The 56523-nt window shown below is 68.2% G+C and carries 52 protein-coding genes (2 of these 52 running past the window's edge); 21 read left to right on the top strand and 31 right to left on the bottom strand.

The genetic code is table 11. The features are described 5' to 3' along the window. The 4 genes in view from MKD50_RS06320 to MKD50_RS06305 are tightly spaced (at most 21 nt apart) and all read left to right on the top strand, a layout consistent with a single transcriptional unit that may run on beyond the window. Positions 1-1312, top strand: partial view of a class I SAM-dependent methyltransferase gene (locus MKD50_RS06320; RefSeq protein ID WP_115704672.1) — the 3' portion only. Its footprint begins 80 nt before the window's first position; 1312 of the gene's 1392 nt are visible here — the last part of the coding sequence; the start codon falls outside the window, past its left edge; its stop codon occupies positions 1310-1312. 21 nt (positions 1313-1333) lie between these two features. Continuing rightward, positions 1334-2665 carry a sensor histidine kinase gene (locus tag MKD50_RS06315; protein WP_115704670.1) on the top strand — a complete coding sequence of 444 codons (1332 nt, stop codon included), beginning with the start codon at positions 1334-1336 and terminating at the stop codon, positions 2663-2665. A gap of 5 nt (positions 2666-2670) precedes the next feature. Beyond that, on the top strand, positions 2671-3810 hold the full coding sequence (locus tag MKD50_RS06310; protein ID WP_252666667.1) for a hybrid sensor histidine kinase/response regulator: 1140 nt from the start codon (positions 2671-2673) through the stop codon (positions 3808-3810). Beyond that, positions 3807-4814: a response regulator gene (locus tag MKD50_RS06305; RefSeq protein ID WP_115704666.1), complete on the top strand. Its 1008-nt coding sequence runs from the start codon at positions 3807-3809 to the stop codon at positions 4812-4814. Before MKD50_RS06310 ends, MKD50_RS06305 begins: the two co-directional genes overlap by 4 nt. Before the next feature lie 71 nt (positions 4815-4885). Here the strand turns inward: MKD50_RS06305 and secF are convergent, their stop codons facing one another. The 5 genes from secF to queA all read right to left on the bottom strand — a co-directional run bounded on the left by secF (position 4886) and on the right by queA (position 10711). Beyond that, on the bottom strand, positions 4886-5857 hold the full coding sequence (secF, locus tag MKD50_RS06300; protein WP_115704664.1) for a protein translocase subunit SecF: 972 nt from the start codon (positions 5855-5857) through the stop codon (positions 4886-4888). Positions 5858-5898: 41 nt separating this feature from the next. Further along, a complete protein-coding gene (gene secD, locus MKD50_RS06295; RefSeq protein ID WP_115704662.1) occupies positions 5899-7770 on the bottom strand; it encodes a protein translocase subunit SecD in 1872 nt (623 codons plus the stop codon). 207 nt (positions 7771-7977) lie between these two features. Continuing rightward, the gene (yajC, locus tag MKD50_RS06290; RefSeq protein WP_012353816.1) at positions 7978-8304 is read right to left on the bottom strand and encodes a preprotein translocase subunit YajC; all 327 of its coding nucleotides are present in this window, start codon (positions 8302-8304) and stop codon (positions 7978-7980) included. Between the two features lie 189 nt (positions 8305-8493). Then, positions 8494-9624, bottom strand: a complete 1131-nt coding sequence (gene tgt / locus MKD50_RS06285; protein ID WP_115704660.1) for a tRNA guanosine(34) transglycosylase Tgt — start codon at positions 9622-9624, stop codon at positions 8494-8496. A 16-nt stretch (positions 9625-9640) separates the two neighbouring features. Continuing rightward, positions 9641-10711, bottom strand: coding sequence for a tRNA preQ1(34) S-adenosylmethionine ribosyltransferase-isomerase QueA (gene queA / locus MKD50_RS06280; RefSeq protein WP_252666666.1), 1071 nt, complete (start codon positions 10709-10711; stop codon positions 9641-9643). A gap of 220 nt (positions 10712-10931) precedes the next feature. On the opposite strand from queA, the gene recG reads away from it, so the two are divergent. From recG to ubiA, 5 genes are all read left to right on the top strand, one after another. Continuing rightward, positions 10932-13124, top strand: coding sequence for an ATP-dependent DNA helicase RecG (gene recG / locus MKD50_RS06275; RefSeq protein WP_252666665.1), 2193 nt, complete (start codon positions 10932-10934; stop codon positions 13122-13124). Between the two features lie 121 nt (positions 13125-13245). Further along, entirely contained in the window at positions 13246-14196 is a 951-nt protein-coding gene (locus tag MKD50_RS06270; RefSeq protein WP_115681089.1) for a LysR substrate-binding domain-containing protein, read from the top strand. 406 nt (positions 14197-14602) lie between these two features. Continuing rightward, entirely contained in the window at positions 14603-16045 is a 1443-nt protein-coding gene (locus tag MKD50_RS06265; RefSeq protein WP_252666664.1) for a catalase, read from the top strand. Between the two features lie 157 nt (positions 16046-16202). Further along, positions 16203-16688 (top strand): Dps family protein, encoded by a 486-nt coding sequence (locus MKD50_RS06260; protein WP_092306463.1) that lies wholly within the window; start codon positions 16203-16205, stop codon positions 16686-16688. 141 nt (positions 16689-16829) lie between these two features. Then, entirely contained in the window at positions 16830-17687 is an 858-nt protein-coding gene (gene ubiA, locus MKD50_RS06255; RefSeq protein ID WP_115704654.1) for a 4-hydroxybenzoate octaprenyltransferase, read from the top strand. A 99-nt stretch (positions 17688-17786) separates the two neighbouring features. Here ubiA and proC read toward each other — a convergent pair whose 3' ends face one another. Together proC and MKD50_RS06245 are read right to left on the bottom strand one after the other, a co-directional pair. Next, positions 17787-18623, bottom strand: coding sequence for a pyrroline-5-carboxylate reductase (gene proC / locus MKD50_RS06250; protein ID WP_115704652.1), 837 nt, complete (start codon positions 18621-18623; stop codon positions 17787-17789). A 43-nt stretch (positions 18624-18666) separates the two neighbouring features. After that, positions 18667-19356, bottom strand: a complete 690-nt coding sequence (locus MKD50_RS06245) for a YggS family pyridoxal phosphate-dependent enzyme (protein WP_252666663.1) — start codon at positions 19354-19356, stop codon at positions 18667-18669. Positions 19357-19422: 66 nt separating this feature from the next. On the opposite strand from MKD50_RS06245, the gene MKD50_RS06240 reads away from it, so the two are divergent. The 3 genes from MKD50_RS06240 to MKD50_RS06230 all read left to right on the top strand — a co-directional run bounded on the left by MKD50_RS06240 (position 19423) and on the right by MKD50_RS06230 (position 22199). Beyond that, positions 19423-20466 carry a type IV pilus twitching motility protein PilT gene (locus MKD50_RS06240; RefSeq protein ID WP_115681084.1) on the top strand — a complete coding sequence of 348 codons (1044 nt, stop codon included), beginning with the start codon at positions 19423-19425 and terminating at the stop codon, positions 20464-20466. 34 nt (positions 20467-20500) lie between these two features. Beyond that, a complete protein-coding gene (locus MKD50_RS06235; protein ID WP_115704648.1) occupies positions 20501-21640 on the top strand; it encodes a PilT/PilU family type 4a pilus ATPase in 1140 nt (379 codons plus the stop codon). A gap of 64 nt (positions 21641-21704) precedes the next feature. Then, positions 21705-22199 carry a glutathione peroxidase gene (locus tag MKD50_RS06230; RefSeq protein ID WP_115704646.1) on the top strand — a complete coding sequence of 165 codons (495 nt, stop codon included), beginning with the start codon at positions 21705-21707 and terminating at the stop codon, positions 22197-22199. A 3-nt stretch (positions 22200-22202) separates the two neighbouring features. Here MKD50_RS06230 and MKD50_RS06225 read toward each other — a convergent pair whose 3' ends face one another. The 11 genes from MKD50_RS06225 to MKD50_RS06175 all read right to left on the bottom strand — a co-directional run bounded on the left by MKD50_RS06225 (position 22203) and on the right by MKD50_RS06175 (position 32712). Beyond that, on the bottom strand, positions 22203-22892 hold the full coding sequence (locus MKD50_RS06225) for a helix-turn-helix transcriptional regulator (RefSeq protein ID WP_115704644.1): 690 nt from the start codon (positions 22890-22892) through the stop codon (positions 22203-22205). 22 nt (positions 22893-22914) lie between these two features. Continuing rightward, a complete protein-coding gene (locus MKD50_RS06220) occupies positions 22915-23286 on the bottom strand; it encodes a VOC family protein (RefSeq protein ID WP_197716315.1) in 372 nt (123 codons plus the stop codon). An 85-nt stretch (positions 23287-23371) separates the two neighbouring features. Then, positions 23372-24097 (bottom strand): LrgB family protein, encoded by a 726-nt coding sequence (locus MKD50_RS06215; protein ID WP_082819011.1) that lies wholly within the window; start codon positions 24095-24097, stop codon positions 23372-23374. Then, positions 24094-24480, bottom strand: coding sequence for a CidA/LrgA family protein (locus MKD50_RS06210; RefSeq protein WP_062801674.1), 387 nt, complete (start codon positions 24478-24480; stop codon positions 24094-24096). The genes MKD50_RS06215 and MKD50_RS06210 overlap by 4 nt, the downstream gene beginning before the upstream one ends. A gap of 176 nt (positions 24481-24656) precedes the next feature. Continuing rightward, positions 24657-25910 (bottom strand): glycolate oxidase subunit GlcF, encoded by a 1254-nt coding sequence (glcF, locus tag MKD50_RS06205; protein WP_252666662.1) that lies wholly within the window; start codon positions 25908-25910, stop codon positions 24657-24659. Between the two features lie 42 nt (positions 25911-25952). After that, positions 25953-27056, bottom strand: coding sequence for a glycolate oxidase subunit GlcE (glcE, locus tag MKD50_RS06200; protein ID WP_252666661.1), 1104 nt, complete (start codon positions 27054-27056; stop codon positions 25953-25955). 35 nt (positions 27057-27091) lie between these two features. Then, a complete protein-coding gene (locus MKD50_RS06195; RefSeq protein ID WP_115704634.1) occupies positions 27092-28021 on the bottom strand; it encodes an ion transporter in 930 nt (309 codons plus the stop codon). Between the two features lie 8 nt (positions 28022-28029). Then, complete coding sequence (locus MKD50_RS06190) at positions 28030-29556, bottom strand: FAD-linked oxidase C-terminal domain-containing protein (RefSeq protein ID WP_252666660.1); 1527 nt, start codon at positions 29554-29556, stop codon at positions 28030-28032. Positions 29557-29816: 260 nt separating this feature from the next. Then, positions 29817-30365 carry a GNAT family N-acetyltransferase gene (locus tag MKD50_RS06185; protein ID WP_252666659.1) on the bottom strand — a complete coding sequence of 183 codons (549 nt, stop codon included), beginning with the start codon at positions 30363-30365 and terminating at the stop codon, positions 29817-29819. A gap of 12 nt (positions 30366-30377) precedes the next feature. After that, entirely contained in the window at positions 30378-31268 is an 891-nt protein-coding gene (locus MKD50_RS06180; RefSeq protein WP_115681073.1) for a LysR substrate-binding domain-containing protein, read from the bottom strand. A gap of 13 nt (positions 31269-31281) precedes the next feature. Further along, positions 31282-32712, bottom strand: coding sequence for an FAD-binding oxidoreductase (locus MKD50_RS06175; RefSeq protein ID WP_240072583.1), 1431 nt, complete (start codon positions 32710-32712; stop codon positions 31282-31284). Positions 32713-33019: 307 nt separating this feature from the next. On the opposite strand from MKD50_RS06175, the gene MKD50_RS06170 reads away from it, so the two are divergent. The 4 genes from MKD50_RS06170 (at position 33020) to pabB (ending at position 39186) form a co-directional block, all read left to right on the top strand. Next, positions 33020-33580 (top strand): cob(I)yrinic acid a,c-diamide adenosyltransferase, encoded by a 561-nt coding sequence (locus tag MKD50_RS06170; protein ID WP_115704626.1) that lies wholly within the window; start codon positions 33020-33022, stop codon positions 33578-33580. 196 nt (positions 33581-33776) lie between these two features. Then, complete coding sequence (gene dnaK, locus MKD50_RS06165; protein WP_111519214.1) at positions 33777-35723, top strand: molecular chaperone DnaK; 1947 nt, start codon at positions 33777-33779, stop codon at positions 35721-35723. 171 nt (positions 35724-35894) lie between these two features. Further along, positions 35895-37028, top strand: coding sequence for a molecular chaperone DnaJ (gene dnaJ / locus MKD50_RS06160; protein WP_115704624.1), 1134 nt, complete (start codon positions 35895-35897; stop codon positions 37026-37028). Positions 37029-37257: 229 nt separating this feature from the next. Then, positions 37258-39186, top strand: coding sequence for an aminodeoxychorismate synthase component I (pabB, locus tag MKD50_RS06155; protein WP_252666658.1), 1929 nt, complete (start codon positions 37258-37260; stop codon positions 39184-39186). Positions 39187-39194: 8 nt separating this feature from the next. On the opposite strand, the gene MKD50_RS06150 is transcribed toward pabB, so the two are convergent. The 9 genes from MKD50_RS06150 to MKD50_RS06110 all read right to left on the bottom strand — a co-directional run bounded on the left by MKD50_RS06150 (position 39195) and on the right by MKD50_RS06110 (position 46876). Further along, positions 39195-39893 carry an energy-coupling factor ABC transporter ATP-binding protein gene (locus MKD50_RS06150; RefSeq protein WP_240072581.1) on the bottom strand — a complete coding sequence of 233 codons (699 nt, stop codon included), beginning with the start codon at positions 39891-39893 and terminating at the stop codon, positions 39195-39197. After that, positions 39890-40588 (bottom strand): ABC transporter permease, encoded by a 699-nt coding sequence (locus MKD50_RS06145; protein WP_115704618.1) that lies wholly within the window; start codon positions 40586-40588, stop codon positions 39890-39892. Before MKD50_RS06145 ends, MKD50_RS06150 begins: the two co-directional genes overlap by 4 nt. Positions 40589-40592: 4 nt before the next feature. Continuing rightward, a complete protein-coding gene (panB, locus tag MKD50_RS06140; protein ID WP_115704616.1) occupies positions 40593-41414 on the bottom strand; it encodes a 3-methyl-2-oxobutanoate hydroxymethyltransferase in 822 nt (273 codons plus the stop codon). A 102-nt stretch (positions 41415-41516) separates the two neighbouring features. Then, the gene (locus MKD50_RS06135; RefSeq protein WP_115704614.1) at positions 41517-42158 is read right to left on the bottom strand and encodes a deoxynucleoside kinase; all 642 of its coding nucleotides are present in this window, start codon (positions 42156-42158) and stop codon (positions 41517-41519) included. 56 nt (positions 42159-42214) lie between these two features. Beyond that, positions 42215-42754 (bottom strand): 2-amino-4-hydroxy-6-hydroxymethyldihydropteridine diphosphokinase, encoded by a 540-nt coding sequence (folK, locus tag MKD50_RS06130; protein ID WP_252666657.1) that lies wholly within the window; start codon positions 42752-42754, stop codon positions 42215-42217. Further along, positions 42755-44296 (bottom strand): polynucleotide adenylyltransferase PcnB, encoded by a 1542-nt coding sequence (pcnB, locus tag MKD50_RS06125; protein ID WP_240072579.1) that lies wholly within the window; start codon positions 44294-44296, stop codon positions 42755-42757. It abuts the gene before it with no gap. A gap of 1 nt (position 44297) precedes the next feature. Next, positions 44298-44972, bottom strand: a complete 675-nt coding sequence (locus MKD50_RS06120) for a histidinol-phosphatase (RefSeq protein ID WP_252666656.1) — start codon at positions 44970-44972, stop codon at positions 44298-44300. 62 nt (positions 44973-45034) lie between these two features. Next, positions 45035-45742: a DnaA regulatory inactivator Hda gene (gene hda / locus MKD50_RS06115; protein ID WP_012353781.1), complete on the bottom strand. Its 708-nt coding sequence runs from the start codon at positions 45740-45742 to the stop codon at positions 45035-45037. 63 nt (positions 45743-45805) lie between these two features. Then, on the bottom strand, positions 45806-46876 hold the full coding sequence (locus MKD50_RS06110; protein WP_062801654.1) for an AI-2E family transporter: 1071 nt from the start codon (positions 46874-46876) through the stop codon (positions 45806-45808). Positions 46877-47067: 191 nt separating this feature from the next. Here MKD50_RS06110 and purM point away from each other — a divergent pair, with 191 nt between their 5' ends. The 5 genes from purM to MKD50_RS06085 all read left to right on the top strand — a co-directional run bounded on the left by purM (position 47068) and on the right by MKD50_RS06085 (position 53443). Then, entirely contained in the window at positions 47068-48120 is a 1053-nt protein-coding gene (gene purM, locus MKD50_RS06105) for a phosphoribosylformylglycinamidine cyclo-ligase (RefSeq protein WP_115704604.1), read from the top strand. 330 nt (positions 48121-48450) lie between these two features. Beyond that, positions 48451-49779: an MFS transporter gene (locus MKD50_RS06100; protein WP_115704602.1), complete on the top strand. Its 1329-nt coding sequence runs from the start codon at positions 48451-48453 to the stop codon at positions 49777-49779. A 40-nt stretch (positions 49780-49819) separates the two neighbouring features. Continuing rightward, positions 49820-51256, top strand: a complete 1437-nt coding sequence (hydA, locus tag MKD50_RS06095; RefSeq protein WP_115704600.1) for a dihydropyrimidinase — start codon at positions 49820-49822, stop codon at positions 51254-51256. A gap of 24 nt (positions 51257-51280) precedes the next feature. Continuing rightward, positions 51281-52690 carry an amidase gene (locus tag MKD50_RS06090; RefSeq protein ID WP_240072578.1) on the top strand — a complete coding sequence of 470 codons (1410 nt, stop codon included), beginning with the start codon at positions 51281-51283 and terminating at the stop codon, positions 52688-52690. A gap of 9 nt (positions 52691-52699) precedes the next feature. After that, positions 52700-53443, top strand: coding sequence for an aspartate/glutamate racemase family protein (locus tag MKD50_RS06085; protein ID WP_240072577.1), 744 nt, complete (start codon positions 52700-52702; stop codon positions 53441-53443). Positions 53444-53477: 34 nt separating this feature from the next. Here the strand turns inward: MKD50_RS06085 and MKD50_RS06080 are convergent, their stop codons facing one another. The 4 genes from MKD50_RS06080 to mutL all read right to left on the bottom strand — a co-directional run. After that, positions 53478-54221 (bottom strand): GntR family transcriptional regulator, encoded by a 744-nt coding sequence (locus MKD50_RS06080; protein WP_115704594.1) that lies wholly within the window; start codon positions 54219-54221, stop codon positions 53478-53480. A 97-nt stretch (positions 54222-54318) separates the two neighbouring features. After that, on the bottom strand, positions 54319-54831 hold the full coding sequence (locus MKD50_RS06075) for a GNAT family N-acetyltransferase (RefSeq protein WP_115704592.1): 513 nt from the start codon (positions 54829-54831) through the stop codon (positions 54319-54321). A 79-nt stretch (positions 54832-54910) separates the two neighbouring features. After that, complete coding sequence (gene miaA / locus MKD50_RS06070; RefSeq protein ID WP_252666655.1) at positions 54911-55879, bottom strand: tRNA (adenosine(37)-N6)-dimethylallyltransferase MiaA; 969 nt, start codon at positions 55877-55879, stop codon at positions 54911-54913. A gap of 32 nt (positions 55880-55911) precedes the next feature. Next, positions 55912-56523, bottom strand: partial view of a DNA mismatch repair endonuclease MutL gene (gene mutL / locus MKD50_RS06065; protein ID WP_252666654.1) — the final stretch only. Its footprint extends 1371 nt past the window's final position; only the last 612 of its 1983 coding nucleotides appear in the window; its start codon lies beyond the right edge, outside the window; it ends in the stop codon at positions 55912-55914.

Genomic DNA, 56523 nt, shown 5'->3' with positions numbered 1-56523 from the left:
TCTCCAGAGGAAATCTCTGGTGATGGAAATCTACAACCCGTATTCGATCGTGCAGGTCAGCGAGGTGCTGAGCGAGCTCAGCGTCCGCATGGGCGCCAAGAATGCCTATCTCGGCAAGGCCGTGGTGATGAGCCTGGTCAACACCGGCCTGACCGCGGTGGTGTCGCTGACGCTGATCGACGAGTGGCGCGAGCTGTCCGATCTCAACAACGAGCCCAAGTCGGTCGCGCGCGAAGCCGAGCTGTTCGTGCAGGACTGGGACACGCGCTTCAATATCCGGCGCGACTACCAGATCGTGGTCAACGAGATGCGCGCCTTCCTGTCCGAAGTGTCGCGCTGGGTCGAACAGGTCGACCTGACCGAGTCGTTGCCCAAGACCGAAGGCAAGCTGCGCGAGGACGTCTTCTACGAGCTGGCCACGCCGATCATGGCCAAGACCAAGACCTACCTGGACTGGCTCGAGGGCGAGGCCCAGCGCGTGGACGCCGAAATCGCCCCGGTGCACCGCACCTACGCGCAGTCGGCGCTGCATCCCTTGCTGCTGCGCGCGCCGTTCGTCTACCGCACCTTCACCAAGCCGCTCGGCTATGCCGGCGACTATGAAATGGTGAACCAGATCCTGGGCGATCCGCAACAAGGCCCGACCACCTACTTCCAGATCGTCAATACCGCCTTCCTGAAGGCGGCGGTGGCGACCGCGCACCGCAATCGCATCGACCTGCTGATCGATTTCCTCACGCGCCAGGCCGAACGCGCGCGCGCCGCCGGCCGGCCGTTCCGCGTGCTCAATGTCGGTTGCGGCCCGGCCTTCGAAATCCAGCGCTTCGTGCGCGAATACCCGAACCCGGAGCTGCTGTCGTTCCAGCTGGTCGATTTCAGCGAAGAAACGCTGGAATACACGCGCAATTCGATCGAGCGCTCGGCCCAAAGCGCCGGCAACAAGTTTTCCGTCGAGATGGTGCACCAGTCGGTGCACGAGCTGCTCAAGCGGCGCATCTCCCCTGACGATGCCGCCGCACGCGAGTTCGACGCGGTCTATTGCGCCGGCCTGTTCGACTACCTGTCGGACAAGGTCTGCGCCCGGCTGCTGTCGTACTTTGCCTCGCGCTCGCGCTCCGGCGGCCAGATCCTGGTGACCAATGTCCATGCCGACAACCCGGAGAAATTCGGCATGGAGCACCTGCTCGAGTGGTACCTGATCTACCGCGACGATGCCGGCATGGCGCAACTGCTGCCCGAGCACTCGCATTCGCACCGCGTCTACGTCGACAGCACCGGGGTCAACGTCTTCGCGGAAGCCACCATTGACTGAGGCTGTCCTCAGGGTCACGCCATGAGCACCAACCAACTCTACGCCGGCTACCAGTCCGAACTGGTCGACTTCCGTCTGGCCTTCAGCCGCGGCGGCGCCTATACCGCGATCGTGCTGGTCCTGCTCGGCGTCGGGCTAGACTACGGACAGTATCCGCAGCAGCAGTTTCCCTTTGCGGTGGCGCGCGTGATCGTGTCGCTGCTGATCGCCGGGGTCGTGGTGGTCCTGTACAGCGCCGCCGGGCGCCGCTTTGCGCCCTGGCTGACGCTGACCTGGCTGCTGTTGCCGCAGATCATGATTGCCTGGATGATCTCGCAGACCGAAGGGGTGCATTCGCCGTACTACGTCGGGCTGAACCTGGCCATCTTCGCATCAGGCATCGCGCTGCCGTTCGGCCTGTGGCAGAACCTGGTGTTCGGCGTGCTTTCCTACCTGCTGTACGTGCTGGCCTGCCTGTTCCACCCCGGCGGCATCGAACCGCTCGGCACCTTTATCGTCAATTCGCTGTTCCTGTTGTTTGCCGCCGCCGCCAGCGCGGTCTACACCTATTTCAACGAGCGCGCGCGCTTCATGCTGTTCCGCCTGAAGGCGGAGGTGGCCGAGAAGAACGCCGAGCTCGAGGTCATCAACCGCAAGCTGGTCGACATCAAGGGCCAGATGCTGCAGCAGGAAAAAATGGCTGCGATCGGTACCCTGGCTGCGGGTCTGTTGCATGAGGTCAACAATCCGGTGAACTTCTGCCTGATGGCGATCGAGGTGGCGATGGAAGAGCCCCAGGCCAAGGAAAGCGAGTCGGTGACCGAATGCCTGGTGGATGCCAAGCAGGGGATGCAGCGCATCCAGCATATCGTCTCCGACCTGAAGACCTTCGCCTACCGCAAGCCGGGCGCGGAGGTGGAAGGCACGCCGTTCATGTTCGAAAAGGCGCTGGATTCGTCGATCCGCCTGACCGCGCATGAGCTGCGCGGCGTCAAGGTAACGCGCGAGTTGCCGGCCGACACGCTGGTGCTGGGCGACGAGGCCGCCATCATCGGCGTGCTGATCAACCTGTTTTCCAACGCGGCGCTGGCCATGCGCAAGGCCGGCACCACCGCCCCCGCGATCCATACCACGGTGCGCTGGTCCGAAGGCCGATTGCACGTGACCGTGCGCGACAACGGCCCCGGCATCGCGCCGGAACACCTGGCGCGGGTGTTCGAGCCCTTCTTCACCACGCGCGAAGTGGGGCAGGGCCTGGGCCTGGGGCTGTCGATCAGCTATGCCGTGATCGAGCGCCACGGCGGTCAGCTGTTTGCTGAAAGCGAACTGGGCCAGTGGGCCGCGTTCAGCTTTGACCTGCCACGCGCGGAGTAAGTCGCATGAGCGAAGCCCAGCAAGCGCGGCCAAACGTCGTCCTCTATGTCGATGACGAGGACATGGCGCGCAAGTACTTTGCGCGCGCGGTCGGCAGCGAGTATGAGGTACTGCTTGCCGCCGGCGCCGACGAGGCGATGGCGACGCTGCGCGCCGAGGGCGGGCGCATCGCCATCCTGGTCACAGATTTCCGCATGCCCGGCCGCGATGGCGGCGACCTGCTGCGCGAGGTCGCGCAGGCCTATCCGCAGATCGTGCGCATCCTGGTGACGGCCTACGCCGACAAGGACATGCTGTTGCGGACCGTCAACAGCGGCGAAGTCTTCCGCATCCTGGAAAAGCCGCTGAGTGTCAGCGACGTGCGCCAGGTGCTGCACCTGGCCGGCGAGCGCCACCTGGAGCGGGCGTTGCGCCAGCACCGCCTGATGGCGATCGACGAAACCCTGGCCTTTCTGGCGCATGAACTGAACACGCCGCTGGCCGCCATCGCCAACTTCGCGCGCGGCATCGAAAGCCGCGTCCAGGCCGACTACAGCGAGCAGCGGCAAGGCGAGATCGGGCAGGCCGCGGGCGCCATGTACGACAACGCGCAGTATTGCCTGGCGGTGCTGTCGTCGTTCCTGGAGTCGGTGCGCAACAGCGCGGGAGCCAGCAAGACGCCGGCGGCCGACACCGGCACCGAGGTCAGCGCGGGCGCGCTGGTGGCGTCGCTGCTGGATACGTATCCGTTCACCGGCGGGCAGCGCCAGTGGGTCGACGTCGACATGCACGGCGATTTCCCCGTGCAGACGCTGCCCAACTGCGTCGCGCTGGTGCTGTCGTCGGTAATGAGCAACGCGCTGCGCGCGCTGGCCGGCGTGGACCAGCCGTCCCTGCGCTTCGTGGTGACAACCCAGCCCAACCAGGAAATCCGCATCTGCGACAACGGCCCGGGCATCCCGCCGGAGGTAATGGGACGCCTGCTGGTCGATCCGGTCACTACCCACGCCAGCGCTGGCGGCAGTGGCCTCGGCATGATTTTCTGCAACCGCGTCATGCAGTCCTTCGGCGGCGGCATCCGGATCACCTCCGCTCCCGGTGCCGGGACCACAGTGACGCTGGACTTTCCAAATTTCAGGAATCGAATGATTAGGAGTGACCGATGAGCGAACCGATTGCCACCCAGGCACCACCCCCGGCGATTCTGTTCGTCGATGACGAGGCAACCGCCGTCAAATATTTCCAGCGGGCCATCGGCGCGCTGGCGCCGGTGGTGACTGGCGGTTCGGTGGAGGAGGGCAAGACGCTGCTGGACGCTCACGCCGACAGCCTCGCCGTGCTGGTCTCGGACCAGCGCATGCCGGGCGAGTATGGCAACGAGCTGCTGCGCTACGCGCGCGAACGCTACCCGCATATCGTGCGCATCCTGACCACCGCGTACTCGGAACTCGACCAGACCGTCGAGGCGGTGAACCAGGGGCAGATCCACCGCTATATCAAGAAGCCGTGGGATATCACCGCGCTGCGCATGGAGCTCAAGCAGGCGCTGGAAATGTCCGGCCTGCGCAAGGAGCGCGACCAGCTGGTGCGCGAGAAGCTGGCGGTGCTGCAGACGCAGACCGTGGCGACCCGCATCGGCATGCTGCACGCGCTGTGCGCGAGCCTGATCGGCCCCGGCCATTTCCAGCCGGTGGAGACCTACCTTGCCGCGGTCGACCTGGCGGGGGCCCGCAACGCCGATCCGGACTGGCAGCGCATGGACTATGCCGACCTGGTGCGCGCCGAAGCCGAGCGCAGCGGCAGCTTCGGCCATGCCGTCGGCACACGCCTGGCCGGGCTGCGTAGCGCCAATGCCGGCAAGGGCGCCGCCGATGCCGCCGCGGTGATTGCCGACGCGCTCGGCAGCGAGGTGGTGCGGCGCGACGGCGATACGGTGGTCTGGACCCAGCCGGCCGCGCTGGCCGAGTTCCTGGCGCAGCCGGTGGGCACGGCGGTGTCGGCGCAGCATGCCGCCTGGCTGGCCAGCCTGCTGTGGCTGGAAGAGGCCGGCGGCGCGCTGAAGTTCGTGCGCGACGGCGACACCATCGTCTGCCGCGCCGCCCCGCGCAGCGAAAGCTTCGCCCCCGACCGCCTGGCCGCGTGGATCGAGCGCTTCTCGATGCCCGCCTGAATGTTTCCGGCACTTGCCATGAAAAACGGCGCCCCGTGGGGCGCCGTTCTTTTTTTCCGGCCGGGCAGGGCTCAGGCCTGCGCGCCGTAGTTGGGGTCGTTGCGGTCGGTCGACTCGGACTTCTTCTCGCCCTTGACCAGGTCCTCGCGCTTCACGCCCAGCCACATCGCCAGCGCCGCGGCGACGAACACCGACGAGTAGATGCCGAACAGGATGCCCACCGTCAGCGCCAGCGCGAAATAGTGCAGGGTCGGCCCGCCGAAGAAGAACATCGACAGCACCATCATTTCGGTCGAGCCGTGGGTGATGATGGTGCGCGACATGGTGCTGGTGATGGCGTGGTCGATGACCTCGTGCGTGGTCATCTTGCGGTACTTGCGGAAGGCCTCGCGGATCCGGTCGAAGATCACCACCGATTCGTTCACCGAGTAGCCCAGCACCGCCAGGATCGCCGCCAGCACCGACAGCGAGAATTCCCACTGGAAGAAGGCGAAGAAGCCCAGGATGATGACGATGTCGTGCAGGTTGGCGATGATGCCCGCCACCGCGAACTTCCACTCGAAGCGGAACGACAGGTAGATCACGATACCCGCCACCACGCACAGCAGCGCCAGCAGGCCGTCGGTGGCCAGTTCCTTGCCCACCTGCGGGCCGACGAACTCGACGCGCTGCAGCTTGACGTCAGGCGCCGCCGCGGTGAGCGCACCCATCACCTGCTCGCTCTGCTGGGCGGACGTGACGGGCTTGCCGTCCGGGCCCTTTTGCAGCGGCAGGCGGATCATCACGTCGCGCGAGGTGCCGAAGTTCTGCACCTGCACGTCGGTGTAGCCCAGCTTGCCCACCTGGCCGCGGATCTTTTCGAGGTCGGCCGCCTGCTGGTAGCTGACCTCCATCACCGTGCCGCCGGTGAATTCGATCGACAGGTGCAGACCCTTTTGCCAGAGGAAGAACACGGCCGCGGCAAACGTCAGGAAGGAAATCACGTTGAAGATCAACGCGTGCTTCATGAACGGAATGTCGCGCCGGATGCGGAAGAATTCCATGTTGAATCCTGTTCTGTACTACGTGTTGTGCCGCGGGCCGCTTACTTGGCGACCGGCGTGTCGGTGGTATTGCCCGGCTTCCAGATCTGGCCGATGGCCAGGCTCTGCAGCTTCTTCTTGCGGCCGTACCAGAGGTTGACCAGGCCGCGGTTGAAGAACACCGCCGAGAACATCGAGGTCAGGATGCCCAGGCAGTGCACCACGGCAAAGCCGCGCACCGGGCCCGAGCCGAACGCCAGCAGTGCCAGGCCGGCGATCAGCGTGGTCACGTTGGAGTCCAGGATGGTGGCCCAGGCGCGGTCGAAACCGACCGCGATCGCCATCTGCGGCGATGCCCCGGCGCGCAGTTCCTCGCGGATGCGCTCGTTGATCAGCACGTTGGCGTCGATGGCCATGCCCAGCACCAGCGCGATGGCGGCGATGCCCGGCAGCGTCAGCGTGGCCTGCAGCATCGACAGCACCGCGATCAGCAGCAGCAGGTTCACGCCCAGCGCGACCACCGAGAACACGCCGAACAGCATGTAGTACAGGATCATGAATACGCCGATGGCGGCAAAGCCATAGGCGACCGAATCGAAGCCCTTCTCGATGTTGTCGGCGCCCAGCGACGGGCCGATGGTGCGCTCTTCGATGATCTCCATCGGCGCAGCCAGCGAGCCGGCGCGCAGCAGCAGGGCCAGGTCGTTGGCGGCTTCGGTGGAGTAGGAGCCCGTGATCTGGAAGCTCGAGCCCAGTTCGGACTGGATCGTCGCCACCGTCAGCACCTCGCCCTTGCCCTTTTCGAACAGCACGATCGCCATCGGCTTCTTCAGGTTCTCGCGCGAGACATCGCGCAGCACGCGGCCGCCCTGGGCGTCGAGCTTGATGTTGACCGAAGGCTGCTGGTTCTGGTCGAAGCCGGCCGAGGCGCTTTCGATGCGGTCGCCGGTGAAGATGACCTGCTTCTTCAGCACTACCGGGGCGCCGTTGCCCTGCGTGAACAGCTCGCTGCCGAACGGGATCGGGTCGCCCGGGCGCGGGCTGCGCGGCGCGTCGTTGTCGACCAGGCGCGCTTCCAGCGTGGCGGTGCGGCCGATGATGTCCTTGGCCTTGGCGGTGTCCTGCACGCCCGGCAGCTGCACCACGATGCGGTCGGCGCCTTGCTGCTGGATCACCGGCTCGGCCACGCCGAGTTCATTGACGCGGTTGTGCAGGGTGGTGATGTTCTGCTTGACCGCGGCGTCCTGCACGGCCCGGCGGGCAGCCTCGGTGAAGGTGCCGACGACGTTGTTGCCGTCCATGGCGAAGGCCACTTCGCGCACGTTGTCGGTCAGCAGCGCGCGCGCGCGGCTGGCGTCGTCGGCGTTGTTGAAGCGCACCGTCAGGCGCTCGCCGTCGCGGTCGATGCCGCCGTGGCGGATGTTCTTGTCGCGCAGCAGCGTGCGTGCGTCGCCGGCCAGGCTGTCGAGCTTCTTGTCGACCGCGCCCTTCATGTCGACCTGCAGCAGGAAGTGCACGCCGCCGCGCAGGTCCAGGCCCAGGTACATCGGCAGTGCATGCAGCGAGGTCAGCCAGCGCGGCGAGCCCGACAGCAGGTTCAGCGCGACCACGTAGGCGGGGTCGGCCGCGTCCGGATTCAGCGCGCGCGACAGCACGTCCTTGGCCTTGAGCTGCTCGTCGGTGGTGCGGAAGCGCGCCTTGACCGAGCCCGACTGGCCGGAAATATCGAAGAAGACGCCGTCGGGCTGCAGCTGGTTCTGCGCCAGGATCTCTTCAACCTGCTTCTGCATCGACAGGTCGATCTTGACCGTGGCCTTGCCCGAGGACACCTGCACGGCAGGCGCCTCGCCGAAGAAGTTCGGCAAGGTGTAGAGGATACCGATGGCCAGCGCCACCAGGATCACGAGGTATTTCCAAAGCGGATAACGATTCATCTCGGGCCAGTCATTCAGCGGTTGGCGGGGCCGGCGCTGGCGTGGCACGCCACGACGGCGGGGCCGAACCGGTTTGGCAAACAGCCGCCTGGCAGCCGCGGAGCGAAGCCGCAGGGGCTTCGTCGGGCTGGATCAGGCGGCTGCCGGGGCATGCGCGAACGGGCATGCCGGAAAAGACAAAGGCGGGATTCGCGAGCGATCCGGGGATCAGAGCGCCTTCAGCGAGCCTTTGGGCAGCACCGTGGTCACGGCATTCTTCTGCACCGTGATCTCGGTGCCTTCGGCGATTTCCAGGCTGACGTACTGGTCGGTAACCTTGGTCACGCGGCCCAGGATGCCGCCGGCGGTGACGACTTCGTCGTTCTTGGCCAGCGCTTCGAGCATTGCCTTGGCTTCCTTCTGGCGCTTCATCTGCGGGCGGATCATGATGAACCACAGCACACCAAACATCAGGATGATGGGCAGGAAGCTCATCAGGCCGCCAGCCGCGCCGCCGGCACCGGCGGTCTGGGCAAATGCGTTAGAAATCAGCACGTTGATTCTCCGTCACAAAGTCAGTCAATTAATCGAACATTCTACCATTCGCACTCAGCCCGCCTTTGGCATTCTAGGGCGGAATACGGGTTTGTTCGGGTGCGCTGGGGGCAACTTGGAAGGCAGGCCGCCGGCGTCGACCGGCTATTCGACCGCGGGCGGCGCGAAAGTTCGCGCCGCCCGCGGTTGTTACTGCGTGCCGCGCGCGCGGTCGGCGGCAAACTGGCGGCGGAAATCGGCAAAGCGGTGCTGCTCGATCGCCTCGCGCACCTCGCGCATCAGCTGCAGGTAGTAGTGCAGGTTGTGGATGGTGTTCAGGCGCGCGCCCAGGATCTCGCCCACGCGGTGCAGGTGGTGCAGGTAGGCGCGCGAGAAATTGCGGCAGGTGTAGCAGGCGCAGCTCTCGTCGAGCGGGCGCGGGTCGTTGCGGTGCGCGGCGTTCTTGATCTTGACGTCGCCGTAGCGGGTGAAGAGCCAGCCGTTGCGCGCGTTGCGGGTCGGCATCACGCAGTCGAACATGTCGACCCCGGCGGCGACGCCGGCGACCAGGTCTTCGGGCGTGCCCACGCCCATCAGGTAATGCGGCTTGTTGGCCGGCAGGCGCGGCGCCACGTGTTCGAGCACCCGCATCATGTCTTGCTTGGGCTCGCCCACCGACAGCCCGCCGATGGCAAAGCCGTGGAAGTCCAGCTCCGACAGGCCCGCCAGCGACTCGTCGCGCAGGTCTTCATACATGCCGCCCTGGACGATGCCGAACAGCGCGTTGGGGTTGGCCAGCCGCTCGAACTCGTCGCGCGAGCGCCTGGCCCAGCGCAGGCTCATGCGCATCGACTTGGCGGCTTCCTCGTGCGTGGCGGGGCGGCCGTCGATCTCGTAAGGGGTGCATTCGTCGAACTGCATGACGATGTCGGAATTCAGCGTGCGCTGGATCTGCATCGAGATCTCGGGCGACAGGAAGAGCTTGTCGCCGTTGACCGGCGAGGCAAAGGTGACGCCATCTTCGGTGATCTTGCGCAGATCCCCCAGCGAAAACACCTGGAAGCCGCCGGAGTCGGTCAGGATCGGCTTGTCCCAGCCGATAAAGCGGTGCAGGCCGTCATGGGCATTGACCACGTCCAGCCCCGGGCGCAGCCACAGGTGGAAGGTGTTGCCCAGGATGATCTGCGCGCCGATCTCGTTCAGTTCCAGCGGCGACATCGCCTTGACCGAGCCATAGGTGCCCACCGGCATGAAGATCGGCGTTTCGACCACGCCGTGGTTCAGCGTGACGCGGCCGCGGCGGGCGTTGCCGTCGGTGGTGATGAGTTCGAAGTTGAGCATGTCGAATAGTCTGAGATCAGGCCGCGGCGGCGGCGTCCGGCTGCCGGGTCAGCAGCATGGCGTCTCCGTAGCTGAAGAAACGGTAGCGCTGCTCGACCGCATGGCGGTAGGCGGCGCGGATAACTTGCACCCCGGCCAGCGCCGACACCAGCATCAGCAGCGTCGACTTGGGCAGGTGAAAGTTGGTGATGAGCGCGTCGACCAGGCGGAAGCGGTAGCCGGGCGTGATGAAGATATCGGTGTCGCCGCTGCCGGGGGCGAGCGTGCCGTCGGCCTGCGCGGCCGATTCCAGCGCGCGCAGCGAGGTGGTGCCGACCGCGATCACGCGGCCGCCGCGCGCGCGCGTGTCGCGCACCGCCTGCGCCAGGTCTTCGGAGATCGCGTACCACTCCGAATGCATCTTGTGCTCGGCCAGGTTCTCGGTGCGCACCGGCTGGAAGGTGCCGGCACCCACGTGCAGCGTCAGGAAGGCGCGGCGCACGCCGGCGGCATCGAGCCGGGCGAACAGCGCGTCGTCGAAATGCAGGCCCGCGGTGGGCGCGGCGACCGCGCCGGGGCTGCGCGCGTAGACGGTCTGGTAGCGGGTCTCGTCGTAGGCGTCGGGGTCGTGGGTGATATACGGCGGCAGCGGCAGGCGGCCGTAGCGCTCGATCAGATCCAGCGCCGGCTCGGGGAAGCGCAGCGTGAAGAACTGGTCCACGCGCGGGCCCACGGTCACGGCGAAGGCGCTGTCGGCCAGGTGCAGGGCGCTGCCTTCGGCCGGCGTCTTGGACGCGCGCACCTGGGCCAGCACGGTATGGGTGTCGAGCACGCGCTCCACCAGCACCTCGACCTTGCCGCCGCTAGGCTTGTGGCCAAAGAAGCGGGCCTTGATCACGCGGGTGTCGTTGAACACCAGCAGGTCGTCCGGACGCAGGTAATCGACGATATCGCTGAAGGCGTGGTCAACCATGCGCACCGCGTCGGTGGTGTCGCCGGGGGCGAGCCGCTCCACCACCAGCAGCCGGCTGGCGCTGCGGTCGGGCAACGCGCTCTGGGCGATCAGTTCGGGCGGCAGCGGAAAGTCGAAATCGGAAAGCGTCAACATCGTGGGAGGGGCGGTCTGCAGGCTGTGGCGGAGGCGCGCGCCGGGCACGGCGCATCACTCCGCTGCCCGGGTTGGCAGCCGGCATGGGTACAATCGGCGAATCCGATATTGTAAGGCCACGGGCGCGCTTGCCGCCGCGCCGGGCGTGATACCGGCCATTCGCCGGCGCCACGCCAGCCAGTCCAGAAGCCCGCAGCGAGCGCTGCCAACTTTTCCACAGATGCCCGGAACCGCCGCCGAACCGATCCAGGACCCTGCCGACGCCCACGACGCCAGCGACACGGCGGCGCCCGCGCGCGGCAAGGCCGGCGCGGCCAAGGGCAAGGCCGCGGGCTCGGGCGCGTCGACAGCCGCCGCGCGGCTGGCCAAGCTGGGCCTGCGCCGCCCGGTCGATCTGGTGCTGCACCTGCCGATGCGCTACGAGGACGAGACCACGGTGGTGCCGATCGCCGAGGCCATCCACCGTGCCGGGCTCGGGCTGCCGGCGCAGGTGGAAGGCGAGGTCATCTCCAACGAGGTCACATTCCGGCCGCGCCGCCAGCTGGTGGTGAAGCTTGCCGACGACAGCGGCGAGCTGACCCTGCGCTTCCTGAACTTCTACGGCAGCCAGACCAAGCAGATGGCCGAAGGCGTGCGCCTGCGCGTGCGCGGCGAGGTGCGCGGCGGCTTCTTCGGCGCCGAGATGGTCCATCCGACGGTGCGCCCGGTGCTGGCGGGCGAGGCGCTGCCCGACCGCCTGACGCCGGTGTATCCGTCCACCGCCGGCATCCCGCAAGCCTATTTGCGCAAGGCCATCGGCGGCGCGCTGGCGCGCACCCCCTTGCCCGAGACGCTGCCGCAGCCGGTGCTCAAGGGGCCGCTGGCGCGCCTGCAGCTGCGTGCGCTGGCCGACTGCCTGCGGCTGCTGCACGCACCGCCGCCACAGGAAAGCGAGGCCGCGCTGGCCGACCGCTCGCATCCGGCCTGGCAGCGCGTCAAGTTCGACGAACTGCTGGCGCAGCAGATTTCGCTGCGGCGCGCGCACGCGGCGCGCCGCGACAAGACCGCGCCGACCATGCCGCGCCGCGAGGGCGGGCTGCTGACGCGCTTCCTGGCGGCCCTGCCGTTCCGGCTTACCGGCGCGCAGCAGCGCGTGGTCGGCGAAATCGCCGCCGACATGAGCCTGCCGCATCCGATGCACCGGCTGTTGCAGGGCGACGTGGGCAGCGGCAAGACCATCGTCGCCGCGCTGGCGGCGTGCCAGGCCATCGATGCCGGTTTCCAGGCGGCGCTGATGGCGCCGACCGAGATCCTGGCCGAGCAACATTTCCGCAAGCTGTCGGCGTGGCTGGAGCCGCTCGGCGTGCCGGTTGCGTGGCTGGCCGGCAGCCAGAAGGCGCGCGACAAGCGCGCGGCGGTGGCGCGCGTGGAATCGGGCGAGGCGCAACTGGTGATCGGCACCCATGCGCTGATCCAGGACACCGTGCGTTTTGCCAGGCTGGGGCTGTCGGTGGTCGACGAGCAGCACCGCTTCGGCGTGGCGCAGCGCCTGGCGCTGCGCGGCAAGGCCGGTGCGGCCGAGGCGCCCGCTGCCATCAGCGCGGCCGAAACCGTGCCGCACCAGTTGATGATGTCGGCCACGCCGATCCCGCGCACGCTGGCCATGACCTACTACGCCGACCTCGACGTCTCGGTGATCGACGAGCTGCCGCCGGGGCGCACGCCCATCGTCACGCGCCTGGTCAACGACGAGCGCCGCGACGAGGTGATCGGGCGCATCCACCATGCCGCCGCCGAGGGCCGCCAGGTCTACTGGGTGTGCCCGCTGATCGAGGAAAGCGAGGCGCTGCAGCTGCAGACCGCGGTCGAAACCTACGACACCCTGGTGGCCGCGCTCCCGGACCTGCGCGTGGGCCTGGTGCACGGGCGCCTGCCGCCGGCGGAGAAGGCCGCGGTAATGGATGACTTCAGCGCCAATCGCCTGCAGGTGCTGGTGGCCACCACCGTGATCGAGGTCGGCGTGGACGTGCCCAATGCCTCGCTGATGGTGATCGAGCATGCCGAACGCTTCGGCCTGGCGCAGCTGCACCAGCTGCGCGGCCGGGTCGGGCGCGGCAGCGCCGAGTCGGTCTGCCTGCTGATGTACCAGGCGCCGCTGTCGCCCACCGCGCGCGAGCGCCTGGCGACCATGCGCGAGACCACCGACGGCTTCGAGATCGCGCGGCGCGACCTGGAGATCCGCGGCCCGGGGGAATTCCTCGGCGCGCGCCAGTCCGGCGAGGCGATGTTGCGCTTTGCCGACCTGCAGACCGATGCCTGGCTGGTGGAGTACGCCCAGGCGGCGGCCGAGCTGATGCTGGCGCACTATCCGGAATCCGTCGAAGCGCATCTGTCGCGCTGGCTGGGTGGGCGCGAGCACTACCTGAAGGCCTGATTGACGTCTTGCTGGGCGGCTTTGTGCCGGAGCCGGCTCATACCGGCTCGCGTGAAGTGGGCACTCTGACAGATCCGGCAATCGAAGGTAAAATCTATCGCCTACCCGGATTTGATAAGTCATGACGCTCACCGAACTCAAGTACATCGTCGCCGTGGCGCGCGAGCGCCATTTCGGCCGGGCCGCCGAAGCCTGCTTCGTGTCGCAGCCGACGCTGTCGGTCGCCATCAAGAAGCTGGAAGACGAACTCAACGTGCAGATCTTCGAGCGCGGCACCTCCGAGGTGTCGGTGACGTCGGTCGGCGAGCAGATCGTGGCGCAGGCCCAGCGTGTGCTGGAGCAGACCATGGCCATCCGCGAGATCGCCAAGCAGGGCAAGGACCCGCTGGCGGGGCCGCTGCGCGTTGGCGTGATCTACACCATCGGGCCGTACCTGCTGCCGTCGCTGGTCAAGCAGATGATCGACACCGTGCCGCAGATGCCGCTGATGCTGCAGGAGAACTACACCCACAAGCTGATCGAGCTGCTCAAGCAGGGCGAGATCGACTGCGCGGTGATGGCCGAGCCGTTTCCCGATTCCGGCCTGACGGTGCGCCCGCTCTATGACGAACCCTTTGTCGTGGCGGTGCCGCGCGGCCACCAGCTGGCGCAGGTGCACGCGGTCGACCCCGAGGAACTGAAGCAGCAGACCATGCTGCTGCTGGGCAGTGGCCACTGCTTCCGCGACCACGTGCTGGGCGTGTGCCCCGAGCTGTCGCGCTTTTCGCAGGCGGCCGACGGCATCCAGAAGACCTTCGAGGGCTCGTCGCTCGAGACCATACGCCATATGGTGGCCAGCGGTGTCGGCATCACCGTGCTGCCGCGCACCTCGGTGCCCGACCTGAAAGCCAAGGGCGACATGCTGTCGTACGTACCGTTTGCCGACCCCGTGCCCGACCGGCGCGTGGTGCTGGCCTGGCGCAAGAGCTTCACCCGCCTGCCGGCAATGGAAGCGCTGGCCAACGCCGTGGCCGCGTGCGACCTGCCCGGCGTGCGCAAGCTCGACGCCAAGGAACTGGCCGAAGCCGCCTGAGCGTCGCGTCGAAGGACTGGCCATGCAACGGCCGCAGCGGAGTCTCCGCTGCGGCCGTTGTCATTTCTTCTCCCCTGATTGGCTATTTCGCCGCGTTGTCCTGGGATGGTCACCTGCCGCTGGCCTAAGTTGCACTAACCCCAAATAGATTTGACCTAATACATAGGTATAAATAATTAAATTCTCAACCTAATAGATAATTTGTAGACTGGCTCCTGTCGATGCGGATGGCCTCGACGCAAGACAGGAACCGATGATGAGCACCAGCGCCCAGTCACTGACAACGACACCGACCCAGCCCCGTTTTTCCCTCCGCATGGGGCGCTGCCTGCTCGATTGCCTGGCCTGCTATGCCGCGGCGCACTGACGCGGCATTCCGTTTCAGCCCACCCACAAAGAGGAAAAGATGAGCAAGAAGGACACTCTCACCACTGCTGCCGGCGCACCGGTCGCCGATAACCAGAACTTGCAGACCGCGGGCCCGCGCGGCCCGATGCTGCTGCAGGACGTCTGGTTCCTCGAAAAGCTGGCCCACTTCGACCGCGAAGTCATCCCCGAGCGCCGCGTCCACGCCAAGGGCTCCGGCGCCTACGGCACGCTGCGCATCACGCACGACATCACCCAGTACACCAAGGCCTCGGTGTTTGCCGAGGTCGGCAAGGAAACGCCGCTGTTCATCCGCTTCTCCACCGTTGCCGGCGAGCGCGGCGCGGCCGACGCCGAGCGCGACGTGCGCGGCTTCTCGATCAAGTTCTATACCGACGAAGGCAACTGGGACCTGGTCGGCAACAACACGCCGGTGTTCTTCGTGCGCGACCCGCTCAAGTTCCCCGACTTCATCCACACGCAGAAGCGCAACCCGCGCACCAACCTGCGCGATCCGATCGCGGTGTGGGATTTCTGGTCGCGCCACCCGGAATCACTGCACCAGGTCACCATCCTGATGAGCGACCGCGGCCTGCCGCAGAACTACCGGCAGATGCATGGCTTCGGCTCGCACACGTACTCGTTCATCAACGCCAATAACGAGCGCTTCTACGTCAAATTCCACTTCAAGTCGCAGCAGGGCGTGGAGAACTGGACCAACCAGGAAGCGGCCAAGGTGGTGGCCAACGACCGCGAGAGCGCCCAGCGCGACCTGTTCGACAATATCGAGCGCGGCAACTTCCCGCGCTGGAACCTGCGCGTGCAGATCATGCCGGAGGCCGAGGCGGCCAGGTACCACATCAACCCGTTCGACCTGACCAAGGTCTGGCCGCACAAGGACTACCCGCTGATCGACGTGGGCGTGGTCGAGCTCAACCGCAACCCGGACAACTATTTTGCCGAGGTCGAGCAGGTGGCGATGAACCCGGCCAATATCGTGCCGGGCATCGGCTTCTCGCCCGACAAGATGCTGCAGGGGCGGCTGTTCTCCTATGGCGACACGCAGCGCTACCGCCTGGGCATCAACCACGCCCAGATCCCGGTCAATGCGCCGAAATGCCCGTTCCACAACAGCTTCCACCGTGACGGCGCGATGCGCGTGGACGGCAACCAGGGCGGCAAGCTCAACTACGAGCCCAACCGCGAAAGCGCCTACGCGGCCAGCGAGCGCGCGCTCGAGCCGCCGCTGGCACTGGACGGCGCCGCCGACCGCTGGGACCACCGCGTCGACACCGACTACTACAGCCAGCCCGGCGCGCTGTTCCGCCTGTTCGACGAAGGCCAGCGCCAGCGCCTGTTTGCCAATATCGCCGCGGCGATGCAGGGCGTGCCGGAGGCTATCGTGCGCGTGCAGCTGGAACACTTCAGCAAGGCCGACCCGGCCTACGGCGAGGGCGTGAAGCGCGCGCTCAACCTGCAATAAGCGCCCGCCCGGCAACGGCCCCCCGGCGCGGGGTTTGGCCCGGACCGTTGCCCGGTGCAATAATGCGGGGTACCGCGCCGCCCGGCCCCCGAATCGCCGCGATTCGGCAAGCCCGGCGGCGCTCCTCGTGGCTATACCAGAACGGAGCGTATCTACCATGGCAAAGAAGAACGAGATGAGCGTGAATATCGGTATTTCCGACAAGGACCGCAAGAAGATCGCGGAAGGTCTGTCCAAGCTGCTGGCGGACACCTATACCCTCTACCTCAAGACCCACAACTTCCACTGGAACGTGACGGGTCCGATGTTCAATACGCTGCATCTGATGTTCGAGACCCAGTACAACGAGCTGGCGCTGGCCGTGGACTCGATCGCCGAGCGTATCCGCGCGCTGGGCTACCCGGCCCCGGGCACCTACAAGGAATACGCGCGCCTGTCGTCGATCGCCGAGGAAGAGGGCGTGCCCGAGGCCACCGACATGATCCGCAAGCTGGTCGAAGGCCAGGAAGCCGTGGTGCGCACCGCGCGTTCGATCTTCCCGGTGATCGATGCCGCCGGCGACGAGCCCTCGGCCGACCTGCTGACCCAGCGCATGCAGACGCATGAAAAGACCGCGTGGATGCTGCGCTCGATGCTGGCCTGAGGCCGGCCCGCTCTCCTGGCTGCCGCGCCCGCGGCGGCCGGCACTGCGCGTCGCAGCCGTCCGGGCTGCGGCGCGTTTTCATTGAATCGCCCGCCCCGGATCCACGCCGTGCAGACTCTCTCGCCGTTGCCCCCGACCCCCATGCTTGAACGCCTTGCCCTCTACGCGCGCCTGGTGCGCATCGACAAGCCCATCGGCACGCTGCTGCTGCTGTGGCCGACGCTGTGGGCCATGTGGATGGCGGCGGACGGGCCGCCGCGCTGGGCCCTGTTCTGGATCTTCGTCGCCGGCACTTTCCTGATGCGCTCGGCCGGCTGCGCCATCAACGACTGGGCCGACCGCGACTTCGACAAACACGTCAAGCGCACGCGCGAGCGCCCGCTGACGGCCGGCAAGATCGCCGCGTGGGAAGCGCTGGCGGTGGCCGCCGTGCTGGCGCTGGTGGCGTTCATGCTGGTGCTGCCGCTGAATGCGCTGACCAAATGGCTGGCGGTGGTGGCGGCGGTGGTGGCGGGCACGTACCCGTTCTTCAAGCGCTTCTTCGCGATTCCGCAGGCCTACCTGGGGATCGCGTTCGGCTTCGGCATCCCGATGGCGTTCGCCGCGATCCAGGACCAGGTGCCGCCGGTGGCCTGGCTGATGCTGCTGGCCAATGTGTTCTGGGCGGTGGCGTATGACACCGCCTATGCCATGGTCGATCGCGACGACGACCTGCTGATCGGCATGAAGACTTCGGCCATCACCTTCGGGCGCTTCGACGTGGCGGCGATCATGCTGTGCTACGCCGCGTTCTTCGCGCTGATGGCGTGGGCGGGCGCGCTGCTCGGCCTGGGGTGGCCATACTGGGTGGGGCTGGTTGCTGCGATCGGCTGTGCCGGCTATCACTACACGCTGATCCGCGAGCGCGACCGGATGCGATGCTTCGCGGCGTTCCGGCACAACAACTGGCTGGGGGCTTGCGTCTTTGCGGGGACGGCGCTGGCGTATGCGGTGCGGTGATTGATTCCTGCCGGTTTGCTCCCCTCTCCCGCTTGCGGGAGAGGGGAGCTTGCGCGAGGGGCGGCAGCCAGTTCAGGGCAACTGTGGCCTTGCCGCGCCTCAATCCTTGCCGAACTCTGCCCCCATTTCCTTGCCGCGCGCCGCGGCCGCGTGCATCGCGCGCACAAAGGCATCGGCGATGCCGGAGGCTTCCATCGAGGTCAGCGCCGCATAGGTGGTGCCCCCCTTCGACGTCACGCGCTCGCGCAGCGTCGCCACCGGTTCTGACGACTGCCCCGCCAGCGTGGCCGCGCCGCGGAAGGTTTCCACCGCGAGCTCGCGGCCCTGTTCGGCGCTGAGCCCCAGTTCGGTGGCGGCGCGCTGCATGGCCTCGATGAAATAGAACACATAGGCCGGGCCGCTGCCGGAAATCGCGGTGACCGCGTCGATCTGGTCATCGCCATCGACCCACACGCACTTGCCTACGGCCTCGGCCACGGCGCTGGCAATCGCGCGGTCTTCTGCCGACAGCGCGGCCGGTGCGGCCAGGCCCGTCATGCCCATGCCCGACAGCGCCGGCGTATTCGGCATCGCCCGCACCACGCGGTTGCGCCCGTCGAGCCAGCGCTGCATGTCCTGCAGCCGGATGCCGGCGGCCACGCTGATCACCAGGTTGCCCGGGCCATCGGCCGGCAGGTGCGGCAGCAGTTGCGCCGCCGCGTCGCGGAACTGCTGCGGCTTGACCGCCAGCACCAGCACATCGCTGGCGCCGAAGGCGGCGTCCGGCGCTCCGGCGGCATGCACGCCTAGGTCGCGCGCCAGGCGCTGCTGCGCTTCCGGAAACGGGTCGACCACGCGGATCGCGCCGGCGGGCACGCCGCGCGCGATCAGGCCGCCGATCAGTGCGGAAGCCATGTTGCCGCCGCCAAGAAAGCCGAAGGTGAGGGTGTCGAGCATGAAGGTCTCTGGGGTCTGAAAGATTCCGGTCGGGGCGCGGACGTCAGCCGCGCGCGCCGAAGATGGCGGTGCCGATCCGCACCAGGGTCGCGCCCTCGGCGATGGCGGCGTCCATGTCGCCCGACATGCCCATCGACAGCGTGTCGAGAGCCAGGCCATCGGCGCGCAGCGCCTGCAGCATGGCGCGCATGGCGGCGAACGGGCGGCGTTGCGCGGCGGAGTCGTGCGCGGGCTCGGGAATCGCCATCAGCCCGCGCAGCCGCAGCTTGGGCAGGGCGGCGACCGCATGCGCCAGCGCCGGGACCTCGGCCGGGGCGACGCCGCTCTTGCTGGCTTCGCCGCTGATATTGACCTGGATGCAGACCTGCAGCGCCGGCATGCCGGCCGGGCGCTGGGTCGACAGCCGCTCGGCGATCCGGAGCCGGTCGATGGTGTGGACCCAGTCGAAATGTTCCGCCACCGGCCGGGTCTTGTTGCTTTGCAACGGGCCGATGAAATGCCATTGCAGGTGGCCGCGCAGGTCGGCCAGCGCGGCGATCTTGTCGATACCTTCCTGGACGTAGTTCTCGCCGAATTCGCGCTGTCCGGCGGCGTATGCGGCCCTTATGCGGTCGGGGGAAACGGTCTTGGAAACGGCCAGCAGGGCGACGTCCGCGGGCTGCCTGCCGGCCTGTTGTGCTGCCGCCGCAATGCCCTGGCGTACGGCTTGCAAGTTGGCGGCAATCACAGACATAATCCGGCGAACATATATATAAGGTACGTCAAGTACCGATAACAAATCAGGGTGGGGTCATTATAGATGGACATCGCGCAGCTATTGGCTTTCGCCGTCAAGAACAAGGCGTCCGATCTTCATCTGTCCGCGGACATGCCGCCGATGGTGCGGATCCACGGCGACATGCGGCGCATCAACGTCGCCTCGATGACGCACAAGGATGTCCACGCCATGGTGTACGACATCATGAGCGACACCCAGCGCAAGGCCTACGAGGAACGCCTCGAAATCGATTTCTCGTTCGAGATCGCCGGCCTGTCGCGCTTCCGCGTCAATGCCTATAACACCCAGCGCGGCGCCGCCGCGGTATTCCGTACCATTCCGTCCAAGGTGCTGACGCTGGAAGAGCTGCGCGCGCCGGCGGTGTTCGCCGACCTGTGCATGAAGCCGCGCGGGTTGGTGCTGGTGACGGGCCCCACCGGCTCGGGCAAGTCCACCACTCTGGCGGCGATGGTCGACCATCGCAATGAAAACGACATGGGCCACATCCTCACGGTGGAGGACCCGATCGAATTCGTGCACAGCTCCAAGAAGAGCCTGATCAACCAGCGCGAGCTGGGGCCGCATACGCATTCGTTTGCCAACGCGCTGCGCTCGGCGCTGCGCGAAGACCCCGACGTGATCCTGGTGGGCGAATTGCGCGACCTGGAGACCATTCGCCTGGCGCTGACCGCGGCCGAGACCGGCCACCTGGTCTTCGGCACGCTGCACACCAGCTCGGCGGCCAAGACCATCGACCGCGTGGTCGACGTGTTTCCTCCCGAAGAGAAAGACATGGTGCGCACCATGCTGTCGGAATCGCTCGAGGCGGTGATCTCTCAGACGCTGCTGAAGACCCGCGACGGCAACGGCCGCACCGCCGCGCACGAGATCATGATCGCCACTCCCGCGATCCGCCACCTGATCCGCGAAAACAAGATCGCGCAGATGTACTCGATGATGCAGACCAGCAGCGGGCTGGGCATGCAGACCCTGGACCAGTGCCTGTCGGACCTGATCAAGCGCAGCGTCATCAGCTACAGCGACGCGCGCGCGATTGCCAAGAACCCGGACGCGTTCATGGGCTGAGGCCCGCCTTTTCTTCCTCCAGCAGGACACCGCCATGCTCGACCGCGAATCCGCCGCCAAGTACATCAACGACCTGCTCGAGCTGATGGTCAGCAACCGCGGCTCGGACCTGTTCATCACTTCGGACTTCCCGCCGGCGATCAAGGTCGACGGCAAGATCACGCCGGTGTCGCAGCAGCCGCTGAACCCGACCCAGGCGCTGGGGCTGGTGCGCTCGGTGATGAACGAGCGCCAGGTGCAGGACTTCGACACCAGCCGCGAATGCAACTTCGCCATCAGCGCGCCCAAGGCCGGGCGCTTCCGTGTGTCGGCCTTCATCCAGCAGGGCAAGGCCGGCATGGTGGTGCGCACCATCAATACGCGCATCCCGTCGGTGGCCGACCTGGACCTGCCGCAGACGCTGCATGACGTGGTCATGGCCAAGCGCGGCCTGGTGATCGTCACCGGCGCGACCGGTTCGGGCAAGTCGACCACGCTGGCGGCGATGCTGGACCACCGCAATGCGCACTCCTACGGCCACATCATCACCATCGAGGATCCGATCGAGTACGTGCACGCGCACCAGAACTGCATCGTCACGCAGCGCGAGGTCGGCATCGATACCGAGTCCTGGCACGTGGCGCTGAAGAACACGCTGCGCCAGGCCCCCGACGTGATCCTGATCGGCGAGATCCGCGACCGCGAGACCATGGAGTACGCGATGCAGTACGCCGAGACCGGCCACCTGTGCCTGGCCACGCTGCACGCCAACAATGCCAACCAGGCGATCGACCGCGTGGTCAACTTCTTCCCCGAGGAGAAGCGCCAGCAGCTGCTGATCGACCTGTCGCTGAACCTGAAGGCGATGATCTCGCAGCGCCTGCTGCCGCGCGCCGGCCGCAAGGGCCGCGTGCCGGCGGTTGAGATCATGATCGGCACGCCGCTGGTGGCCGACCTGATCTTCAAGGGCGAGATCCACGAGCTCAAGGAAGTCATCAAGAAGTCGCGCGAGCAGGGCATGATCTCGTTCGACCAGGCGCTGTTCGACCTGTACGAGCAGGGCAAGATCACCTACGAAGACGCGCTGCGCAACGCCGACTCGCTCAACGACCTGCGCCTGATGATCAAGCTGCACAGCACCCAGGCCAAGGACTCGGACCTGGGGGCGGGCACCGAACACCTCAACGTCATCTGAGGGCTGCGCCTTGCTGCGCATTGCCGCGCGTGGCGGTATGCTTGGCTATCTACAGGAGTCTGCCATGAGCAATGTCTACCAGTTCGAAGCCAACTCGCTCGCCGGCCAGCCGGTGCCGCTGTCGCAGTTCCAGGGCAAGGTGATGCTGGTGGTCAATACCGCCAGCGAATGCGGTTTCACGCCGCAGTACGAGGGCCTGCAGAAGCTCCATGACGAGTACCACGGGCGCGGCCTGGAGGTGCTGGGCTTTCCGTGCAACCAGTTCGGCAAGCAGGAGCCGGGCGATGCGCAGCAGATCGGGCAGTTCTGCGAGACGCGGTTCGCGGTGCGCTTCCCGATGTTCGCCAAGATCGACGTCAACGGCCCCAACGCCCATCCGCTGTACCAGTGGCTGACCACCGAAAAGCGTGGCGTGCTCGGTACCCAGGGCATCAAGTGGAATTTCACCAAGTTCCTGCTGCGCCGCGACGGCACCGTGTTCAAGCGCTATGCGCCGACCACCAAGCCGGAAGAGTTGCGCGCCGATATCGAACGGCTGCTGTCCGACCCCGCTGCCTGAGCTTCAGGCGCCGCTGGCGCGCACTGCGCGCAGGAAGCCGTTGAGCGAGCGGTCCGGGGTTTCGTGGAACTGGTCGTCGAGCATGCGGATGGCGCGGCAGCGGTCCAGCCGGAAGCTGCGGTAGTCCTCGCGCGTGGTGCACCACGTCGCCAGCAGCCAGGCATTGCCCCAGAAGAACAGCCCCAGCGGCATCACCACGCGTTCGGTGATGCGCTGCTGCACGTCGCAGTAGTCGAGTTGCAGCAGCTTGTGCGCGCCCAGCGCGCCATGCACCACGTCGAAGGCCTCGCGCACATGCGCCTGGTTGACGTATTCGGGCGCAAACACGCGGCTTTGCTGCGCCGCCAGCCGGCGCGGCGGCGGCAGCGCCGCCATCAGTTTCTCCAGCGCGGGATCGGCCGCGGCGGCCAGCGCGCCGCCGCCCCAGGCCTTCAGCAGCCGCAGGCCGGCGACCAGCGCTTCCACTTCCATGGCACTGAACATCAGCGGCGGGACGTCGAAGTCGGCGCGCAGCCGGTAACCGATGCCGGCCTCGCCCTCGACCGGCACGCCCGATAGCGACAGCGCCTGGATATCACGGTAGACGGTGCGTTCCGAGACCCCGAGCCGCTGCGCCAGCAGCGCCGCCGTGGTCAGGCGGCGGCCGCGCAGCACCTGCACGATCTGGAACAGGCGGTCGGCGCGACGGCTCATCCGTCAGCGTGGCCCATGGCGCTCATCCGGCCACCGGCTCGTGCAGGCCGATGCGGTTGCCTTCGCTGTCGGTGATGTGCGCGATGCGGCCGATCTCGCCCGGCAGGCGCAGCGGCCCGAACACGGTCTTGCCGCCGGCGCGCGCCGCGCGTTCCAGCAGCGCGTCGAGTTCCGGCGCGTGCAGGTACGGCACCGTGCCGTAGTAGTTGCTGGGCCGGTAGCCTTCGCCGGCGACCAGCGCGCCGCCGGGATCGGGGTGCGGGAACACGGCCATGTCGACCTGGCTCATGGTTTCGCGGCGCAGCCGGATATCGAAGACCTGCTCGTAGAAGCCGATGGCGCGGGGCATGTCGACGACGGGGATTTCCAGCCAGTTGATCAGACGATGGCTCATGATGGGCTCCTGGGTTCCATAGGTAGGGGAGTGAGGAGCTCGCATCATGCGCGGGGGCTGCTGACAGCGTGCTGTCAGGAGGATGTCAGTGCGGCATCCACGCCGCCATCACCGGCACCAGGATCGCGGTCAGCACGCCGTTCAGGCCCATGCCGAGCGCGGCGAAGGCGCCGGCTTCCTGGTTGACCTGGAACGCGCGCGCGGTGCCGATGCCGTGCGCCGCCACACCGGTGGCGAAGCCGCGCACGCTGTAGTCGCGGATGCGCAGCAGGTTCAGCAGCATGGTCGCGCTGACCGCGCCGATGATGCCGGTGCCCATCACCAGCACCGCGGTCAGCGAGGGCAGCCCGCCGATCTTCTCGGCCACGCCCATGGCGATCGGAATCGTCACCGACTTGGGCGCGAGCGAGCGCACCGTTTCCGGCGAGGCCCCGAGCAGCCAGGCAATGCCCACCGCCGACACCACCGCCACCACCGAGCCCGCCACCAGTCCCGCCAGCAGCGGGAACACATGGGTGCGCAGCTTGGGCAGCTGCAGGTACAGCGGCACCGCCAGCGCCACCGTCGCCGGGCCCAGCAGGAAGTGCACGAACTGCGCGCCGTCGAAGTAGGTCTTGTAGGGCGTGCCGGTGACGGTCAGCACCGTGACCAGCAACGCCACCGCGATCATCACCGGGTTGGCCAGCGGCGAGAAGCGCGATTTCTCGTAGATGCGGAAGGCGAACACATAGGCCAGCAGGGTCGCGGTCAGGCCCACCAGCGGGCTGGCGGCAAGGTAGACCCAGATCTCGTTCAGGCGCGGCGTCATCATGCCTGTTCCCCCTTGGCGTCGGCGGGCGGCGCGTCGGGCGTGCCGGAACGCTTGCGCATCAGCATGCGCGTCACCACCGCGGTGGTGGCGATGGCCAGCCATGTGGACACCACCAGTGCAACCAGGATCGGCATCCACTCGCCCTCGATGCGGTTGGCGTGGACCATGATGCCGACGCCGGCCGGCACGAACAGCAGCGACAGGTGCTTGAGCAGCTCGGTGGTGGTGCCCTGGATCACGGGCAGCAGCCGGTCGTCGAAGACGAGCCAGCCGAACAGCAGGATCATGCCGAGCACGGGGCCGGGCACGGGCAGGGTCAGCGCGTAGCTGATCACCTCGCCGACGGACTGGAAAACCAACAGGATGGCAAAGGTCTGGAGCATGGGGGCGTGGTTGGTTGGCTCTTCCTCCCCTCTCCCATTTATGGAAGAGGGGCCGGGGGAGAGGGCGGGCGTGTCTCGAAGCGATACCGCATCTTGAACCGCTTGCCCTCTCCCCCGCCCCTCTCCCGCAAGCGGGAGAGGGGAGACAACCACAGGGCCTTGCTCCGGTCGGGGGCTTATCCCAGCATCCGGTCGACCAGTTCGATCCAGTGCATGACCGGCGTATCGGTGCCGCCCTGCAGGTGCGAGATGCAGCCGATATTGGCCGAGACGATGGCTTCGGGCTGCGTCGCCTGCAGTTTGGCGAGCTTGTCGTCGCGCAGGCGCTGGGACAGTTCCGGCTGCAGCACCGAGTAAGTGCCCGCCGAGCCGCAGCACAGGTGGCTGTCAGCGCAGAGTTTGACTTCCACGCCGAGGCCGGTCAAGAGCGCTTCGACTTTGCCGCGGATCTGCTGGCCGTGCTGCAGCGTGCACGGCGGGTGGTAGGCGACGCGCCGCCCCTCGCGCGGCACCGCGCCGGCGGCGGCATGCAGGTCGTCGGCAAAGTCCGGCAGGACCTCGGACAGGTCGCGCGTCAGCGCCGAGATGCGGCGCGCGCGCTCGGCATAGGCGGGATCGTTGCGCAGCAGGTGGCCGTAGTCCTTGACCATCGCGCCGCAGCCCGATGCGGTCATGACGATAGCTTCGGCGCCGGCTTCGACATGCGGCCACCAGGCGTCGATATTGCGGCGCATATGGTCGAGGCCGCCATCGTGGTCGCCGGTGTGGAAGCGGATCGCGCCGCAGCAGCCGGCTTCGCGCGCCACCACCAGTTGTACGCCGACACGGTCGAACACGCGCGCGGTGGCGGCATTGATGTTGGGCGACATCGCCGGCTGCACGCAACCGTCGAGCAACAGCATCTTGCGCGCATGCGTGTTGCGCGGCCAGGCGCCGGGCGCGGCGCTGGCCGACAGCGGCGGCACCTTGGCGCGCAACGTGCCCGGCAGCAGCGGGCGCATCATCTGGCCCAGACGCAGCGCCGTGCCGAACAGCGCCGGCCGCGTCAGCCCCTCGCGCAACACCCAGCGCGCGATGCGCTGGCTGGCGGGACGCCGCACGCCCTCGGCCTCGAGCTTGTCGTCGACCAGCTGGCGGCCGATGTCGACCAGCCGTCCGTAGCGCACGCCCGACGGGCAGGTCGATTCGCAGTTGCGGCAGGTCAGGCAACGGTCCAGGTGCAGGCGCGTGCTTTCGGTGATGGCGTGGCCTTCGAGCACCTGCTTCATCAGGTAGATGCGCCCGCGCGGCCCGTCCAGTTCATCGCCGAGCAACTGGTAGGTGGGGCAGGTGGCGGTGCAGAAGCCGCAATGCACGCATTTGCCGACGATGGATTTGGCTTCCTCGCCTTCGGGCGTGTCGCGGAGAAAATCGGCCAGGGTCGTTTGCATGATGTGGGGGAGTGTAGTGCCTGGATGTCTTGGCCCGCGGGCTCAGAGCCCGGGGTACATGCGCTGCGGATTGAAGATGCCGGCGGGGTCGAAGGTCTCTTTCAGGCGCCGATGGATCGCGGCCAGCGGCGACGCCAGCGGCGTGAACACCCCCATCGACTTGTCGCCATGGCGAAACAGCGTGGCATGGCCGCCGGCGGCCTGGGCCACCGCGCGCACGCTTTCGGCATCGGCCTTGGCCGAGCCCTCTTCGGGCAGCCACCAGCGCTGGCCGCCGCCCCATTCGACCAGCTGCTCGCCCGGCAGCCCCAGCGGCGCGGCCACGGTGGGCACCGCCAGCCGCCACAGCGCGCGGCCGGCGTGCGCCGGGGCGAAGAACGGATGGGTCTGCTCGCGCAGCGACTGCCACAGCGCGGCGGCGGGCGCCGGGTCCAGGCGTTCGCCGCCCAGCCGTGCGCAGGCCGCGCGCACCGCGGCGCCGGCGCCGGACAGGCGCACGTGCAGCACGCCCTCCTGCCACACCGAAGACGCCAGCGGCAGCGGCTGGCCGCCCCACTGGTTCAGTTGCCGGATGGCTTCCGCCTGCGCCATCTCGAAGCGCAGCGTGGCCTCGTCGAACGGCGCCGGCAGCACCTTGACCGAAACCTGCAGGATCAGCCCCAGCGTGCCGAGCGAGCCCGCCAGCAGCCGCGACACGTCGTAGCCCGCCACGTTCTTCATCACCTGGCCGCCGAAGTCCATTACCTCGCCGCGGCCGTCCATCAGCTGCGCGCCCAGCACGAAGTCGCGCAGCGCGCCCACCGCCTGCCGGCGCGGGCCCGACAAGCCGGCAGCGACGGCACCGCCCAGCGTCGCCACGCTGGGCTGGCCGGGCAGCGCGAAGTGGGGCGGCTCGAATGCAAGGATCTGGCGCTTTTCCGCGAGCGCGGCCTCGACCTCGGCAAGCGGCGTGCCGCAGCGCGCGGTGATCACGAGTTCGGCCGGGTCGTAGTCGACGATGCCGGTGTAGGCGCGCGTGTCCAGCAGCTGGCCTTGCGGCGGCTGGCCGTAGAAGTCCTTGCTGCCGCCGCCGCGCAGCCGCAGCGCGGTGCGGGTCTCGGTGGCTTGCCTGACGGCATCGCGGAAGGCGTCGAGGGTGGCTTGCATAGTCGTGCGAGATGGGGAGGAGGTTCTGGCCAGGCTCAGGGTCCGGTCGCGCCGTCGCGGCCGCCCGGGACTTCAGGCCGGTCGTTCTGATAGGCCGGCAGGGGGCTGCCGCAGTGCTTGCAATACTGCGCGTCGGGCTCATGCCCCTCGGTCAGGCAATGGGTGCAGGTGCGCGTGGTCAGCGGCCGCTTCATGATGCTGGCGGCCAGCTCGGCGCCGACGATGCCGGTGGGAAAGGCGATGATGCCGTAGCCCAGCAGGATCGTCAGCGAGGTGATGAACTGCCCCAGCGGCGTCCTGGGCACCATGTCGCCGAAGCCGGTGGTGGTCAGCGTCACCACCGCCCAGTACATGCTGACCGGGATGCTGTGGAAGCCGTGCTCCGGGCCCTCGACCACGTACATTACGGTGCCGAGGATCACGGTGATGATGAACACCGCGGCCAGGAACACGAAGATCTTGCGCCGGCTGTTGACCAGCGCGCGGTACAGGATCTCGGCTTCCTCGAAGTACACCGTCAGCTTCAGGATCCGGAACACGCGCAGCAGCCGCAGCAGCCGCACGTCGATCAGGAAATGCAGTTCCGGCACGAAGAACGCCAGCCAGGTCGGCATGATCGAGATGAAGTCGATGACGCCGTAGAAGCTCAGCGCATAGCGCCACGGCCGCCGCACCACCAGCAGGCGCATGGCGTACTCGGCCGTGAACAGCAGCGTGAACATCCATTCCAGCGCCGTGAAGGCGCGGCCCAGGCGCTGGTTCAGCGCCGGCAGGCTGTCGAGCATCACGATCATCACGCTGGTGACGATGGCGAGCAGCAGCGCAACATCGAAGATGCGCCCTTCGCGGGTGTCGGCCTCGAAGATGATGGTGTACCAGCGCTGGCGCCAGCCGGCCTCGGGCTGGCCCAGGCGCTGGCGCGCCACGGCTTCCTGGTGCTGGCGCCGGCGGGGATTTTCACGCATGGCCTGGCTCAGAAGCGCGGCAGCTCGGGATGCGGCAGCAGGCCCTTCTTGACGTGCATCTTGCCGTATTCGGCGCAGCGCGCCAGCGTCGGGATGGCCTTGTCGGGGTTGAGCAGCCGCGCCGGGTCGAAGGCGGCCTTGACGCCGAAGAAGGCGTCGCGCTCCGCGGTCGAGAACTGCACGCACATGGAGTTGAGCTTCTCCACGCCGACGCCGTGCTCGCCGGTGACGGTGCCGCCCAGCTCGACGCAGGTTTCCAGGATGTCGGCGCCGAACAGCTCGGCGCGGTGCCACTCGTCCTGGTCGCCGCCGTCGAACAGCACCAGCGGGTGCATGTTGCCGTCGCCGGCATGGAACACATTGATGCAGCGCAGGCCGTACTTCACTTCCATGGCCTCGATGCGCTTGAGCAGCGTGCCGATGTGCTTGCGCGGGATGGTGCCGTCCATGCAGTAATAGTCGGGCGAGATCCGGCCCGCCGCCGGGAAGGCGTTCTTGCGGCCGCTCCAGAAGCGCAGCCGTTCGGCTTCGTTCTGCGAGACCACGATGCGGGTGCAGCCCGATGCCGTCAGCACCGCGCTCATGCGCTCGATCTCCTCGGCCACTTCCTCGGGGGTGCCGTCGGACTCGCACAGCAGGATCGCGGCGGCATCGAGGTCATAGCCCGCATGCACGAACTGCTCGACCGCGGCGGTGGCGGGCTTGTCCATCATCTCCAGCCCGGCCGGGATGATGCCCGCGGCGATCACGTCGGCGACCGCGTTGCCGCCTTTCTCGACATCGTCGAAACAGGCCATGATCACCTGCGCCAGCTGCGGCTTGGGGATCAGGCGCACGGTGACCTCGGTCACCACCGCCAGCATGCCTTCGGAGCCGATCAGCACGGCCAGCAGGTCCAGCCCGGGCGCGTCGGGAGCCTCGGAGCCGAACACCACAACCTCGCCGGACATCGTCACCGCGCGCACGCGCAGCACGTTGTGCACGGTCAGGCCGTACTTCAGGCAGTGCACGCCGCCGGAGTTCTCGCTGACGTTGCCGCCGATGGTGCAGGCGATCTGCGACGACGGGTCGGGCGCGTAGTACAGGTTGTGCGGCGCGGCGGCGTCCGAGATCGCCAGGTTGCGCACGCCCGGCTGGACCACCGCGGTGCGCGAATACGGATCGACCGACAAGATGCGCTTGAACTTGGCCAGCGACAGCACCAGGCCCTCGGCGATCGGCATGGCGCCGCCCGACAGGCTGGTGCCGGCGCCGCGCGGCACTACCGGCACGCCCAGCTGGTGGCACAGCCGCAGGATGGCGCAGACCTGCTCCTCGGTGTCGGGCAGTGCTACCGCCATCGGCACCTGGCGGTAAGCGGCCAGGCCGTCGCACTCATAGGGCACGGTGTCTTCCGGCTTCCACAGCACAGCCGCGTCGGGAAGGATCTGCGCCAGGCCGGCCAGCAGCGCGTCGCGGCGGCCGTCGGCCGCGGCTGTGGCCGGAGTGTCGGCGGCGCCGGGAGCGAGGGTTTGGGCTTCGTGCGGGGCATTCATGAACGACTCCTGTGGGGTCTCCTGGACCGCGGCCTGTGGTGATCGTTTGCGGGCCGGCCGGCCGGCCGCGGCGGTGCAGTGCCAGCCGCGGGGGACGGCTGACTATAGCGCAGGCCACCAGGCGCGGGCACCACGCCGGACGTGAATTCGGCATGCCGGGCCGATCAAAAATGCTCATCATGCCCGGCGGGCACGGGCGCCGGTTTCAGCGTAGCACCGGCGGCCGGCCAGCGGAAAGGCGGGACAGGCGGGGGCTGCCTTCAGAGATCCGGCCGCGCCGGGGCGGCCGGCAGCCGCAGCACCATGTCGAGCTTGTCGTGGAAGTGCGGCGCGACGTACAACGCATCGGGCTCCAGCCCGAAGCGCTCGAAGCCGAGCGATTCGTACAAGCGCACCGCGCCCGCGCTGCCGGCATTGACGCACAGCGTGACCTGGCGCACGCCCGGCATGGCGGCGGCCTGCTGCAGCGCGCGCAGCATCAGCGCGCGGCCGAGTTTGCGCGCGCGCCAGGCCGGCGCCACGTACATGCCGAAGATCGAGGCCTTGTGCCAGTGCTTGCGACGGGGCTCGCGCATCACGCCGACCACGCCGGCCAGCGCGATGCCGGCGGGGCCGCCCGGGTTGGCCTCGAAGGCGCCGAAGATGGCCTTGTCCGCTCTCGGCGCAAGGCGTTGCGCCACCGCCTCCGGCGCCAGCTCCTGTTCTTCTTCCAGGCTGGCGGCAAAGGCTTCCGGGGCTTCGGCCAGTCCCTGCAGCCGCAGCGCGTGGAAGGCTGCGGCATCGTCGGGGGTGAGCAGGCGGATTTCCATTGGCGCAGTCTCCTACCAGTCAAGGCTCAGCAGCCAGTCGACGAAATAGCGCGCCTCGGGCTTGAGCGGCGCCTGTTCGCGCTCGACGATGTAGTAGCCGTGCGGCGATACCGATTCCACATCGAGCAGCCGCACCATCTGCCCCAGCGACAGCCAGTGCCGCGCCATGCGCTGGCGCACCAGCGCCACGCCCTGGTTGGAGGCGATCGCCTCCAGCATCAGCCCGATATCGTTGAACTGCGGGCCGGTCTGGGGCTCGGGCCAGTCCAGCCCGGCGGTCTCGAACCACGGCTTCCACGGCTCCAGCGGGCTGCGCAGCAGCACCAGGCCGTGCAGGTGCTCGGGCCGGGTGATGGCGCGGCCGTTGACGCGCTCGTAGTATTCGCGTCCGCACGCCGGGAACACCGGCTCCACCAGCAGCTTGGTGGTCTTCAGGTCGGGGTAGCGGCCGGTGCCGTAGCGGATCTCGACATCGGTGTCCTCGGCCTTGACGTCAAGGAACGGGATCGCCAGGTGCAGCTCGAGGTCGATATGCGGATAGAGCGCGCCGAACTCCGGCAGCCGCGGCACCAGGTGCTGGCGCCCGAAGGTGGGCGGGATCGCCACGCGCAGCCGCGTGCGCAGCTTGTTGTACTCGGGCCGCGCCAGCTCGTTGAGCGACTTGAGCGCGTCCTGCACGTTGCGCAGGTAGCGCGTGCCGGCGGCGGTCAGCCGCAGCGCGGCGTTGGCCCGCACGAACAGGTCTTCGCCCCACAGCTCCTCGAGGTTCTTGATCCGGTGCGAGACCGCGCTGGGCGTCACCGACAGTTCCTCGGCCGCGCGCGCGAAGCTGCCCAGGCGCGCGGCGGCCTCGAACGCGATCAGCAGGTGCAGCGGCGGGACGCGGTTGAACATGGAGGCCATCCGGTCGCAAGCTCTACTGCGCGGCGCCGCGCGTGGCGCTGAAGATCTTGCCCGGGTTCAGGATATGGTTGGGATCCAGTGCATCCTTGATCGCGCGCATCAGGTCGAGCGCGTCCTCGCCGTGCTCGTCCACCAGAAAGCGCTGCTTGTGCAGGCCCACGCCGTGCTCGCCGGTGCAGGTGCCGCCCATCGCCAGCGCGCGTTCGACGATGCGCTGGTTGATGGCCTCGGCCTCGGCCATTTCCTCTGGCTGGTCAGGGTCGACCAGGATCGCCACGTGGAAGTTGCCATCGCCGACATGGCCGACGATGGGGCATGGCAGCGCCGAGGCGTTCAGGTCCTTCTCGGTCTCGGTGACGCAGTCGGCCAGGCGCGAGATCGGCACGCACACGTCGGTGGTGACCGACTTGCAGCCCGGCTTGAGCTGCAGCATCGCAAAGTACGCGGTATGGCGCGCATTCCACAGCCGGCTGCGGTCTTCCGGGCGCGTGGCCCACTCGAAGCCCTGGCCGCCGAAGTCGGCGGTGATCTGCTGCACGGTCTCGGCCTGCTCGCGCACGCCGGCCTCGGTGCCGTGGAATTCGAAGAACAGGTGCGGGGTCTCGGGCAGGGTCAGGTTGTCGTGGCGGTTGATGGCACGGATCGCCAGCGCATCGACGAATTCCACGCGCGCCACCGGCACGCCCAGCTGGATGGTCTGGATCACGGCCTGCACCGCGCTGCCCATGCTGGGGAAGGCGCACACCGCGGCCGAGATCGCCTCGGGCTGCGGATACAGCCGCACCGTGACCTCGGTGATGATGCCGAGCGTGCCTTCGCTGCCGATGAAGAGCCGGGTCAGGTCATAGCCCGCCGACGACTTGCGCGCCTGCGTGCCGGTGCGGATCACGCGGCCGTCGGCGGTCACCACCGTCAGCGCCAGCACGTTCTCGCGCATGGTGCCGTAGCGCACCGCGTTGGTCCCCGACGCGCGCGTGGCGCACATGCCGCCCAGCGACGCGTCGGCGCCCGGGTCGATCGGGAAGAACAGGCCGGTGTCCTTGATCTCCTGGTTGAGCTGCTTGCGCGTGACGCCGGGCTGCACGGTCACGGTCAGGTCCTCGGGCTGCACCGCCAGCACCCGGTTCATCTGCGACAGGTCCAGGCTGATGCCGCCGGCCACCGCCAGCAGGTGGCCTTCCAGCGACGAGCCCGCGCCGTACGGGATCAGCGGCACGCCGTGCTGGTTGCACAGGCGCGCCACCTCGGCCACCTCTTCGGTGCTGTGGGCAAACACCACCGCATCGGGCAGCGCCGGCGGGAACGGCGATTCGTCGCGACCGTGGTGCTCGCGCACGCCGGCGGAGGTGGTAAAGCGCTCGCCGAAGCGTGCCGCGAGGGCGTCGGCGATGGCGGGCGGCAGCGGACGGCGGGCGAGGGCGGCGGACGGCGTGGGGTGGTTCATGCGGGTCTCCGGCGGGTCGGTGCGGCCTCATGGACTGAGAGGCCGCCGGCGAGCGGCCGGCGGGGTGGCCGCCGAAGGTGCCGGCGGCAGGCTGGGGCGCGACCCGGTTATCGAATGGACGAATAACTGCATTCTACGCCGCGCGGCGGCTGGTGCACCTTCCGGCGGCGAGCGCGCGGCCGATAGCCGCACAAGCGCATGGCCGCGCAAGCCGCAGCCGGTGGATGCGCCGCGCATGGCTAAGTCACCGGCTCTGGCGCGATAATGCGCCATTTCCCAACGACAAACCGCTGACAAGGAGACCGGCATGGGCAACCGCCTGTCGAAGATCGCCACCCGCACCGGCGACGCCGGCACCACCGGCCTGGGCGACGGCAGCCGCACCGGCAAGGACAGCCTGCGCATCGCCGCGATCGGCGATGTCGATGAACTGAACTGCCACGTCGGCGTGCTGCTGACCGAAGACCTGCCCGCCGCCGTGCGTGCCGCGCTGCTGCATATCCAGCACGACCTGTTCGACCTGGGCGGCGAGCTTTCCATCCCGGGCTACACGCTGCTCAAGCCCGAGCAGGTGGCGCAGCTCGACACCTGGCTGGCCGACTACAACGCCAACCTGCCGCGCCTGGCCGAGTTCATCCTGCCCGGCGGCAGCCGCGCCGCGGCCCAGGCCCATGTGTGCCGCACCGTGTGCCGGCGCGCCGAGCGCGCGCTGGTGGCGCTGGGCGCGGCCGAGGCGCTGAACGAGGCGCCGCGCCAGTACCTGAACCGGCTCTCGGACCTGATGTTCGTGCTGGCGCGGGTGCTGAACCGGGTGGGCGGCGGCTCCGACGTGCTGTGGCAGCGCGATCGCGATGCCGCTGGCAAGTAATTCAAAAGCCACATAAAGCGGCCTGCCAGCGCTGTCGGCTCAAGCCGCGGCAGCGCCTGCCGTTGAATGAGGGCAGAAACCGAGAAAATTACTCGGATTTGCCGGTTCTGCCCTTGAAAAGCCCCCGGACGGCCACATTTCGGCCTCAGGTTGAATTGCAGCCGCGCGGATAGCGCTGGCTCAAGAGGAGAGAATAATGGGTAAGATCATCGGTATCGACCTCGGTACCACCAACAGCTGCGTCGCGATCCTGGAAGGCAACACGCCCAAGGTCATCGAGAACTCCGAGGGTGCCCGCACCACCCCGTCGATCATCGCCTACATGGAAGACGGCGAGATCCTGGTCGGCGCGCCGGCCAAGCGCCAGGCCGTGACCAACCCGCGCAACACCCTGTACGCGGTCAAGCGCCTGATCGGCCGCAAGTTCGAAGAGAAGGAAGTCCAGAAGGATATCGGCCTGATGCCGTACGCCATCGTCAAGGCCGACAACGGCGACGCATGGGTGTCGGTGCGTGACCAGAAGCTGGCGCCGCCGCAGGTTTCGGCCGAAGTGCTGCGCAAGATGAAGAAGACCGCCGAGGACTACCTCGGCGAGCCGGTGACCGAAGCCGTGATCACCGTGCCGGCCTACTTCAACGACTCGCAGCGCCAGGCGACCAAGGACGCCGGCCGCATCGCCGGCCTGGACGTCAAGCGCATCATCAACGAGCCGACCGCGGCCGCGCTGGCCTTCGGCCTGGACAAGAACGAGAAGGGCGACCGCAAGATCGCCGTGTATGACCTCGGCGGCGGCACCTTCGACATCTCGATCATCGAGATCGCGGATGTTGACGGCGAGAAGCAGTTCGAAGTGCTGTCGACCAACGGCGACACCTTCCTGGGCGGCGAAGACTTCGACCAGCGCATCATCGACTACATCATCGGCGAGTTCAAGAAGGACCAGGGCGTCGACCTGTCCAAGGACGTGCTCGCGCTGCAGCGCCTGAAGGAAGCGGCTGAAAAGGCCAAGATCGAACTGTCGAGCTCGCAGCAGACCGAGATCAACCTGCCGTACATCACGGCCGATGCCTCGGGTCCGAAGCACCTGAACCTGAAGATGACCCGCGCCAAGCTGGAATCGCTGGTCGAAGAGCTGATCACCCGCACCATCGAGCCGTGCCGCACCGCGATCAAGGATGCCGGCGTCAAGGTCAGCGACATCGACGACGTGATCCTGGTCGGCGGCATGACTCGCATGCCCAAGGTGCAGGAGCAGGTCAAGGAGTTCTTCGGCAAGGAAGCGCGCAAGGACGTGAACCCGGACGAAGCCGTGGCCGTCGGTGCCGCGATCCAGGGTTCGGTGCTGTCGGGCGACCGCAAGGACGTGCTGCTGCTGGACGTGACGCCGCTGTCGCTGGGCATCGAGACCCTGGGCGGCGTGATGACCAAGATGATCACCAAGAACACCACCATCCCGACCAAGCATGCGCAGGTGTTCTCGACCGCCGACGACAACCAGCCGGCCGTGACCATCAAGGTGTACCAGGGCGAGCGTGAAATGGCCACCGGCAACAAGCTGCTGGGCGAGTTCAATCTGGAAGGCATCCCGCCCGCACCGCGCGGCACGCCGCAGATCGAGGTCTCGTTCGACATCGACGCCAACGGCATCCTGCACGTGGGCGCCAAGGACAAGGCCAGCGGCAAGGAAAACCGGATCACCATCAAGGCCAACTCGGGCCTGTCGGAAGACGAGATCCAGCGCATGGTCAAGGATGCCGAGGCCAACGCCGAGGAAGACAAGAAGGCCCGCGAGCTGGCTGATGCCCGCAACCAGGCCGACGCGCTGATCCACTCGACCAAGAAGGCGCTGACCGAGTACGGCGACAAGCTGGACGCGGGCGAGAAGGAAAAGATCGAGGCCGCGATCAAGGAACTGGAAGACGCCGCACGCGGCGGCGACAAGACCGAGATCGACGCCAAGGTCAGCGCGCTGTCCGAAGTCAGCCAGAAGCTGGGCGAGAAGGTCTACGCCGACATGCAGGCCAAGGCCGGCGAAGGCGCCGCGGCCGGTGCCGCGGGTGCTGCCGGTGGCCAGCAGCAGGCCCAGCCGCAGGACGACAACGTTGTGGACGCCGAATTCAAGGAAGTCAACGACAAGAAGTAATCGGGATACGCGGGCGGCGGTGCAGGCACTGGCCGGCGCCGCTCCCGCCCCGACGCCGGGCGACGGCCATCAGACCCGCGGGAAACCGCCGTCGGATGCCGCGCTCGGCTTTTTTGCTATTCGCCGGCCCGTGCCGCTTGCACCCGCCGGCCAATGAGGTAATGAGCCACCATGGCAAAACGTGACTATTACGAAGTGCTCGGGGTAGGCAAGAACGCGAGCGAAGACGAAGTCAAGAAGGCTTATCGCAAGCTCGCGATGAAATACCACCCGGACCGCAATCCGGACAGCAAGGAATCCGAGGAAAAATTCAAGGAGGCCAAGGAGGCCTACGAGATGCTTTCCGACCCGGAGAAGAAGGCCGCGTATGACCAGTACGGCCATGCCGGCGTGGACCCGAACATGGCGGGCGGCTTCGGCGGCGCGCAAGGCTACGGCGGCTTTGCCGAGGCCTTTGGCGACATCTTCGGCGATATCTTCGGCCAGGGCGGCGCGCGGCGCGGCGGCGGCGGCCCGCAGGCCTACCGCGGCGCCGACCTGCGCTACAGCATGGAGATCTCGCTGGAGCAGGCCGCGCACGGCCACGAGGCCCAGATCCGCGTGCCGCACTGGGACGACTGCGACCACTGCCACGGCAACGGCGCCGAGCCCGGCTCGAGCGTGGAAACCTGCCCGACCTGCCACGGCGCCGGCCAGGTGCGCGTGTCGCAGGGCTTCTTCACCATGCAGCAGACCTGCCCGAAGTGCCACGGCAGCGGCAAATTTATCCCCAAGCCCTGCACCAAGTGCCACGGCCAGGGCAAGCTGAAGTCGCAGAAGACGCTGGAAGTGAAGATCCCGGCCGGCATCGACGAAGGCATGCGCATCCGTTCGTCGGGCAACGGCGAGCCGGGCATCAACGGCGGCCCCCCGGGCGACCTGTATGTGGAAGTCCACATCAAGCAGCACGCCGTGTTCGAGCGCGACGGCGACGACCTGCACTGCCAGATGCCGATCTCGTTCGCCACCGCGGCGCTGGGCGGCGACCTGGAAGTACCGACGCTGAGCGGCAAGGCCACCTTCCCGGTGCCCGAGGCGACCCAGTCCGGCAAGACCTTCCGGCTGCGCGGCAAGGGCATCAAGGGCGTGCGCTCCGGCTACCCGGGCGACCTCTACGTGCATGTGAACGTGGAGACGCCGGTCAAGCTGACCGAGGCGCAGAAGGAAATGCTGCGCCAGTTCGACCGCTCGGTGCACGAGGGCGGCTCGCGCCACAGCCCGCAGGAAACCTCGTGGCTGGACAAGGTGAAGAGCTTCTTCAGCTGATCCGGCCTGCGGTATGGAACCGGCCACGCGCGAGCGTGGCCGGTTTTGTTTTTGGCGCGGCGCCTGGCGTCAGCGAAGCGCCGGTTTTCTCCCCTCTCCCGCCTTGCGGGAGAGGGGCGGAGGTGAGGGCCGGCGCTGGCAGTAGCGAACCCGGTTCCAAATAGCCTCCGGCCTGGCTCGCCGCGCGATAATGCATGGCCGTCCCGCCGTTTTCCCCTGACGATTCCCCGTGGTAGCAAGCATCCAGCCCCCGCCCTCTCCCCCGGCCCCTCTCCCGCAGGCGGGCGAGGGGAGCACACCGCCAGCAAGCGGAGAGGCCTTCGTCCTTCTCGACGACGCCACGGCCCCGGCGGCGCAAGCCGCATCACGCCTCTACACCGGCTTCATCCGTGAAGACGTCTTGCCCGCCGGCAGCGACATCGCGCAGCTCGACACCATGCTTGCCGAAGGCTGGCGCCAGGGCTGGCATGCCACCCTGTTTGCCCCCTACGAATTCGGCGGCGCGCTGGTCGATGCCCCGGTACATACCGGCAACGCGATGCCGTTCCACGACGGCGCGCTGCGCCTGCTGTGGTTTCGCGCGCTGCAACGGCTCGATGCCGCGGCGGTGGCGGCGTGGCTGCAGACCCATGCGGAGGCGAAGCCGGCGGGCCTGATGGATATCGCGTCCGATACGTCGCGCGCTGCCTTCGACGACGCCATCGCGCGCATCCACCGGTGGATCGAAGCCGGCGACACCTACCAGGTCAACTACACCCAGCGCCTGCGTTGCGATGCCTTCGGCGATCCGGTGGCGCTGTACGCGGCGCTGCGCGCCGCGCAGCCGGTGCCTTATGGCGTGCTGGCGCGGCTGCCGGATGACGCCATGGTGCTGTCGCTGTCGCCCGAGCTGTTCGTGCGCCACGATGGCCAGGGCCATCTGCTGACCCGGCCGATGAAGGGCACCGCGCCGCGCGCCGGCGATGCCGCGCGCGATGCGCAGGCCACCGCCGAACTCGCCGCCGATGCCAAGAACCGGGCCGAGAACGTGATGATCGTCGACCTGCTGCGCAACGACCTGGGCCGCATCGCGCAGCCGGGCAGCGTGGCGGTGCCGGAGCGCTTTGCGGTGCAGCCGTTTGGCGCGGTGCTGCAGATGACCTCTACCGTGACGGCGACGGCGCGGCCCGGCACCGGCTTCGGCGCGCTGATGGCGGCGCTGTTCCCGTGCGGCTCGATCACCGGCGCGCCCAAGCGGCGCACCATGCAGATCATCACCGAGCTGGAGCGCGCGCCGCGCGGGCTCTACACCGGCGCGATCGGCTGGCTCGAGGCGCCGTCGGGCGCGGCCATGGCCGGTCCGTTCGCGCTGTCGGTGGCGATCCGCACGCTGGTGCTGGCGCCGCCCGCGGCCAGCGCGCTGCGCGCCGGCGAGATGGGGGTGGGCGGCGGCATCGTCCATGACAGCGTGGCGGCGGAGGAATTCGCCGAATGCGGCTGGAAGGCGCGCTTCCTGACCCGCCACGATCCCGGCTTCACGCTGTTCGAGACCCTGCGCGTGCAAGACGGCGCCTGCCCGCACCTGGGGCGGCACCTGGCGCGCATCGGGGCCTCGGCGCGGGCGTTCGGCTTCGCCTTCGACGCCGGGGCCGCGCGCGACGCGGTGGCCGCGCAGGCGGCACGACTGGGTGCCGGCAGCTGGCGCCTGCGCCTCAGCGTGGACAAGTCCGGCACGCTGTCGTTCGCCAGCGGCGCGCTGGCGCCGTTGCCGGCGGGGCCGGTCGGTGTCGACCTCGCGCCGGACCCACTGCCGCCTGCCGACCCGCTGCGCCGCCACAAGACCAGTGCGCGCGCGGTGTTCGATGCCGGTTGGCAGGCCGCCGAGCGCGCCGGCGGCTTCGACCGGCTGTTCTTCAACACGCGCGGCGAACTGCTCGAGGGCGGGCGCAGCTCCGTGTTCGTGCGCATCGACGGCCGCTGGCTGACGCCGCCGCTGTCGGCCCACATCCTGCCGGGCGTAATGCGCGCGGTGGTGCTGGAGGCGGGCGGCGCGGCGCTGGGCGCGCCGGGCCAGCCGGTCGAAGAAGCGGTGGTCACGCGCGCGATGCTGGCGCGCGCCGAGGCCATCGTCCTGGTCAACGCCTTGCGCGGCGCGATGCCGGCGAAGTTGCAGGCCTGAGCCGCTGGCTAGGGGTGGTGGGTGTCGAGCACGCCGTCGCCCAGTTTCCAGCGCACCACGCCCGGCAGGTTGATCAGCTCGCGGTCGTGGCAGATCATCACCACGGTGCGGCCTTCGGCGGCCAGGTCGCCGACCAGCGCAATCACCTGCTCGCGCGCGTGGCCGTCCAGGCTTGAGGTGGGCTCATCCAGCAGCAGCAACTCCGGCTCCAGCACCTTGGCGCGCGCCAGCGCCACGCGCTGGATCTCGCCCCCGGACAGGTATTCGGGCGCGGTGTCCTGCAGCTGCGACACGCCGGCCCAGCCCAGCGCCTCACCCACGCGGCGGGCGATTTCGTCGCGCGCCATCCCGCGTGCGTGCAGGCCGTAGGCAATGTTTTCACGCACCGAGGTGCGGAACAGGTAAGGGTGCTGGTGCAGATAGGCGATGCGCTGACGCAGCGCCGGCGGCAGCGGGGTGAGGGGGGCGTCGTGGGCCTGGCCCCGGGCGTCGGTCCACTGCGCGCTGGCGCCGGGTGCCGGCTCCAGCCCGGCCAGCATGCGCAGCAGCGTGGTCTTGCCGGCGCCGTTCATGCCGGTCAGCACGATCGCGGTGGCGCGCGGGATCACCAGCCTGTCGATGGCAAAGAGCTTGCGCAGGCCGATGGTGCGCGCCAGCCCGCGCACGGTCAGCAGCGGGCTGTGGTCAGGGGCAGCGGCGGGGGTCATCGGCGGAAGCCTCCGGCACCCTGCAGCCAGGCCATGCCGATATTGACCAGCAGCGCCAGCGCCACCAGCACCAGGCCCAGCGCAATGCCCTGCGCGAATTCGCCCTTGCTGGTTTCCAGCGCGATGGCGGTGGTGATGGTGCGGGTCGAGCCTTCGATATTGCCGCCGATCATCAGCGCCGAGCCTACTTCGGCAATGACCCGGCCAAAGCCGGCGACCACCGCCGCCATCAGCCCGAAGCGCAGTTCGCGCAGTACCGTGACGAAGGTGCGCCAGCGCCCGGCGCCCAGCACCCAGGCGGTTTCGCGCAGGCGCACGTCGGCGCCCTGCAGCGTCGACAACGCAAACGCCAGCACCACCGGGAAGCCGATCACGGCCTGCCCCAGCACCATGCCGGCCGGGGTGAACAGCAGGTGCAGGCCGCCCAGCGGACCCTGGCGCGTCAGCAGCAGGTAAAGGATCAGCCCGACCAGCACGGTCGGGAACGACAGGAAGGCCTGCGCCACCACCACCACCGCGCGGCGGCCCGGGAACTGCCGCGTGGCGATCAGCCAGGCCGCGGCGATGGCCGGCACGGTGGCGATGGCCAGCCCCAGCACCGCCACCGCCAGCGAGGTCCAGACAATGAACCACAGCCCGGCGTCGCCGCTGGCCAGCAGGCGGAAGGCTTCGGCGGTGGCGCTGCCGATCTCCACCGCGTCAGGCGGAGAAGGTGTGCTCGACGGCGGGGAAGCTGCCGTCCTTGACGGCGGCCACGTAGGCACGCACCGCGGCCTCGATCGACGGCTGGCCGTCCATGAAGTTGCGCACGAACTTGGCCTTGCGGCCCGGATAGATGTTGAGCATGTCCTGCAGCACCAGCACCTGGCCCGAGCAGTCTGCGCCGGCGCCGATGCCGATGGTGGGCACCGCCAGCGACTGCGTGATCTCGCCGGCCAGCGCCGCGGGCACCGCCTCCATCAGCACCACCTGGGCACCGGCGGCCTGCAGGGCCAGTGCATCGCGCCTGAGCTGGGCCGCGCCGGCGTCGGTCTTGCCCTGTACCTTGAAGCCGCCCAGCGCATGCACCGACTGCGGCGTCAGGCCGATATGCGCGCACACCGGGATGCTGCGCTCGACCAGGAACCTGACGATCGGCGCCAGCCAGTCGCCGCCTTCGAGCTTGACCATCTGCGCGCCCGCCTTCATCAGCGTGACGGCGCTGGCAAACGCGGCTTCCGGCGTCGGATAGGTGCCGAACGGCAGGTCGGTCAGCAGCAGCGCGGTCTGGTTGCCGCGCGCCGCGCATTCGGTGTGGTAGGCCATCTGTTCCAGCGTGACCGGCAGCGTGGTCTGCTGGCCCTGCATCACATTGCCCAGCGAGTCGCCCACCAGGATCATCTCGACGCCGCAGTAGTCGAGCAGCGCGGCGAAGCTGGAGTCGTACGCGGTCAGCATGGCGATTTTCTCGCCGGCGTCACGCATCGCCTGCAGTTTGGGAATCGTGATGGTCTTGCGGGAGGGATCGAGGAGGTAGCTCATGGCAGTGCCCGTGTAGGACGGCCTTGCCGGTGCCGGGAGGGCTGCCCGCACGGCAACGACAGCCGTCGTTATTGTGTTGTGTCTGGCAGGCGAGGATGCCTGTCAGGGCGCGGCGAGATTGAGAAAGGCCTTGCGGCCGCGCATGTTTTCGATGCGCGACAGTAGTGTACGGAAATCGTCGTCATTGTCCACCGGATTGAAGTGGGCGGTGTCGACCACCAGCACCGGGGCGTCGTCGTAGCGGTGGAACAGTTCGCCATAGGCGCGTGCCAGGCGCTGCAGGTAGTGTTCGTCGATGCCGGCCTCGCCCGGCTCGCCGCGGCGCACGATGCGCTCGCGCAAGAGCGACGGGGTTGCCTGCAGCACGATCACCAGGTCCGCGCGCTGCGGCGGCAGCGCCAGCCGCGCGGCGATGGCGTCGTACAGCGCCAGTTCATCCTCGGACAGGGTCAGCGCGGCATGCAGGCGATCTTTGGCGATCAGGAAGTTGCTGACCATGCGCTGGCCCGAGGCGACGCCGGCCTGCCACTGCTGCAGCTGCGCCGCGCGCTGGGTCAGGCACCACAGTTGCAGCGCCAGCGCATGGCGCGCGGGGTCGCGGTAGAACGGCTCGAGGAACGGGCTGCGGCGCGCCTGGTCGGGCAGTTCCTGCGCCTGCAGCGTGCGCGCCAGGCGCTGCGCCAGCGAGGTCTTGCCGGATCCGACGGGGCCTTCGACGACAATGCGGCGCAGGTGATCGAGCATGGCGCTCCGGGCGTCAGTGTGGAGGATGGCAGGGCCGCGGGCGCTGCCGGGCGGGCTCAGCCGGGGGTGCCGCCACGGTCGGGCTCGCCGGCGGCGGCCTGCATGCGCAGGCACTTGCAGGTGGAGACCTTCTCGATGCGCTGCGCGCCCACGCCGGCCAGGTAGTCGGCCGCGCGGCCCCGCCCCGGGATCGCCAGCGCGGCGTCCAGTTCCAGCAGCGGCACCAGCGTGAAGGCACGCTCGGTCAGGCGCGGGTGCGGCACGGTCAGGTGCTCGTGGTCGTGCTGTTCGTCGCCGAACAGCAGCAGGTCCAGGTCGAGCGTGCGCGGCGCGTTGCGGAACGGGCGCTCGCGGCCGAACTGGTCTTCGATGTGGTGGCAGATGCGCAGCAGCTGCGATGCAGTGAACGAGGTCTGCACCTTGACCACCGCGTTGTAGTAGTCGGCGCCGCCGGCATCGACCGGTGCGGTGCGATAGAGCGAGGAACGCGCCAGCACGGTGATGCCGACCTGCTGGGCCAGGCACACGATGGCGTCCTTGATGGCCTGGCGGGCATCGCCAAGATTTGCGCCGATGCCGATGAAGGCGAGAGTCATTTACGTTTCCTCCGGCTGGCCGGGGCCGGCATGTGCTGCCTCGCCCGCGTCCGAGTCGCTCCGGGAAGAAACTTTATCCGATTTCCGCGGACCGCGCCGGCGGCGCTTCTTGCGCGCGGGGCCTTCGCCTTCCGCGCCCTGGGCGCTACCTTGGCCGCCACTCTGGCCGCCACCGTGGCCGCGCGCGCCGCGCACGGCGTCGATCAGGTCTTCGCGCTCATGCGGCTCGGCGTTCTGGAAGTCGTTCCACCAGCCGGCCAGCTCTTCCGGCAGCTCGCCGGACTGGCAGCGCAGCACCAGGAAATCGTAGCCGGCGCGGAAGCGCGGCGATTCCAGCAGCCGGAACGGCATGCGGCCGACGCGCTTCTCGAAGCGCGGCTGCATGCCCCAGATATCGCGCATGTCGGTGACGAAGCGGCGCTGGATCGCGAGCTGGCCGGTCTGTTTTTCCAGCACCGTGTCCATGGCCGCGTTGAGCGCGGCGATGGCGTGCTCGCCCTCGTCGCGCAGCTGGTTCCAGCGCTGCAGCACGTGGTGCCACAGCAGCGCGGCGAACAGGAAGCCCGGCGACACCGGCTTGCCGGCCTGCACGCGGCGGTCGGTGTTGTCCAGCGCCAGCTGCACGAAGCGCTGGCCCATGGGCTGCTCCAGCGCCACGTCCAGCAGCGGCAGCAGGCCCTTGTGCAGGCCCGCCTTGCGCAGCTCCTGCAGCGAGGCCCAGGCGTGGCCGGACATCAGCAGCTTGAGCATCTCGTCGAACAGGCGCGCGCTCGGCACGTTGTGGATCAGCTCGGCCAGGCCGGCGATCGGCAGGCGCGTGGCCTCGTCGATATCGAAGCCGGTCTTGGCGGCGAAGCGCACCACGCGCAGCATCCGCACCGGGTCTTCGCGGTAGCGCGTGGCCGGGTCGCCGATCATGCGCAGCAGGCGCGCGCGGATGTCTTCCATGCCGTGATGGTAGTCATGCACGGTCTGCGCGGCCGGGTCGTAGTACATCGCGTTGATGGTGAAGTCGCGGCGTTCCGCGTCTTCGGCCTGCGAGCCCCACACATTGTCGCGCAGCACCCGGCCCGAGGCGTCGATCGCATGGGTCTTGCTGTCGAGCTCGGCGCGCTTCAGGCGGCGGCCTTCGGGCAGGGTCTCGCTGGCGATGGCGTCGACCAGCGCGCGGAAGGTCGAGACCTCGATGATTTCCTGCTCGCGCCCGCCGTAGAAAGTCACGTGCACGATCTGGAAGCGCCGGCCGATGATGCGCGAGCGCCGGAACAGCGACTGCACCTGCTCGGGCGTGGCGTTGGTGGCGACGTCGAAGTCCTTGGGCTTGATGCCGAGCAGCAGGTCGCGCACGGCGCCGCCGACGATATAGGCCTGGTAGCCGGCCTGCTGCAGCGTCGAGGTGACCTTGACGGCATTGCGCGACAGCAGCGTGGGGTCGATCTGGTGCTCGTCGACGTTGACGATGCGCGGCGTATGGGCGCGGCCGGTACGGCGCTGCTTGGGGCCGGGTTTGCCCAGCAGCCGGGTAATGAGCTTCTTGATCACGTCAGAACAGATCCATGATGCGCCAGCCGGCCGCGGCGGCGTGGTGGCGCAGGCGATCGTCCGGGTTGGTGGCGATCGGCTCGGAGACCTTCTCCAGCAGGGGCAGGTCGTTGGCCGAGTCGCTGTAGAAAGTGGTGGTCTCGAAGTTGTCCCAGCCCGCGCCCTGGGCCTTGAGCCAGGCTTCGACGCGGGTGATCTTGCCTTCGCGGAAGCTGGGTACGCCCTCGACCTCGCCGGTGAACTGGCTCTCGGGCTTGCCGTCGACGGTGGCCGGGTCGGTCGCGATCAGGTGCTTGATGCCGAAGGCGGCGGCGATCGGCGCGGTGACGAAGCTGTTGGTGGCGGTGACCACGGCGCACAGGTCGCCGGCTTCGAGGTGCTTGTAGACCAGCGCGCGCGCCTGCGGCGTGATCACCGGGTCGATCACCTCGTGCATGAAGCGCACGCGCATGGCATCGAGCCGGTCGCGCGGGTTGGCCGCCAGCGGCGCCAGCGCGAAGCGCAGGAAGGCCTGGATATCGAGCGTGCCGGCCTTGTAGTGGCCGTAGAACTCGTCGTTCTTCTGCCGGTAGATTACCTCGTCGACGACGCCCAGGCGGACCAGGAAGCGGCCCCATTCATGGTCGCTGTCGGTCGGGATCAGGGTGTGGTCGAGGTCAAAGAGTGCCAGATTCATGGGCGGCGATTTTACCTGAAGGCAGGACGGGGGGAGGGAGCGTGCGGGGCCGGGGCCGTCGCCTAATCCCGGAATTCGGCGAACATCTCGCGCAGCAGCGGCAGCGTGACCGGCCGCTTGCGTTCCAGCGAATAGGTATCGAGCGCGTCCAGCAGCGCCATCAGGCTGGGCATGTCGCGGTAATGCCGCGTCACCAGCCAGTGCGTGATCTCGGGCGACAGCTGCAGGCCGCGCTCGCGTGCCGCATGCAGCACGGCGGCCTTCTTGTCGTCGTCGGACAAGGGCGCGACCTGGTACACCAGGCCCCAGCCGAGCCGGGTGCGCAGGTCTTCGCGCACCGGCATCGCGCGCGGCGCCAGGCCGCCCGCCACCACCAGCGCGGTGCGCCCGTGCGCGCGCACCTCGTTGTAGAGCGAAAACACCGCGATCTGGCGCGCTTCGTCGAGCAGCTCGACGTCATCGACGGTGTAGAGCTGGCACCAGGGGTCGAACAGGAAATCGGACAGCGGGTGGTGCGGGCTCAGGTAGCGGCAGCGGATGCCGTGCTGCGGCCCGGCCTCGCACACCGCATGCAGCAGATGGGTACGGCCGCAGCCGACCTCGCCCCACAGGTAGATCAGGCGGTCGCTGGCATGCTCCTGCGCGAGCGCGGGCGGCAATTCGCGCAGCCGCTGCACCGCCTCGCGGTTGGATGCCACCACGAAATTCTCGAAGGTCGAAGGCGGCGGGCTGCCCAGCTCGAGCGACAGTTGCTTGGGACGCGGGGACATGGCTTATGGCTAACTTCGGCTAGATTCGTGGAGCGGGCAGCAGCGGGTAGCGGGCGCCAGCCGTTATTTTCGATAGAGATCGCTGGCCAGGTAAACCCGCCGCAGCTGGCGCGCCCCCACCAGCAGCACGGCGCAGGTCGGCAGCGCCAGCAGCACGCCGAAGAAGCCGAACAGCTGGCCGAAGGCGAGCAGCGCGAAGATCACCACCAGCGGGTGCAGGCCGATGCGCTCGCCCACCAGCCTTGGGGTCAGGTAGAAGCTCTCGATGAACTGGCCGAAGCCGTAGACCACTGCCACCGCGGCCAGCCCGTACCAGTTGCCGAACTGCAGCAGCGCGGCCAGGATCGCCATCACCAGGCCGACGCCGAAGCCAATATACGGGATAAACACCGCCAGCCCGGTGAAGACCCCGACCGGCACGCCGATATCGAAGCCGGCGATGGTCAGCCCGATCGAGTAGATCGCCGCCAGGATCACCATCACCAGGATCTGGCCGCGCAGGTACTGCGATAGCAGTGCGTCAGTCTCGTTGGTCAGCTCGCGCACCTTGGGCACCCAGCGGCGCGGCACCACGCCCTCGATGCGGCGCATCACCATGTGCCAGTCCATCATCAGGTAGAACATGACGATGGGCACGATGAAGACGATGCCCGCCACCGTGATCAGCGCCGAACCCGACATCTTGACGTAGTTGAGCAGCACCACCAGCAGGTCTTCCGGGCTGGCGGCGAAGCGGTCCGACATCATGTTGCGCAGGCCGGGGAAGTCGAAGCGCACGCGCACGCCGAACTCGGCCAGCCGCGGCGACACCACCGAGTTGAGCTTCTTCAGCAGGATCGGCAACTGCTCGCGCACCTGCGGGATCTCGCGCTGGAGCACCGCGATCAGCAGCAGCACCAGCATCACGCAGACCACCGTCAGCAGCAGGATCATCAGCGTCACGCCGATCGCGCGCGGTACGCGGCGGCGCTGCAGCCAGTCGACGCCGGGGTTCAGGATATAGGCGAAGATGAATGCGAACAGGAACGGGGTCAGCACCGGCGCCAGCGCGATGATGGCGGCGAACAGCGCCACGGCCACGACGATCCACAGCAGGATGCGCTTGGCCTCTTGGTTCAACAGCGGGGCATTCATCAAGGCTTGGGGGAGGGTGGCAGCGCCGTTTGCGGCGCGATCTCGCCGGAAACTGGAAGCGGGGGGCCTCTATCCGTTAAAATTGCGATTCTACTGGACTCGCGCCCGCCTTCCGATGCCACGCGACGGAAGCGACGGTGGCCCGAGCGCCGAATTCCTCACTTTATTTCCTCCAGGACAAGCAGGTTCCCATGAGCGCATCCCCGACCGCCGGCCAGGCAGGCCTTTCGTACCGCGACGCCGGTGTTGACATCGATGCCGGCGACGCGCTGGTCGACCGCATCAAGCCGTTCGCCAAGCGCACCATGCGCGAGGGCGTGATGGCGGGCATCGGCGGGTTCGGTGCGCTGTTCGAGCTGTCGAAGAAGTTCCAGGAGCCGGTGCTGGTGTCGGGCACCGATGGCGTGGGCACCAAGCTCAAGCTGGCGTTCCAGCTGAACCGCCATGACACCGTGGGCCAGGACCTGGTCGCCATGAGCGTCAACGACATCCTGGTGCAGGGCGCCGAGCCGCTGTTCTTCCTCGACTATTTCGCCTGTGGCAAGCTCGACGTCGATACCGCCGCCACGGTGATCCAGGGCATTGCCCGCGGCTGCGAACTGGCCGGCTGCGCGCTGATCGGCGGCGAGACCGCCGAAATGCCGAGCATGTACCCGGACGGCGAATACGACCTGGCCGGCTTCGCCGTCGGCGCGGTCGAGAAGAAGAAGATCATCGACGGCAGCACCATCACCCCGGGCGACGTGGTGCTGGGCCTGGCCTCGTCGGGCGCGCATTCCAACGGCTACTCGCTGGTGCGCAAGATCATTGAAGTGGCCAAGCCGGACCTGAACGCCGACTTCCACGGCCAGCGCCTGCAGGACGCGATCATGGCGCCGACGCGGATCTACGTGAAGCCGCTGCTGTCGCTGATCGAGACGCTTCCGGTCAAGGGCATGGCCCACATCACAGGCGGCGGCCTGACCGAAAACGTGCCGCGCGTGCTGGCGCAGAACGTGACGGCCGTGCTGCACCGCGATGCCTGGACCCTGCCGCCGCTGTTCCAGTGGCTGCAGGCGCAGGGCCGCGTGGCCGACGACGAAATGCATCGCGTCTTCAACTGCGGCATCGGCATGGTCGTGATCGTCGCCAAGGAAGATGCCGAACGCGCCATCCGCCACCTGCAGGCCGCCGGCGAAGCCGTGTGGCAGATCGGTGAGATCCGCGAGCGGGCCGAGGGCGAGGCCCAGACCATCGTGATCTGACGCGACCTCAGCGTTCCCAAATAAAAAACGGCGCATGCCTTCGGGCATGCGCCGTTTTTTTCGTCCGTGTTCTGGCGGATATGGTGATTAGGTGTTTACCCGAATCCTGCTCCGCCATTCCGTGGCAGATGCCGCTTTACTGCATCGCACCAAATCCCAGCATGCATATGCACCATTTCTGACAAACAATATTTCTCTTGATTGTATGGCGGTTTATGGCCTAATGTACTGAGCAAAGGCGAGGCACAAGCATGCCCGTCCGGAGACAACCCAGCGCGCATCCGGCGACCGGAGCGCAGCGGGCAGGCCAGGGACCATTGGAGGACCACCATGCAAGCAGTCAGCATCGACGCGGCGGAAAAAGGCACGTCGGCCAGCAAACAGTCAGTCGCGCGCGTCGCCGGGGCCAGCCTGGCCGGCACCACGCTCGAGTTCTACGACCATTTCATCTACGGATCGGCCGCCGCGCTGGTCTTCCCCAAGCTGTTCTTTCCGCAGAGCGATCCGCTGACCGCGACGCTGCTGTCCTTCGCCAGCTATGGCGTGGCATTCGTGGCGCGCCCGCTGGGCGCCGCCATCTTCGGCCACTTCGGCGACAAGATGGGCCGCAAGTCGATCCTGATCATCACGCTGCTGATGATGGGCCTGGCCACCTTCGGCATCGGCCTGCTGCCGACCTATGCCGCGGCCGGCGCGCTGGCGCCGCTGCTGCTGGTGCTGCTGCGCGTGGTGCAGGGCCTGGCGCTGGGCGGCGAGTGGGGCGGGGCCGCGATCATGGTCAACGAACTCGATCCTGAAGGTAAGCGGCGCGGCATCCTCGGCAGCCTGGTGCAGCTGGCGGCGCCGATCGGATTGCTGCTGGCCAACGGCATCTTTGCGCTGGTGACGTGGCAGGTGTCCGAAGAAGCCTTCCTCAGCTGGGGCTGGCGCGTGCCATTCCTGCTGTCGGCGCTGCTGGTCGGCGTCGGGCTCTATATCCGCGCCAACGTGCGCGAATCCGGCATGTTCGAGAAGCTGGAGGAATCGCATGCCGAAGCGCGCGCGCCGATCATGGAAGTGCTGCGCAACTACAAGAAGCAGCTGCTGATCGCGTTCGGTGCGCGGCTGGGCGGCGACATTGCCTTCTATGTGTTCACGCTGTTCCTGCTGTATTTCGTGCCGACCAAGCTGGGCCTGCCCAAGAGCATCGCGCTCAACGCCGTGCTGCTGGGCGCGCTGGCGCAGATCCTGTTCATCCCCATCGCCGGCCTGCTGGCTGACCGTATCGGCCGCCGCCCGGTGCTGATGATCGGCGGCATCGGCGGCGCGGTGTGGGCGTTCGTGTTCTTCGCCATGATCAAGACCGGCAGCCCGGCGCTGATCATGCTGGCCTCGTTCGTCGGCATGGTGCTGGTGTCGTTCATGTTCTCGCCGCTGGCCTCGTTCCTGCCCGAACTGTTCGCCACCCGGGTGCGCGTCACCGGCGCCTCGCTGGGCTTCCAGTTTGCCGGCGTGTTCGGCGGCGCGCTGGCCCCGCTGATCGCCGTGGGCCTGCTCGACCGCTTCGGCAACACCATGCCGGTGGCGCTCTACCTGGCAGCGGTGTGCGCGCTGATCGCGGTGGCGGCGTTCGCGGCGCGTGAAACCGCGCGCATGCACCTGTCCGACGCCGACCGCTGAAGCGCGGCTGCTCCCCTTGTCCTCACAACCAAACCGTACCGTGAAACAGTTCGACCTCATCATCCGCAACGGCACCGTGGTCACCGCCAGCGACACCATGCAATGCGATATCGGCATCGCCGGCGGCCGCATCGTGCAGCTTGGCCACGACCTGGGCGAGGCCGCGCAGGTGATCGACGCCGGTGGCAAGCTGGTGCTGCCCGGCGGCGTCGATGCGCACTGCCACCTGGACCAGCCGATGCCGGACGGCCTGCGCATGGCGGACGACTTCCGCACCGGCTCGGTCTCGGCGGCGTGCGGCGGCACCACCACCGTGATCCCCTTCGCCGCGCAGGAGAAGGGCCATTCGCTGCGCGCCGCGGTGGCCGACTACCATCGCCGCGCCGGCGGCAAGTCGGTGGTCGACTACGCCTTCCACCTGATCGTGGCCGACCCGACCGAGGCGGTGCTGAACGACGAGTTGCCGGGCCTGATCCGCGAAGGCTATTCGTCGTTCAAGGTCTACATGACCTACGACGACCTCAAGCTGAACGACCGCGAGATCCTCGAGGTGCTGTCGGTGGCGCGCCAGGAAGGCGCGCTGGTGATGGTGCATGCCGAGAACTCTGACTGCATCGCGTGGCTGACCGACAAGCTCGGGGCGGCCGGCAATACCGCGCCGAAGTTCCACGCGCTGGCGCGGCCGATGGCGATCGAGCGCGAGGCCACGCACCGTGCCATCACTTTCTCCGAGCTGGTCGACGTGCCGATCCTGATCGTCCATGTCTCGGGCAAGGAGGCGGTCGAGCAGATCCGCTGGGCCCGCAACCGCGGCATGAAGATCTTTGCCGAGACCTGCCCGCAGTACCTGTTCCTGACCGCCGAAGACCTCGACCAGCCCGGCTACCACGGTGCCAAGTGCGTGTGCAGCCCGCCGCCGCGCGACCGCAGCAACCAGCAGGTGATCTGGGACGGCCTGGCCGACGGCCTCTTCACCATCTTCTCGTCCGACCATGCACCGTTCCGCTACGAAGACGCGCAGGGCAAGAAACCCGGCGGCCAGGAAGTCCCGTTCCAGTACATCCCCAACGGCATCCCCGGACTCGAGACGCGGCTGCCGCTGCTGTTCTCGGCAGGCGTGGTGGGCGGCCGCATCTCGGTCAACCAGTTCGTCGCGCTGACCTCGACCAACCCGGCCAAGCTCTACGGCCTGCATCCGCGCAAGGGCACCATCGCCATCGGCGCCGATGCCGACCTGGCGATCTGGGATCCGCAGCGCGAAGTGACGATCCGCAATGAGGGGCTGCACCATGCCGTCGACTACACCCCCTACGAGGGCCTGCGCGTGACCGGCTGGCCGGTGACCACGCTGGTACGCGGCAAGGTGGTGGCGCATGAGGGCGAGGTCATGGCCGAGGCCGGCCACGGCGAGTTCCTGCCGTGCGGCCTGCCCGAAATGGCGCGGCCGCGCTACCGCACTTCGGGCGGCAGCCTGTGAACGCCGCCTTGCGCGATCGATAGCTTGACCGACACTGTAGACATGGAACTGACCAACCGCCTCGATGCCGCCACCATCGCGGCCCGCGTCGCCGCCGGGCGCCTCGACCCCGCCGAGGTGGCTGCGGCCTTCCAGGCCCGCATCGCGGCGCGCAACGACCAGCTCAACGCCGTCTTCGAACAGCGCCAGGAACTGGTCGATGCCGATCTGGCGCACCTGCGCGCGCGCCTGGCGCAGGGCGAGCGCCCGCTGCTGGCGGGCGTGCCGGTGATCGTCAAGGACGTGATCTGGAGCCAGGGCCGGCGCGTGACGCAGGGCTCGCAGCTGTACCGCGACTTCATCGCGCCCGCCGACGCGATCGCGGTCGAGCGCCTGCGCCGCGCCGGCGCAATCGTGCTCGGCATGGGCAACACCTCGGAGTTCGCCTGCAAGGGGCTGACCACCAACAAGGTCTACGGCCTGACGCGCCATCCGCTCGATGCCACGCTGACCGCCGGCGGCTCGTCGGGCGGTTGCGCGGTGGCGGTGGCGGCCGGGATGGCGCCGCTGGCGCTGGGCACCGATGGCGGCGGCTCCAGCCGACGGCCGCCCGCGCATGCCGGCGTGGTCGGCTTCAAGCCCTCCTATGGCGCGATTCCCGACTCGGTCGGCTTTGCCCATGCCTTCAACGGCATCCAGGTGATTGCGCCGATCACGCGCACCGTGGCCGATGCCGAGCTGATGTTCGAGGCGCTGGCCGGCGCCGATCCTCGCGACCCCGACACTCTCGGCTTCTCGCTGGGCGCGGCGCGGCCGCTGCATACGCTGAAGATCGCGGTCAGCCCGCGCCTGGGGCTGGACACCCCGGTCGACGACGATGTCGCGCAGGCCTTCGACGCGGCCGTGGCGCGCCTGCAGGCCGCGGGGCTGACTGTCGAGCGCGCCGACCCGGCGTGGCCGCAGGGCGCCGACGAGGCCGCGCTGATGCCGCTGCAGCATGTCGGCCTGGCCCATCTCTATGGCGATGCCTGGCGCCGCGACCCCGAGGTATTCGATGCCGACGTCGCGCGCCAGATCGAGCGCGGGCTGGCGTGGACCGGCGCCGAGGTGGCGCGCGCGCGCGAAGCCAGCCGCCAGATCGCGCTGGCCGTGGCCGGCTTCTTTACCCGTTATGACCTGCTGCTGTGCCCGACCACGCCGTGCGTGGCCTGGCGCAACGATCGCCTCGGGCCGGAGCGCATCGGCGGCGTCGCGGTGGAGCCGCGCGCCCACGCCGTGTTCACCCCCTTCTTCAACCATGCGCTGGCGCCGGCGATCTCGGTGCCTTGCGGCAGCGGCCGCGATGGCCTGCCGGTGGGCCTGCAGATCGCCGGCCCGCGCGGTGCCGACCGCAGCGTGCTGGCCGCTGCGAAGCTGGCCGAAAACGTGCTGGCGTCCTTAGTCAACCCTGCCTGATCTCCTGACATGCGAATCCTTGTTCTGAATCCCAACACCAGCGAAGGCATCACTGCGCGCCTGATGGCCGCCGCGAACGAGGCCGCCGCGCCCGGCACCGAGCTGGTGCCGCTGACCGCGAGCCGCGGCGTGCCGTATATCGCCACCCGCGCCGAGGCGCAGATCGGCGGCGCCATCGCGCTGGAAATGCTGGCCGAGCATCACGGACAGTTCGACGCGGCGGTCATCGCCGCCTTCGGCGATCCCGGCCTGATGGGGGCGCGCGAGCTGTTCGACCTGCCGGTGGTGGGCATGGCCGAGGCGGCGATGCTGTCGGCGTGCATGCTCGGGCGGCGCTTTGCCATCGTCACCTTTGCGCGCGCGCTGGGCCCCTGGTACGAGGAGTGCGTCGACATGCACGGGCTGCGCAGCCGGCTGGCCGGCATCCGCATGCTCGACGGCAGCTTTGGCTCGGTGTCGGACGTGCAGGAAGAGAAGGAGGCCGTGCTGGTGGAACTGGCCAACCGCGCCGTGGTGGAAGACGAGGCCGACGTGGTGATCCTGGCCGGCGCGCCGCTGGCCGGCCTGGCCGCGCGCGTGCGCGACCGCATTCCGGTGCCGGTGGTCGACCAGATGGCCGCCGCCGTCAAGCAGGCCGAGGCGCTGGTCGCGCTGCAGCCGCGCAAGGCCACCGCGGGCACCTTCCGCCGCCCCGATGCCAAGCCCACGCTGGGTTTGCCGGCGGCGCTGGCGGCGCGCATCGAGCACCGCTAAGCCGCGCCGCTTGCTATCAAGTTAACGCCGCGGTTCAGACCGCGGCGAACACCGCTTCCAGATCGACCTTTTCTTCGGCGGGCAACTCCAGGCGCAGCGTGCTTTCGACGTGGCCGAGGTGCTCGCTCATCAGCCGCGCGGCGCGTTCGCCGTCGCCGGCTTCCAGCGCATCGACGATATCGTCGTGCTCGTGGTGCGGGCACGACGGCACGCCCGGCGCGTCATACAGCGCAATGATCAGGCAGGTCAGCGAGCACAGCTCGCGCATGTACTTGCCCAGGTACTGGTTGCCTGTCATTTCCGCCAGCTTGCAGTGGAACTCGCCCGACAGCCGGATGATGGCGCGGCGGTCGTTGCTGTCGCGCGCCTGGGATTCCTGGCGCGTGGTCGCGCGCAGCGCCTTCAGCCCGGTCGCATCGATCGCGCCGGCAAGGTCGCGCACCAGCGCCGGTTCGAGCAGCCGGCGCGAATGCAGCACCTGGCGCGCTTCGGCCACGCTCGGGCTGGAAACGAAAGTGCCACGGTTGGGATGCACGGTCAGGACGCCTTCGTGCGCCAGCTTGGCGAAGGCCAGCCGCACCTTGGTGCGGCTGACCCCGAACACGCCGCCCAGCTTTTCCTCGACCAGCTTGGTGCCCGGGGGCAGGCGGTGCTCCCAGATCGCGGTCAGGATGCGGTCGGCGATTTCCTCGACCGATGCGCCGCGCGCGCCGTCCGCGTCGGTCTCAGGGAGTCCGTCGGCGGGGCTGGCGGGCGGTTCGGCTTTGGTGCGTGGCATGGCGGTCGGCGCGGTCCGGAAAAAAGACAGTTGGTGCTGCCATTGTATGGCGGTTCGGCATCAAGTGTATAACACCAAGGGTGGACTGGTTGCCGCCTTATTTCGCGCCAAGCTGGTCCAGTGCTGCGCCGGTCACGCGGCAGATGCGCCAGTCGGGCAGCACGTCGGCGCCCATGGCCCGGTAGAAGTCGATCGACGGCTGGTTCCAGTCCAGCACGGACCATTCGAAGCGGCCGCAGCCGCGCTCGACCGCGAGCGCGGCCAGATGCTTGAGCAGGGCCTTGCCCAGGCCGTGCCCGCGCCAGGCCGGATCGACATACAGGTCTTCCAGGTAAAGACCGGGCTTGGCCAGGAAGGTCGAGAAGTTGTGGAAGAAGAGGGCAAAGCCGACCGCGTTGCGGCCCGCCTTGCCGTCGACATCGGTGTCGACCTCCACCAGCACGGCCTCGGCATGCGGCGTGGCGCCGAACAGCGCCGCCTCTATCTTCCGCGGCGTGGCTTCGACCAGATGGGTCAGCTTTTCGTATTCGGCCAGCGCCAGGATCAGGTTGAACAGCGTTTCGCTGTCGGCGGCGGTAGCGGGGCGCAGTGTGAAGGTGGGCTTGGACATGCGGGTCGGCCTTGCGAGGTCAGGGATCGGCAATTATCGCCTGTCCGTCACTCGCCATGCCAGCCGGCATGGCACCGGATCAGTGGCCGAAATCCGCCAGCCTGCGCACCTGCTCGACATAATCGGGCGCCAGGCAATCGACCACCAGCCGCTCGGGCGTGCTGCGCAGCCAGGTCAGCTGGCGCTTGCACAGCTGGCGCGTGGCGGCGATGCCGCGCTCGCGCATGGTGGCAAAGTCGGCCTCGCCATCCAGGTATTCCCACACCTGGCGGTAACCGACGCAGCGGATCGACGGCAGCCCCGGATGCAGGTCGCCGCGCGCGCGCAGCCGTTTGACCTCTTCGATAAAGCCTTGCGCCAGCATGGCGTCATAGCGCCGGGCGATGCGGTCATGCAGCGCCAGCCGGTCCGACGGCTCCAGCGCGATCACGCGGTAGCGCTGGTCGGCCGCGCCGGCAAAGGTGCGGCCCTCGGCCTGGCGCGCCAGCAGCGCCGACATCGGCTGGCCGGACAGACGGTAAATCTCCAGCGCGCGTTGGATGCGCTGCGCATCATTGGGTGCCAGGCGCGCCGCGGTGACCGGGTCGACCTCGGCCAGCATCGCATGCAGGGCTGGCCAGCCGCGCTCGGCGGCGAGCTGGTCCAGCTCGGCGCGCAGCGCGGCGTCGGCCTGCGGCAGGTCGTTGAGACCCTGCGTCAGCGCCTTGTAATAGAGCATGGTGCCGCCGACGATCAGCGGCACGTGGCCGCGCGCGCGGATCTGCGCGATGAGGCCTTCGGCGTCGGCGACAAACTGCGCGGCCGAGTAGCTGTCGGCCGGGTCGATGATGTCGATCAGGTGATGCGGCGCCGCGGCCAGTTCGTCGCGCGTGGGCTTGGCGGTGCCGATATCCATCTCGCGGTACACCAGCGCCGAGTCCAGGCTGATGATCTCCACCGGCGCGTCGGCCGCCAGCGCCAGCGCGGCGGCGGTCTTGCCCGACGCGGTAGGGCCGAGCAGGCAGACCACGGGCGGGTACGAGGCGGAATCGTGGGGTACGGCGGACATCGAAAACCTTGGATCAAAAGATGCGAGCGCGCTTATTGCCCGCGCAGGAACAGCCGGTCGAGCTCGGTCACGGTCAGCTGCACCCAGGTGGGCCGGCCGTGGTTGCACTGGTCGGCGCGCTCGGTCTGCTCCATCTGACGCAGCAGCGCGTTCATTTCCTCGACCGTGAGCTTGCGGTTGGCGCGCACCGCGCTGTGGCAGGCGAGCGTGGCGAGCAGTTCGTTGCGGCGCTCGGCCAGCACGCGCGAGCCGCCGTAAGCGTACAAGTCGCGCAGCACGTCGCGCGCCAGCGCCTCGGCATCGGCCTGCTGCAGCAGCGCCGGCACCGCGCGCACCGCCAGCGTGGTTGGCGACACCGGGGCGATATCGAAGCCCAGCAGCGTCAGCGTCTGCTGGTGTTCTTCGGCCACGCCGATCTCGACCGGGCTGGCCGGCAGCGTCACCGGGAGCAGCAGCGGCTGCACCGCCAGCTCGCGCGCGTCCAGTGCGGTTTTGATCTGCTCGTAGAGGATGCGCTCGTGCGCCGCGTGCATGTCGACCAGCACCAGCCCGCGCGCATTCTGCGCCAGCACGTAGATCCCGTGCAGCTGGGCAATGGCATAGCCGAGCGGGTGTTCGTCAGGAGCGCCGGTCTCGTCGGACTG

Source organism: Cupriavidus mimosae (genome assembly GCF_023952485.1).
GTDB lineage: Bacteria > Pseudomonadota > Gammaproteobacteria > Burkholderiales > Burkholderiaceae > Cupriavidus > Cupriavidus taiwanensis_C.
The sequence above is the reverse complement of the archived record's forward strand: the minus strand, read 5'-3'. Positions and strand labels throughout refer to the sequence as shown.

Excerpts from the sequence above, each read along its gene's own strand:
- MKD50_RS06315 (WP_115704670.1), top strand. The coding sequence starts at position 1,334 with ATGAGCACCAACCAACTCTACGCCGGCTACCAGTCCGAACTGGTCGAC.
- MKD50_RS06310 (WP_252666667.1), top strand. The coding sequence starts at position 2,671 with ATGAGCGAAGCCCAGCAAGCGCGGCCAAACGTCGTCCTCTATGTCGAT.
- MKD50_RS06305 (WP_115704666.1), top strand. The coding sequence starts at position 3,807 with ATGAGCGAACCGATTGCCACCCAGGCACCACCCCCGGCGATTCTGTTC.
- secF (WP_115704664.1), bottom strand. The coding sequence starts at position 5,857 with ATGGAATTCTTCCGCATCCGGCGCGACATTCCGTTCATGAAGCACGCG.
- secD (WP_115704662.1), bottom strand. The coding sequence starts at position 7,770 with ATGAATCGTTATCCGCTTTGGAAATACCTCGTGATCCTGGTGGCGCTG.
- tgt (WP_115704660.1), bottom strand. The coding sequence starts at position 9,624 with ATGCTCAACTTCGAACTCATCACCACCGACGGCAACGCCCGCCGCGGC.
- queA (WP_252666666.1), bottom strand. The coding sequence starts at position 10,711 with ATGTTGACGCTTTCCGATTTCGACTTTCCGCTGCCGCCCGAACTGATC.
- recG (WP_252666665.1), top strand. The coding sequence starts at position 10,932 with ATGCCCGGAACCGCCGCCGAACCGATCCAGGACCCTGCCGACGCCCAC.
- MKD50_RS06270 (WP_115681089.1), top strand. The coding sequence starts at position 13,246 with ATGACGCTCACCGAACTCAAGTACATCGTCGCCGTGGCGCGCGAGCGC.
- MKD50_RS06265 (WP_252666664.1), top strand. The coding sequence starts at position 14,603 with ATGAGCAAGAAGGACACTCTCACCACTGCTGCCGGCGCACCGGTCGCC.
- MKD50_RS06260 (WP_092306463.1), top strand. The coding sequence starts at position 16,203 with ATGGCAAAGAAGAACGAGATGAGCGTGAATATCGGTATTTCCGACAAG.
- ubiA (WP_115704654.1), top strand. The coding sequence starts at position 16,830 with ATGCTTGAACGCCTTGCCCTCTACGCGCGCCTGGTGCGCATCGACAAG.
- proC (WP_115704652.1), bottom strand. The coding sequence starts at position 18,623 with ATGCTCGACACCCTCACCTTCGGCTTTCTTGGCGGCGGCAACATGGCT.
- MKD50_RS06245 (WP_252666663.1), bottom strand. The coding sequence starts at position 19,356 with ATGTCTGTGATTGCCGCCAACTTGCAAGCCGTACGCCAGGGCATTGCG.
- MKD50_RS06240 (WP_115681084.1), top strand. The coding sequence starts at position 19,423 with ATGGACATCGCGCAGCTATTGGCTTTCGCCGTCAAGAACAAGGCGTCC.
- MKD50_RS06235 (WP_115704648.1), top strand. The coding sequence starts at position 20,501 with ATGCTCGACCGCGAATCCGCCGCCAAGTACATCAACGACCTGCTCGAG.
- MKD50_RS06230 (WP_115704646.1), top strand. The coding sequence starts at position 21,705 with ATGAGCAATGTCTACCAGTTCGAAGCCAACTCGCTCGCCGGCCAGCCG.
- MKD50_RS06225 (WP_115704644.1), bottom strand. The coding sequence starts at position 22,892 with ATGAGCCGTCGCGCCGACCGCCTGTTCCAGATCGTGCAGGTGCTGCGC.
- MKD50_RS06220 (WP_197716315.1), bottom strand. The coding sequence starts at position 23,286 with ATGAGCCATCGTCTGATCAACTGGCTGGAAATCCCCGTCGTCGACATG.
- MKD50_RS06215 (WP_082819011.1), bottom strand. The coding sequence starts at position 24,097 with ATGATGACGCCGCGCCTGAACGAGATCTGGGTCTACCTTGCCGCCAGC.
- MKD50_RS06210 (WP_062801674.1), bottom strand. The coding sequence starts at position 24,480 with ATGCTCCAGACCTTTGCCATCCTGTTGGTTTTCCAGTCCGTCGGCGAG.
- glcF (WP_252666662.1), bottom strand. The coding sequence starts at position 25,910 with ATGCAAACGACCCTGGCCGATTTTCTCCGCGACACGCCCGAAGGCGAG.
- glcE (WP_252666661.1), bottom strand. The coding sequence starts at position 27,056 with ATGCAAGCCACCCTCGACGCCTTCCGCGATGCCGTCAGGCAAGCCACC.
- MKD50_RS06195 (WP_115704634.1), bottom strand. The coding sequence starts at position 28,021 with ATGCGTGAAAATCCCCGCCGGCGCCAGCACCAGGAAGCCGTGGCGCGC.
- MKD50_RS06190 (WP_252666660.1), bottom strand. The coding sequence starts at position 29,556 with ATGAATGCCCCGCACGAAGCCCAAACCCTCGCTCCCGGCGCCGCCGAC.
- MKD50_RS06185 (WP_252666659.1), bottom strand. The coding sequence starts at position 30,365 with ATGGAAATCCGCCTGCTCACCCCCGACGATGCCGCAGCCTTCCACGCG.
- MKD50_RS06180 (WP_115681073.1), bottom strand. The coding sequence starts at position 31,268 with ATGGCCTCCATGTTCAACCGCGTCCCGCCGCTGCACCTGCTGATCGCG.
- MKD50_RS06175 (WP_240072583.1), bottom strand. The coding sequence starts at position 32,712 with ATGAACCACCCCACGCCGTCCGCCGCCCTCGCCCGCCGTCCGCTGCCG.
- MKD50_RS06170 (WP_115704626.1), top strand. The coding sequence starts at position 33,020 with ATGGGCAACCGCCTGTCGAAGATCGCCACCCGCACCGGCGACGCCGGC.
- dnaK (WP_111519214.1), top strand. The coding sequence starts at position 33,777 with ATGGGTAAGATCATCGGTATCGACCTCGGTACCACCAACAGCTGCGTC.
- dnaJ (WP_115704624.1), top strand. The coding sequence starts at position 35,895 with ATGGCAAAACGTGACTATTACGAAGTGCTCGGGGTAGGCAAGAACGCG.
- MKD50_RS06150 (WP_240072581.1), bottom strand. The coding sequence starts at position 39,893 with ATGACCCCCGCCGCTGCCCCTGACCACAGCCCGCTGCTGACCGTGCGC.
- panB (WP_115704616.1), bottom strand. The coding sequence starts at position 41,414 with ATGAGCTACCTCCTCGATCCCTCCCGCAAGACCATCACGATTCCCAAA.
- MKD50_RS06135 (WP_115704614.1), bottom strand. The coding sequence starts at position 42,158 with ATGCTCGATCACCTGCGCCGCATTGTCGTCGAAGGCCCCGTCGGATCC.
- folK (WP_252666657.1), bottom strand. The coding sequence starts at position 42,754 with ATGACTCTCGCCTTCATCGGCATCGGCGCAAATCTTGGCGATGCCCGC.
- MKD50_RS06120 (WP_252666656.1), bottom strand. The coding sequence starts at position 44,972 with ATGAATCTGGCACTCTTTGACCTCGACCACACCCTGATCCCGACCGAC.
- hda (WP_012353781.1), bottom strand. The coding sequence starts at position 45,742 with ATGTCCCCGCGTCCCAAGCAACTGTCGCTCGAGCTGGGCAGCCCGCCG.
- MKD50_RS06110 (WP_062801654.1), bottom strand. The coding sequence starts at position 46,876 with ATGAATGCCCCGCTGTTGAACCAAGAGGCCAAGCGCATCCTGCTGTGG.
- purM (WP_115704604.1), top strand. The coding sequence starts at position 47,068 with ATGAGCGCATCCCCGACCGCCGGCCAGGCAGGCCTTTCGTACCGCGAC.
- MKD50_RS06100 (WP_115704602.1), top strand. The coding sequence starts at position 48,451 with ATGCAAGCAGTCAGCATCGACGCGGCGGAAAAAGGCACGTCGGCCAGC.
- MKD50_RS06085 (WP_240072577.1), top strand. The coding sequence starts at position 52,700 with ATGCGAATCCTTGTTCTGAATCCCAACACCAGCGAAGGCATCACTGCG.
- MKD50_RS06080 (WP_115704594.1), bottom strand. The coding sequence starts at position 54,221 with ATGCCACGCACCAAAGCCGAACCGCCCGCCAGCCCCGCCGACGGACTC.
- MKD50_RS06075 (WP_115704592.1), bottom strand. The coding sequence starts at position 54,831 with ATGTCCAAGCCCACCTTCACACTGCGCCCCGCTACCGCCGCCGACAGC.
- miaA (WP_252666655.1), bottom strand. The coding sequence starts at position 55,879 with ATGTCCGCCGTACCCCACGATTCCGCCTCGTACCCGCCCGTGGTCTGC.